Origin of the sequence: Pseudomonas sp. NPDC098747 (assembly GCF_044760045.1) — a bacterium.
Lineage (GTDB): Bacteria > Pseudomonadota > Gammaproteobacteria > Pseudomonadales > Pseudomonadaceae > Aquipseudomonas.
Window position 1 is genome coordinate 1 of the sequence record NZ_JBIWAL010000048.1, and the last position, 45,317, is coordinate 45,317.

Annotated in this window: 41 protein-coding genes; 21 read left to right on the plus strand and 20 right to left on the minus strand. The window is 59.5% G+C overall.

Features of this window, described 5'->3' with window-relative positions:
• From ACIQVE_RS22950 to ACIQVE_RS22975, 6 genes are all read left to right on the plus strand, one after another.
• A partial coding sequence (locus ACIQVE_RS22950; protein WP_402812580.1) for an amino acid--tRNA ligase-related protein occupies window positions 1-372 on the plus strand: 372 nt, incomplete at its 5' end.
• A 105-nt stretch (window positions 373-477) separates the two neighbouring features.
• Complete coding sequence (locus ACIQVE_RS22955; RefSeq protein WP_402812671.1) at window positions 478-1,191, plus strand: TetR/AcrR family transcriptional regulator; 714 nt, start codon at window positions 478-480, stop codon at window positions 1,189-1,191.
• Between the two features lie 150 nt (window positions 1,192-1,341).
• A complete protein-coding gene (locus tag ACIQVE_RS22960) occupies window positions 1,342-1,896 on the plus strand; it encodes a hypothetical protein (RefSeq protein WP_402812582.1) in 555 nt (184 codons plus the stop codon).
• A gap of 60 nt (window positions 1,897-1,956) precedes the next feature.
• On the plus strand, window positions 1,957-3,207 hold the full coding sequence (locus tag ACIQVE_RS22965) for a flavohemoglobin expression-modulating QEGLA motif protein (RefSeq protein ID WP_402812674.1): 1,251 nt from the start codon (window positions 1,957-1,959) through the stop codon (window positions 3,205-3,207).
• A 203-nt stretch (window positions 3,208-3,410) separates the two neighbouring features.
• Entirely contained in the window at window positions 3,411-4,316 is a 906-nt protein-coding gene (locus tag ACIQVE_RS22970; RefSeq protein ID WP_402812584.1) for an alpha/beta hydrolase, read from the plus strand.
• The gene (locus tag ACIQVE_RS22975) at window positions 4,313-4,642 is read left to right on the plus strand and encodes a hypothetical protein (protein WP_402812586.1); all 330 of its coding nucleotides are present in this window, start codon (window positions 4,313-4,315) and stop codon (window positions 4,640-4,642) included. The genes ACIQVE_RS22970 and ACIQVE_RS22975 overlap by 4 nt, the downstream gene beginning before the upstream one ends.
• A gap of 297 nt (window positions 4,643-4,939) precedes the next feature.
• Here ACIQVE_RS22975 and ACIQVE_RS22980 read toward each other — a convergent pair whose 3' ends face one another.
• From ACIQVE_RS22980 to ACIQVE_RS22990, 3 genes are all read right to left on the minus strand, one after another.
• The gene (locus ACIQVE_RS22980; protein WP_402812589.1) at window positions 4,940-5,728 is read right to left on the minus strand and encodes an OmpA family protein; all 789 of its coding nucleotides are present in this window, start codon (window positions 5,726-5,728) and stop codon (window positions 4,940-4,942) included.
• 55 nt (window positions 5,729-5,783) lie between these two features.
• The gene (locus tag ACIQVE_RS22985; protein WP_402812592.1) at window positions 5,784-6,188 is read right to left on the minus strand and encodes a DUF4398 domain-containing protein; all 405 of its coding nucleotides are present in this window, start codon (window positions 6,186-6,188) and stop codon (window positions 5,784-5,786) included.
• A 376-nt stretch (window positions 6,189-6,564) separates the two neighbouring features.
• Window positions 6,565-6,909, minus strand: coding sequence for a pilin assembly protein (locus ACIQVE_RS22990; protein ID WP_402812594.1), 345 nt, complete (start codon window positions 6,907-6,909; stop codon window positions 6,565-6,567).
• 212 nt (window positions 6,910-7,121) lie between these two features.
• Here ACIQVE_RS22990 and ppc point away from each other — a divergent pair, with 212 nt between their 5' ends.
• The 7 genes from ppc (at window position 7,122) to ACIQVE_RS23025 (ending at window position 14,538) form a co-directional block, all read left to right on the plus strand.
• Window positions 7,122-9,752 (plus strand): phosphoenolpyruvate carboxylase, encoded by a 2,631-nt coding sequence (gene ppc / locus ACIQVE_RS22995; protein WP_402812597.1) that lies wholly within the window; start codon window positions 7,122-7,124, stop codon window positions 9,750-9,752.
• 301 nt (window positions 9,753-10,053) lie between these two features.
• On the plus strand, window positions 10,054-10,701 hold the full coding sequence (adk, locus tag ACIQVE_RS23000; protein ID WP_402812600.1) for an adenylate kinase: 648 nt from the start codon (window positions 10,054-10,056) through the stop codon (window positions 10,699-10,701).
• A gap of 92 nt (window positions 10,702-10,793) precedes the next feature.
• Window positions 10,794-11,468: a tRNA (adenosine(37)-N6)-threonylcarbamoyltransferase complex dimerization subunit type 1 TsaB gene (gene tsaB, locus ACIQVE_RS23005; protein ID WP_402812602.1), complete on the plus strand. Its 675-nt coding sequence runs from the start codon at window positions 10,794-10,796 to the stop codon at window positions 11,466-11,468.
• A gap of 336 nt (window positions 11,469-11,804) precedes the next feature.
• On the plus strand, window positions 11,805-12,113 hold the full coding sequence (locus ACIQVE_RS23010) for a hypothetical protein (protein WP_402812604.1): 309 nt from the start codon (window positions 11,805-11,807) through the stop codon (window positions 12,111-12,113).
• Window positions 12,113-12,973, plus strand: coding sequence for a DUF72 domain-containing protein (locus ACIQVE_RS23015; RefSeq protein ID WP_402812607.1), 861 nt, complete (start codon window positions 12,113-12,115; stop codon window positions 12,971-12,973). The genes ACIQVE_RS23010 and ACIQVE_RS23015 overlap by 1 nt, the downstream gene beginning before the upstream one ends.
• A gap of 33 nt (window positions 12,974-13,006) precedes the next feature.
• A complete protein-coding gene (locus ACIQVE_RS23020; protein ID WP_402812610.1) occupies window positions 13,007-13,843 on the plus strand; it encodes an oxaloacetate decarboxylase in 837 nt (278 codons plus the stop codon).
• Window positions 13,844-13,845: 2 nt separating this feature from the next.
• Window positions 13,846-14,538: an extensin family protein gene (locus ACIQVE_RS23025; RefSeq protein ID WP_402812613.1), complete on the plus strand. Its 693-nt coding sequence runs from the start codon at window positions 13,846-13,848 to the stop codon at window positions 14,536-14,538.
• A 3-nt stretch (window positions 14,539-14,541) separates the two neighbouring features.
• Here ACIQVE_RS23025 and ACIQVE_RS23030 read toward each other — a convergent pair whose 3' ends face one another.
• Window positions 14,542-15,162 carry an energy transducer TonB gene (locus ACIQVE_RS23030; RefSeq protein ID WP_402812615.1) on the minus strand — a complete coding sequence of 207 codons (621 nt, stop codon included), beginning with the start codon at window positions 15,160-15,162 and terminating at the stop codon, window positions 14,542-14,544.
• A 92-nt stretch (window positions 15,163-15,254) separates the two neighbouring features.
• Between ACIQVE_RS23030 and ACIQVE_RS23035 the strand changes: the two genes are divergently transcribed.
• Complete coding sequence (locus tag ACIQVE_RS23035) at window positions 15,255-16,037, plus strand: class I SAM-dependent methyltransferase (protein WP_402812617.1); 783 nt, start codon at window positions 15,255-15,257, stop codon at window positions 16,035-16,037.
• 114 nt (window positions 16,038-16,151) lie between these two features.
• On the opposite strand, the gene ACIQVE_RS23040 is transcribed toward ACIQVE_RS23035, so the two are convergent.
• A complete protein-coding gene (locus ACIQVE_RS23040) occupies window positions 16,152-16,787 on the minus strand; it encodes a TetR/AcrR family transcriptional regulator (RefSeq protein WP_402812619.1) in 636 nt (211 codons plus the stop codon).
• Window positions 16,788-16,881: 94 nt separating this feature from the next.
• Here ACIQVE_RS23040 and ACIQVE_RS23045 point away from each other — a divergent pair, with 94 nt between their 5' ends.
• From ACIQVE_RS23045 to ACIQVE_RS23055, 3 genes are all read left to right on the plus strand, one after another.
• A complete protein-coding gene (locus ACIQVE_RS23045; protein WP_402812622.1) occupies window positions 16,882-17,994 on the plus strand; it encodes an efflux RND transporter periplasmic adaptor subunit in 1,113 nt (370 codons plus the stop codon).
• Between the two features lie 6 nt (window positions 17,995-18,000).
• Window positions 18,001-21,069 carry an efflux RND transporter permease subunit gene (locus tag ACIQVE_RS23050; protein ID WP_402812625.1) on the plus strand — a complete coding sequence of 1,023 codons (3,069 nt, stop codon included), beginning with the start codon at window positions 18,001-18,003 and terminating at the stop codon, window positions 21,067-21,069.
• A gap of 704 nt (window positions 21,070-21,773) precedes the next feature.
• Window positions 21,774-23,165: a Fic family protein gene (locus ACIQVE_RS23055; protein ID WP_402812626.1), complete on the plus strand. Its 1,392-nt coding sequence runs from the start codon at window positions 21,774-21,776 to the stop codon at window positions 23,163-23,165.
• Here ACIQVE_RS23055 and ACIQVE_RS23060 read toward each other — a convergent pair.
• The 3 genes from ACIQVE_RS23060 to plsB form a co-directional block, all read right to left on the minus strand.
• The gene (locus ACIQVE_RS23060) at window positions 23,162-23,851 is read right to left on the minus strand and encodes a DUF4197 domain-containing protein (RefSeq protein ID WP_402812628.1); all 690 of its coding nucleotides are present in this window, start codon (window positions 23,849-23,851) and stop codon (window positions 23,162-23,164) included. The genes ACIQVE_RS23055 and ACIQVE_RS23060 overlap by 4 nt on opposite strands.
• A 21-nt stretch (window positions 23,852-23,872) precedes the next feature.
• Window positions 23,873-24,271, minus strand: a complete 399-nt coding sequence (locus ACIQVE_RS23065) for a YbaY family lipoprotein (RefSeq protein ID WP_402812630.1) — start codon at window positions 24,269-24,271, stop codon at window positions 23,873-23,875.
• A 116-nt stretch (window positions 24,272-24,387) separates the two neighbouring features.
• The gene (gene plsB, locus ACIQVE_RS23070; protein ID WP_402812631.1) at window positions 24,388-26,889 is read right to left on the minus strand and encodes a glycerol-3-phosphate 1-O-acyltransferase PlsB; all 2,502 of its coding nucleotides are present in this window, start codon (window positions 26,887-26,889) and stop codon (window positions 24,388-24,390) included.
• A 238-nt stretch (window positions 26,890-27,127) separates the two neighbouring features.
• On the opposite strand from plsB, the gene ACIQVE_RS23075 reads away from it, so the two are divergent.
• A complete protein-coding gene (locus ACIQVE_RS23075) occupies window positions 27,128-27,337 on the plus strand; it encodes a cold-shock protein (protein WP_402812634.1) in 210 nt (69 codons plus the stop codon).
• A gap of 137 nt (window positions 27,338-27,474) precedes the next feature.
• Here ACIQVE_RS23075 and ACIQVE_RS23080 read toward each other — a convergent pair whose 3' ends face one another.
• The 4 genes from ACIQVE_RS23080 to ACIQVE_RS23095 form a co-directional block, all read right to left on the minus strand.
• The gene (locus ACIQVE_RS23080) at window positions 27,475-27,852 is read right to left on the minus strand and encodes a hypothetical protein (protein ID WP_212622878.1); all 378 of its coding nucleotides are present in this window, start codon (window positions 27,850-27,852) and stop codon (window positions 27,475-27,477) included.
• Window positions 27,853-27,926: 74 nt separating this feature from the next.
• On the minus strand, window positions 27,927-28,736 hold the full coding sequence (locus ACIQVE_RS23085) for a putative RNA methyltransferase (RefSeq protein WP_402812637.1): 810 nt from the start codon (window positions 28,734-28,736) through the stop codon (window positions 27,927-27,929).
• Complete coding sequence (gene dapE / locus ACIQVE_RS23090) at window positions 28,736-29,887, minus strand: succinyl-diaminopimelate desuccinylase (protein ID WP_402812640.1); 1,152 nt, start codon at window positions 29,885-29,887, stop codon at window positions 28,736-28,738. Before dapE ends, ACIQVE_RS23085 begins: the two co-directional genes overlap by 1 nt.
• Window positions 29,888-30,122: 235 nt before the next feature.
• The gene (locus tag ACIQVE_RS23095; protein ID WP_402812643.1) at window positions 30,123-32,714 is read right to left on the minus strand and encodes a glycosyltransferase; all 2,592 of its coding nucleotides are present in this window, start codon (window positions 32,712-32,714) and stop codon (window positions 30,123-30,125) included.
• 213 nt (window positions 32,715-32,927) lie between these two features.
• Here ACIQVE_RS23095 and tcdA point away from each other — a divergent pair, with 213 nt between their 5' ends.
• Window positions 32,928-33,746 carry a tRNA cyclic N6-threonylcarbamoyladenosine(37) synthase TcdA gene (gene tcdA, locus ACIQVE_RS23100; RefSeq protein ID WP_402812645.1) on the plus strand — a complete coding sequence of 273 codons (819 nt, stop codon included), beginning with the start codon at window positions 32,928-32,930 and terminating at the stop codon, window positions 33,744-33,746.
• 161 nt (window positions 33,747-33,907) lie between these two features.
• On the opposite strand, the gene ACIQVE_RS23105 is transcribed toward tcdA, so the two are convergent.
• From ACIQVE_RS23105 to ACIQVE_RS23120, 4 genes are all read right to left on the minus strand, one after another.
• Window positions 33,908-34,312: a SufE family protein gene (locus tag ACIQVE_RS23105; RefSeq protein WP_402812649.1), complete on the minus strand. Its 405-nt coding sequence runs from the start codon at window positions 34,310-34,312 to the stop codon at window positions 33,908-33,910.
• Window positions 34,309-35,514, minus strand: coding sequence for an aminotransferase class V-fold PLP-dependent enzyme (locus tag ACIQVE_RS23110; RefSeq protein ID WP_402812651.1), 1,206 nt, complete (start codon window positions 35,512-35,514; stop codon window positions 34,309-34,311). Before ACIQVE_RS23110 ends, ACIQVE_RS23105 begins: the two co-directional genes overlap by 4 nt.
• A 66-nt stretch (window positions 35,515-35,580) precedes the next feature.
• Complete coding sequence (gene dapD, locus ACIQVE_RS23115; RefSeq protein WP_402812653.1) at window positions 35,581-36,615, minus strand: 2,3,4,5-tetrahydropyridine-2,6-dicarboxylate N-succinyltransferase; 1,035 nt, start codon at window positions 36,613-36,615, stop codon at window positions 35,581-35,583.
• A gap of 31 nt (window positions 36,616-36,646) precedes the next feature.
• Window positions 36,647-37,009, minus strand: coding sequence for an ArsC family reductase (locus tag ACIQVE_RS23120; RefSeq protein ID WP_402812656.1), 363 nt, complete (start codon window positions 37,007-37,009; stop codon window positions 36,647-36,649).
• 277 nt (window positions 37,010-37,286) lie between these two features.
• On the opposite strand from ACIQVE_RS23120, the gene ACIQVE_RS23125 reads away from it, so the two are divergent.
• Window positions 37,287-38,918: a Na+/H+ antiporter gene (locus tag ACIQVE_RS23125; RefSeq protein WP_402812659.1), complete on the plus strand. Its 1,632-nt coding sequence runs from the start codon at window positions 37,287-37,289 to the stop codon at window positions 38,916-38,918.
• Here the strand turns inward: ACIQVE_RS23125 and ACIQVE_RS23130 are convergent.
• From ACIQVE_RS23130 to map, 4 genes are all read right to left on the minus strand, one after another.
• A complete protein-coding gene (locus ACIQVE_RS23130; RefSeq protein ID WP_402812661.1) occupies window positions 38,911-39,633 on the minus strand; it encodes a M12 family metallopeptidase in 723 nt (240 codons plus the stop codon). The genes ACIQVE_RS23125 and ACIQVE_RS23130 overlap by 8 nt on opposite strands.
• Window positions 39,634-40,003: 370 nt before the next feature.
• Window positions 40,004-41,203, minus strand: coding sequence for a succinyldiaminopimelate transaminase (gene dapC / locus ACIQVE_RS23135; protein WP_402812664.1), 1,200 nt, complete (start codon window positions 41,201-41,203; stop codon window positions 40,004-40,006).
• 43 nt (window positions 41,204-41,246) lie between these two features.
• Window positions 41,247-43,949, minus strand: coding sequence for a [protein-PII] uridylyltransferase (locus ACIQVE_RS23140; protein WP_402812666.1), 2,703 nt, complete (start codon window positions 43,947-43,949; stop codon window positions 41,247-41,249).
• Window positions 43,950-43,989: 40 nt separating this feature from the next.
• Entirely contained in the window at window positions 43,990-44,772 is a 783-nt protein-coding gene (map, locus tag ACIQVE_RS23145) for a type I methionyl aminopeptidase (protein WP_402812668.1), read from the minus strand.
• A 373-nt stretch (window positions 44,773-45,145) separates the two neighbouring features.
• Here map and rpsB point away from each other — a divergent pair.
• On the plus strand, window positions 45,146-45,317 hold a 172-nt coding region (gene rpsB, locus ACIQVE_RS23150), incomplete at its 3' end, for a 30S ribosomal protein S2 (RefSeq protein ID WP_402812677.1).

The following is a 45,317-nucleotide window of genomic DNA, read 5'->3' on the forward strand; positions in this document are numbered from 1 at the left end:
AAGCTGGAACAGCCGCACTTCATCACCCAGTACCCGTTCGAAGTGTCGCCGCTGGCTCGTCGCAATGACGACAACCCGAACGTCACCGACCGTTTCGAGCTGTTCATCGGCGGCCGTGAAATCGCCAACGCCTACTCCGAGTTGAACGATGCGCAAGACCAGGCCGAGCGCTTCATGGCGCAGGTGGCCGACAAGGACGCCGGCGACGACGAAGCCATGCACTACGACGCCGACTTCGTTCGTGCGCTGGAGTACGGCATGCCGCCTACGGCCGGTGAAGGTATCGGCATCGACCGTCTGGTGATGTTGCTGACCAACTCGCCGTCGATTCGCGATGTGATCCTGTTCCCGCACATGCGACCGCAAGCGTAAACGTTTCAGTTAAAAAGCCGCCTAAAACAGGCGGCTTTTTATTGCCTGTCTGGTACAAATGTATCGTTTGGTTACTTTTAAAATAACAGAGGAAGTCCGGTCGTGATGGTTGCAATCGCTCAAGAAGGTGCAGCGGGTATCGCCACTGCGGTCGCTGAAAGTGTTCAGTACCAGGGCCGCAAGGCCAGCCGACAGGGCAGTGAGCAGCGTCGTCAGGACATTCTCGACGCGGCGATGCGCATTGTCGTGCGTGATGGCGTGCGCGCCGTACGCCACCGTGCCGTGGCTGCCGAAGCGGCTGTGCCGCTGTCGGCCACGACTTATTACTTCAAGGATATCGATGACCTGCTCACCGATACCTTCGCCCAACACGTAGAACGCAGCGCGGCGTACATGGCCAAGCTGTGGAGCAACAACGAGGGCCTGCTGCGCGAGATGGTCGTCAGCGGCGACGGCAGTCCCGAGTCACGCTCGCAACTGGCGGATGATATTGCGCGGTTGATGGCCGATTACGTGCATCGCCAATTGCTCAACCGTCGCGAGTATTTGATGGCGGAACAGGCATTCCGTCAGGAGGCGCTGCTCAACCCGCGCCTGGCGATTCTGGTGCGCTCGCATCAGCAGATTCTGTTGCAGGGCAGCTGCCAGTTGTTTCAGGTCTTGGGCTCGCGTGAACCTCAGCAAGATGCCAAGGTGTTGACGGCGATTATCGGACGGATGGAATATCAGGGCCTGCTCAACGACGCCGAGCCTTTGGCTGAAGAAGAGATGCTCGGGATTCTGACGCGGTATATGCATTTGGTGCTCGCGTCGGTTTAACCCTTAAAGGGCTATCACCATTTCCTGTGGGAGCGAGCTTGCTCGCGAAGACGGACTGATATTCAACGTTAATGTTGGCTGTTCTACCGCTTTCGCGAGCAAGCTCGCTCCCACAGGTTTAGTAGTGAATTCGTTTAACGGGAGTATCGAATGAAAGCCTGGCGTGGCGTGCTGATCGCCTTGTCGTTCCTGCTGCTCAGTGGCTGTCTGGTGACGTTCAAGTCGCCGCTGTCCACCAGTGATCCGGCGCCCAAGGGCCTGCTCGGCAAGTGGTCGAGCGTCAATGCCTGGGGCGAGCCGATGAACCTTGAGCTGACTCCCCTGGGCAACGATCGCTATCAGGCCGTCACGTATTTCAAAGCCAAACCCCGCGAACGCGAAGCCTATCCGTTCACCGTGTCGCGCCATGGCAATCGCTGGTATCTGTCGGCGAAAGTGCCGGCGCAGTTTGGCGGCCACTACACCATCGCCGGCTTCGAACTCACCGACAAACACGAGCTGGTGGTGTACAACCTTGATCTCGAGCAGATCAATCAGGCAATCCAACACAAAGCCCTCGACGGTCAGGCCTTCCAGACCGATGACGGCGATGGCGTGCTGGTCGACAGCAACCTCGACAAAGTCTTTGCTTACCTCGACGATCCGGCCAATTCCGATGTCTTTGTCGAAGCGGCGCGCTATCAGCGCCGGGCCGGCGCCAAATAATTCAGTACGACAGGTTTTTTACAGGAGTTTCGGGTGGACGATTACCAGCAGACGATACGCATGTTGTCCGACCGCATTGTGCTGGCGCAAACGCCGATCCGCGTGCTCGATGCGGTCAAGTGGGACGAGAGCATCCGCAAGGGGTTTCTCAAGGCCAAGGGCAAGGAAATGCCGGCGGTGGATCGCGACTACTACCTGAACCGGCCGCTGTCGTTCGATTCAAGCAAGGTCAAACTGGAGTTCCAGAACATCGAGCGCGACATCACTCGCCAGCTCGGCCAGTTCAACCCGGTCGGCCAGATCATGCGGCGCATGTGCAAGGAATACCGCATGGTGGTGCGTATGCTTGAAGCGCGCGGCACTGAAGATTTCGGCCTGATTTCGCAAGAGCTGTACGGCGCGGCGTCCGATGCATTCCACGCCGGTGACCCGACCCTGGCCGACCTCGGCCTGATGATGTCCGACTACCTGAACAACATCGATGGCCGTGGCGACTTGAAGGATGAACCGAAAATCCTCACCGCCAAGGACGCCGTGCACCTGCTGCAAACCCGTTTGAACAAAGTGTTCGGCGAGGCCGAGGAAACCATTCGTGTGTTCGAGTCCGACGGCATTGTTGCCGACGCGGCGGCGGGCGCTGACTACATCAAGATCCGCACCGACGCGATGTTCAACGATCGCGACGTGCGCGCACTGGAAGTTCACGAAGGTCTGGTGCACGTCGGCACCACACTCAACGGTCTGAATCAGCCGATCTGCACCTTTTTGTCCAAGGGCCCGCCCTCGTCGACGGTGACTCAGGAAGGTCTGGCGATCCTGATGGAAATCATCACCTTCGCCTCCTACCCGAGCCGCCTGCGCAAACTGACCAACCGTACCCGCGCCATTCACATGGTCGAGGAGGGTGCCGACTTCTTGCAGGTGTTCGAGTTCTTCCGCGAGCAGGGCTTTGAAATGGCGGAAAGCTATGGCAACGCCAGTCGGGTTTTCCGTGGCTCGACGCCGACCGGTCTGCCATTCACCAAAGACTTGTCCTACCTCAAGGGCTTTATCATGGTTTACAACTACATTCAGTTGGCTGTGCGTAAGGGCAAGCTTGAGCAGATTCCTCTGTTGTTCTGCGGCAAGACCACGCTTGAAGACATGCGCACCTTGCGCCAATTGGTGGATGAGGGGCTGGTGGTGGCGCCGAAATATCTGCCGGACCAGTTCCGTGACTTGAATGCGTTGTCGGCGTGGATGTGCTTCTCCAACTTCCTCAACCATTTGAGCCTGGACCGGATCGAGGCGGACTATTCCAATATTTTGTAGACCTGACACAAACCCTGTGGGAGCTGGCTTGCCAGCGATTGCAGTCTGCCAGTCAATATTGATGCTGGCTGGCTGGCTGGCTGGCTGGCTGGCTGGCTCGCCGCCATCGCTGGCAAGTCGAATCGTCGCACCGCAGCTCCCACAGGATTATTTATTGCCGCAATTACTGTGTATCAACCCGAATTTTCGCGAGGTTTCACCGGATGAGATTCCTCGGCATCTTTTGCCTGCTCCTGACCCTTGGCGGTTGCAGTTCGCTGTTGTTCTACCCCGAGCCGGGCCAGATTTTTACCCCGGAAAAAGCCAAGCTCGAATACCGCACTGTCACCCTGAGCACCGCCGACGGCCTCAAGCTGAACGCCTGGTGGCTGCCGGCTAAACCGGGTGTCGAGGTCAAAGGCACGGTCCTGCACCTGCATGGCAACGGCGGCAATCTGCCGCTGCATTTGGGCGGGAGTTGGTGGTTGCCAAAAAACGGCTATCAAGTGTTGCTGGTGGATTATCGCGGTTATGGTTTGTCCGAGGGCGAGCCAAGTTTGCCGGCAATCTATCAGGACATCGACGCTGCATTCGCGTGGCTGGGCAAGGCCCCCGACGTCAAAGGCAAGCCGCTGATCCTCCTCGGTCAAAGTCTCGGCGGCTCGATGGCCGTGCATTGGCTGGTGCAGCATCCCGAGCGGCAGAAGCAACTCAAGGCCCTGATACTCGACGGCGTGCCCGCCAGTTATCGCAGCGTCGGCCAATACGCTCTCAGCACCGCGTGGCTGACCTGGCCGTTTCAGGTGCCGTTGTCGTGGCTGGTGCCAGACGGTGACAGCGCAATCAATTCAATGCCGCAGCTCAATGGCGTGCCGAAACTGATTTTCCACAGCATCGACGATCCGCTGGTGCCTCTATCCAACGGCATCCGTCTGTATCAAGCTGCGCCGCCGCCGCGCGTGTTGCAACTGACCCGAGGCGGTCATGTGCAGACCTTCGGCGACCCAACGTGGCGTCAGGTGATGCTGCGCTATCTGGACGATCCCGAGCACTTCAACGGCCTGCGCCGCCTCGGCGAAATCCCCAATTACCCGCAACCCCCGAATTCTGAAGATGAGAGTCCGCAATGAGTGAAGAACGTAACGCCATCCCGCTGATCATCACCGGTATCTGCAGCATCCTCGGCTCTGTAGGCGCCCTGTGGTTCTACGGCTACCTGCACTTCGCCAAACCCGAGGATGCGTTGCTGCTCAACGAATTCACCATGCTCAAGACCGTTCCGGGTGAAGACTACAAACTCTCGCTGAGCCCTGCACCACAAGTGGCGCAGTGCATTGATGGCGTGCTGGTGCTGTTTGATACCGAGCAGAAAGGTCTGACCGGCGTGCTGATCAACGCCCAGAAAAAAGCCGTGCGCTGCATGGGCGAAGAGACCCCGCAGAAGCTGGAAGAGTGATTCTGCAGGACCAGCCCTCACCCTAACCCTCTCCCAGCGGGAGAGGGGACTGACCGAGGTGTCTTGCGCTATCCATCGACCTGAAAGATCCCGTCGATTATGGATTCGGCAAACTGGAAAGATCCTGTCAATTATGGATTCGGTACACCACTTTCACGTCGGTGTATCTTTCGAGCATCCCCCAATCGGCCCCCTCTCCCTCGGGAGAGGGCTGGGGTGAGGGGCTGCAATTCCAGCACTCACAAAAAAGCCCCGCCTGACTGAGTCAGGCGGGGCTTTTGCGTTACAGCGTGAAGCTTAGTTCGAGCTGATAGCCGAACGTGGCATCACTGGCTGGTTGTCGTTGGAAATGGTCACTTCCACGCGACGGTTCATCGCACGACCGGAAACGCTGCCGTTCTCGGCAACCGGGTATTCCTTGCCGTAACCCTGAGCGACGATACGTGCTGGATCAACACCCATTTTCACCAGAGCAGTGCGCACGGAGTTGGCGCGACGCTCGGACAGCGACTGGTTGTAGTTGGCAGCGCCAGTGCTGTCGGTGTAACCCTCGACGATCACTTTGCGATCAGGGTTTTCCTGAAGGAACTGCGCCAGTTTGTTGATGTTCACCAGACCGCTGGATTTCAGATCAGCCTTGTTGGTGGCGAACAGCACGTCACCGAAAGTCACCAGCGTACCGCGATCGGTCTGCTTGGCGTTGAGGCTGTCCTGCAGCTGTTTGATCTGCTGATCGCGAGCATCCAGACGCGCCTGGGCACGATGGGCGGCAGCGTCTTTCAGATTATTTTCAGCGGTACGCAGGGCGATGGTCTGCTTGGCCACTTCCACACGTTGGTTGGTCAGGTAAGCCAGTTGATCGACCTTAGCCGCGTCTTGTTTGTCCAGATAAGCCTTGTCGGCCTTGTCCAGGTACTCGCTGGCGTCTTTGGTTTCCAGCGCCGCTACTTTGCTCGCCTGCGGGTTGGCTTGCAGGCCGGCGTAGTTGGTGCGTGCCTGTTCCAGACTCGGGTTAGGCGGAGTGGAGCAGGCAGCCAAGGCAACGCTTGCAGCCAGAAGAGCGGGAATCATCAGTTGCTTACGCATAATTTTTCGTCCTTTCTATCGGTAAGAGTTTCAGCTTTGCGGTCGGGATGCGCGCTTACTTCACGGTGCGCTGACTTTCCTGACGCAGTTCCTGAACACCTTTCTGGGAATCCTTCACAGCCAGTTCAGCTTTGGCCGCTTGAGCTTTGCGTTCTGCTACGCGAGCGTCCCACTCGGCTTGCTCGGACAGTTTGCGAGCTTCGTCGTAGTTCTTGTCGTGCATGGCAATTTCGGCTTGCTTGAGTTTGTCCTGCGCCTGCTTCATTTCAACGGCAGCAAACTCGGTACCGCCGGCGCTGACGGCGCTGTTGACCGCAGACTGGGTCACGGCGTACTGCTCGGTCGGTGGATTACCGGCGCAACCGGCCAGTACGAAGCTGGTGCCGATTGCCAGGGCGGCCAGTTTCAGACCGCGTAGGTGGGTAAACGAGGTTTGGTTTTTCATGGTCTTCAACTCCATTAGGCATCTCCTGAAAACAACTAAATCCATCCTGGTCGAGGAGCCGCAAGCGTCATGTGACAGCGCGTTTTTGAAACGCTCGTTCCAGGCGTGGTTACAGCTTCCGACCGGAGACGTTTTTCAAAAGTTCAGAAAAGATGGCCTATCGCCAAAAAAAACTTTGACCGAATGGACAAGGCTCTAAAGCGGGAACTTTGGCACGATGGAGGGGTACGCAGGGGTAGGTTTCAGCTGGAAAGGCGCATATTTTAAAGGTCACTACAGCCACTGTGGGAGCGAGCTTGCTCGCGAAAAGCGTGGGTTCAGACACCTCGATTTCTCATGTGCCGCCGCCTTCGCGAGCAAGCTCGCTCCCACAGATTTGATCTGTGGCGGATCAGTGTTTTTGTTTACCCTCAGCAGACGACAAATCCTGCAAATACCGCCGCGACAGCGCCAGAAAACGCGGCGTTGGTCCGACGTCTTCATACAACGGATCACCTTCCTCATCCGTCGCAACCACAGTGGCGCCTTTCACATACGGCAGGCTCGCTTCGAACTCTTCAAGGGCGGCGCCGATCAGCTCGCCGAGCAGTTCTTCGGGGTGGCGTTTGGGGTACATCTCGGCAATCGCTGCCAGACGCGCAGCGGCCTCGACGTCCAGATGAATCGTGTAGCCAGTGTCGGTCAGGCGACCCTTGGCGTTTTCTTCCCAATGCTGGGCGAGTTCACGGATTTTCATGATGACCTCATGTCGCACCTGCTGCAGCAGGCGTGGGTGAGTGTCCGGCGGGGCCGGCGGCAAGCCTTCATGCGGCTTACTGTTGAGACTAGCTTTCGGCTACAAGGTTTAAAGTCCCTTCGTCGCCTGCTTGTAAGAAGCGCCGTAGAGCGGCACTCTCTGCGTCATGCACTTGCTTCTAGGCCGCCCGGATTACTGCTGGAGAACTGCTGATGACCGATATTGATGCACGCTTGCGCGAGGATGTTCATCTGCTCGGAGAGCTGTTGGGCAACACCATTCGAGACCAGTATGGCGAGGCGTTTCTCGACAAGATCGAGCAGATTCGCAAGGGCGCCAAGGCTGACCGCCGGGGCTCGATGGATGCCGAACTCAGCGCCAGCCTCAATCAATTGAGCGAAGACGAATTGCTCCCGGTGGCGCGGGCGTTCAACCAGTTTCTCAACCTGGCGAACATCGCCGAACAGTATCAGTTGATCCATCGTCGCGAAGAGTCGCAGCCCGCGCCGTTCGAATCCCGTGTGTTGCCGGAATTGCTCGCCCGTTTGCGCAACGAAGGCCACAGCGCCGAATCCCTCGCCCGCCAACTTGGACGACTGGAAATTGAACTGGTGCTGACCGCACACCCGACTGAAGTGGCGCGGCGCACGCTGATCCAGAAGTACGATGCAATCGCCGCGCAGCTCGCCGCACAGGATCATCGTGACCTGACCAGCGCCGAACGCGAGCAGATTCAAAACACCCTGCAACGGCTGATCGCCGAAGCCTGGCACACCGAGGAAATCCGCCGCACCCGCCCAACGCCGGTGGATGAGGCCAAGTGGGGTTTCGCGGTTATCGAACACTCGCTGTGGCAAGCGATTCCCAACCATATGCGCAAGGCCGATCAGGCACTGCATGCGGCGACAGGCCTGCGTTTGCCGCTGGAAGCCGCGCCGATTCGCTTCGCCTCGTGGATGGGCGGTGACCGTGACGGCAACCCGAATGTCACTGCTGCGGTGACCCGCGAAGTGCTGCTGCTGGCGCGCTGGATGGCCGCTGATTTGTACTTGCGCGATATCGATCATCTGGCTGCCGAGCTATCGATGCAGCAGGCCAGCGACGCACTCAAAGCCCAGGCTGGCGACAGCGCGGAGCCGTACCGTGCGGTGCTCAAGCAATTGCGCGAACGCCTGCGCTCCACGCGCAACTGGGCGCATGCCGCGTTGACCGCATCGACGCCGGCGCCAGCGGATGTGCTGCAAAACAACCGCGATCTGCTTGATCCGCTGGAGCTGTGTTTCAACTCGTTGCACGAATGCGGCATGGGCGTGATCGCCGACGGCCCATTGCTCGATTGTCTGCGCCGTGCCGTGACGTTCGGTTTGTTCCTGGTGCGCCTCGACGTGCGTCAGGACTCATCGCGGCACAGCTCGGCGATGACCGAAATAACCGATTACCTGGGCCTCGGTCGTTACGAGGACTGGGACGAAGAACAACGCATCACCTTTCTGACCCGCGAGCTGAGCAATCGTCGACCGTTGTTGCCGGCGCATTTCAAGCCGTCCGCCGACACCGCCGAAGTGCTCAACACCTGCAAGGAAATCGCTGCCGCGCCCGGCGCTTCGCTGGGCTCCTATGTGATCTCGATGGCGGGCGCCGCTTCCGACGTGCTGGCGGTGCAGTTGCTGCTGAAAGAATCCGGCGTACTGCGGCCGATGCGTGTGGTGCCATTATTTGAAACCCTCGCCGACCTCGACAACGCCGGCCCGGTGATGGAACGTTTGCTGCTTTTGCCGGGTTACCGCGCACGGTTGCAAGGTCCGCAGGAAGTGATGATTGGCTATTCGGACTCGGCCAAGGATGCGGGCACCACCGCAGCAGCGTGGGCGCAATACCGCGCGCAGGAACGGCTGGTGGAAATCTGCCGCGAGCAGCAAGTCGAACTGCTGTTGTTCCATGGTCGCGGCGGCACTGTCGGCCGTGGCGGTGGTCCGGCGCACGCGGCGATTCTGTCGCAGCCGCCGGGATCGGTCGCGGGACGGTTCCGCACCACCGAGCAGGGAGAAATGATTCGTTTCAAATTCGGCCTGCCGGACATCGCCGAGCAAAACCTCAATCTGTACCTGGCGGCGGTGCTCGAAGCGACGCTGCTGCCACCGCCGCCGCCAACCCCGGAATGGCGCCACTTGATGGACGAATTGGCCGCTGACGGTGTCAGCGCCTATCGCAAGGTCGTGCGGGAAAACCCGCAGTTCGTCGAGTATTTCCGCCAGTCCACTCCGGAGCAGGAGCTGGGGCGTTTGCCATTGGGCAGTCGCCCGGCCAAGCGCCGCGCGGGTGGCATCGAAAGTCTGCGGGCGATCCCGTGGATCTTCGGCTGGACGCAAACGCGGTTGATGTTGCCAGCCTGGCTGGGGTGGGAGTCGGCGCTGAGCAAGGCGCTGGAACGCGGCGAAGGCGAATTGCTCGGGCAGATGCGCGAACAATGGCCGTTCTTCCGTACCCGCATCGACATGCTCGAAATGGTCCTGGCCAAGGCTGACGCCGATATTGCGCTGTCCTACGATCAGCGTCTGGTCGAGCCGGACTTGCTGCCGTTGGGCGCGCAGTTACGCGACCTATTGTCGCAGGCATGTGCGGTAGTGCTTGGGCTGACCGGGCAGTCGCAGCTGCTGGCGCATAGCCCGGACACACTGGAATTCATCCGCCTGCGCAACACCTACCTCGACCCGCTTCATCTATTGCAGGCCGAATTGCTCGCGCGTTCGCGCCAGCAGAATGTTGAGCAGGGCAGCCCGGTGGAGCAAGCGTTGCTGGTGTCTGTGGCGGGGATTGCCGCCGGTTTGCGCAACACCGGCTAAGGTTTTTCCGGTGGGGCAGGGCACCCGGTGCAAGTGTCGGGTGCCGCTTCGCAAACGAGGAGAAAGTGCCGGCAGGCGACAGTAAATGATGGGGTTGCGACTTGGGTCACCGCGTCGCAAGGTCGCGGCGGGCGTCGGTTTCTCCGACTTTTGGCGTCTTGTGTGGGCGCAGCCTGCTGTGTATCTTGATCAGCCTTTGGCCGTTTGTGCGGCCACGACCCGTATTTTTCAGGATTCGTCCCAAGAGGCGAGGCCTTTGTTTTGTAAAAGCTTTTTATAAAAAAATTGAGGAGCACATCTAATGCGCGTCATTCTGCTGGGAGCTCCCGGGGCCGGTAAAGGTACTCAGGCTAAGTTCATCACCGAGAAATTCGGCATTCCACAAATTTCCACTGGCGACATGCTGCGTGCAGCGGTCAAGGCCGGTACTCCGCTGGGCGTTCAAGCCAAGAGCATCATGGATGCCGGCGGCCTGGTGTCGGATGACCTGATCATCGCACTGGTTCAAGACCGCATCGCTCAACCTGATTGCGCCAACGGCTTCCTGTTCGACGGCTTCCCGCGCACCATTCCGCAGGCTGAAGCACTGGTGACTGCCGGTGTCGAGCTGGACGCCGTGGTTGAAATCGCCGTTGAAGACGAAGAAATCGTTCAACGTATCGCCGGTCGTCGTGTGCACGAGTCCAGCGGCCGCGTTTACCACATCGTCTACAACCCGCCGAAAATTGCCGGCAAAGACGACATCACCGGTGACGAACTGGTACAGCGCAAGGACGACACCGAAGAAACCGTGCGTCATCGCCTGTCGGTCTACCATTCGCAGACCAAGCCACTGGTGGACTTCTACCAGAAGCTTTCCGCTGCCAACGGCAAGCCGAAGTACAGCCACATCCCGGGCGTCGGTTCGGTTGAAGCAATCACCGCCAAGGTGCTTGAAGCGCTGAGCTGAAAAGTCTGAGCGGCGGCATCATCCACGGCCCGCTTGCGGGCCGTAGTTGTTTATACTGACGCACTTTTTCCCCACCTGTTTTGGAAACATCGATGAGCACCTTGCTGGCCCTGGACACCGCGACTGAAGCTTGCTCCGTTGCCTTGCTGCATGACGGCAAGGTCACGAGCCATTACGAGGTGATCCCGCGCCTGCACGCGCAGAAGCTGCTGCCGATGATCCAGCAACTGCTGGCTGACGCCGGCGCCACGTTGCAAGCGGTTGACGCGATTGCGTTTGGTCGCGGCCCGGGTGCATTTACCGGTGTGCGGATCGCCGTCGGTGTGGTGCAGGGGCTGGCGTTCGCGCTGGACCGTCCGGTGTTGCCGGTGTCCAACCTTGCCGTGCTGGCACAGCGTGCATTTCGTGAGCATGGCGTGAGCCAGGTGGCCGCGGCCATCGATGCGCGGATGGATGAAGTGTATTGGGGTTGCTATCGCGAGACGGCTGGCGAGATGCGTCTGGTGGGGGCTGAAGCGGTGTTGCCGCCAGAAGTCGCGGCACTGCCGGCCGATGCCAGCGGCGACTGGTTCGGTGCTGGTACCGGTTGGAGTTACGCCGAGCGCATCGCGGTCAGCCCGAGCGCTGCCGATGCCGGCATGCTGCCCCACGCCGAAGACCTGCTGACTTTGGCGCGATTTGCTTGGGAACGCGGTGAGGCGATCCCGGCTGATGATGCTCAGCCTGTTTATCTGCGCGATAAAGTCGCCACCCCAAAAGCCCGCTAGTAGAACCGGCGAATGGAGATTCCCTGTGGCAAGGGAGATTCTGTGACCAAGGGATTTTGTGGCGAGGGGATTTATCCCCGTTGGAGTGCGCAGCACTCCCCCCTGCACTGTTTCAGTGACACCGCATTCTCAGGATTTACGACTGCTGCGCAGCCGAACGGGGATAAATCCCCTCACCACAGAAGACATGCGACATTGCGCAATTGCTGCCAATCGTCAGTTTCTAATCTCGCGTTTTAAACCTTTTGCGCTTTATGTGTTCTAGTTATCACTCGGCGGTTTGCTAAGTCGGTCAAGTGCCGCTAAATTGCCATCATCGATACCGAGCATGACTTTATGCGTATAGACGGCGTTTCCACTCAGTCCTACCCCATCAAGCGCAAGCCTCGCAAAGGCAATCCGGCGCTGGATGAATCCGTTGACGATATCGACGGCGAGTTGGAATTCCCGACTGAAGAGCAACTGGCCGCCCGCGCTGCCAAATCCTCCGCACAGCGCTTGGCCAATCTGCCCGCCCGTCAGCAAGACATGATCTACCACCGAACGATGAAAAAAAGCGTAGCCATGGCCCTGGCCAGCTACCTGAGCACCGCCGGTTTTGTGGATTGGGACGCGGACGTGCTGGGCCTCGATCTGTACATCTGATGGATCTGCCTTACTACCTCGGTTGTCCGTCCTGGAGCGAAAACGCCTGGCGCGAGTATCTGTACCCGGTAGACGCAAAAACCTCCGACTTTCTCGGTCTCTATTCCCAAGTGTTCAACGCGGTAGAAGGCAACACGACTTTCTACGCCAGCCCTTCGCCCGCCACTGTGCAGCGTTGGGCCGAGACCATGCCTGCGCACTTTCGCTTCACTGCCAAGTTTCCCGGCGACATCAGTCACAGTGGCGACTTGCGTGAGCAACTGACCGCTGCCGAAACCTTCCTGCAATTACTCAAACCCCTCGGCGAGCGTGTGTCGCCGCTGTGGCTGCAACTGTCGAAAAGCTTCGCACCGCATCGGCTGCCGGAACTGGCGGCATTCATTGATGCGCTGGACTGCCCGCTGGCGGTGGAAGTGCGCCACGAGCAATTCTTTGCCAAGGGCGAGAGTGAGCGATTGCTCAATCGTCTGCTGCTGGATCGGGGCGTGGAGCGTATCTGCCTCGATCCGCGGGCGCTGTTCAGTTGCCTGTCGACCGACTCTTCGGTGATTCACGCACAGTCGAAAAAGCCGCGCGTGCCGACCCGTCCGGCGGCGTTCACGCAGTTTCCGCAAGTGCGCTTCATCGGCCATCCGGATCTGGAAGCCAACGATCCGTTTCTTGTGCCATGGGTGGCGAAAATTGCCGAGTGGATCGTAGAGGGCCGCACGCCGTACATCTTCCTGCACACCGCCGATAACCTGTTGGCGGCAAAGCTGGCACAACGTTTTCACGCACAACTGATGCAACGTTTGCCTGGCCTGCCATCTCTGCCTGAGCTATACAGAGAGCCCGCCGCGGAGCAACTTGGCCTGCTCTGAGGCAGATTTGTTTTCCTGCCCAGGAGCCAGTTGATGGACGCGCAAGCCCGTAACGAACAAACCCGTAAAGCCCAAGCCTTCAAAGCCCTGCATGAACGTCCGGGGATTTTCGTCATTCCCAATCCGTGGGATGCCGGCTCGGCGAAGATGCTCGCAGGCCTGGGCTATCAAGCATTGGCGACCACCAGCGCCGGTTATGCGTTTTCCCAAGGCAAAGCCGATGGTGCCTTGAGTCTTGATGACACCTTGGCCAACGTCCGGGCGATTGTCGCGGCGACTGATCTGCCGGTGGCGGTGGATCTGGAAAACGGTTTCGCCGATGATCCCGCCGAGTGCGCCAAAAGCCTGATCCGTGCAGCGGAAGCGGGCGCTGTCGGCGGCTCGATCGAGGACGCGACGGGCCGCGCCGACGCTCCGATCTATTGCTTCGAACACGCCGTGGCGCGGATTGAAGCCGCCGTCGCCGCCGTTCGCACGCTGCCGTTTCCCTTCATCCTGACGGCGCGCGCGGAAAACTATCTGCATGGCAATCCCGATATCAACGACACCATCCGCCGCTTGCAAGCTTTCGCCGAGGCCGGCGCCGACGTGCTCTATGCGCCGGGTTTGCGCACTGCCGAAGAAGTGCTAGCGGTGGTGCGCGCGGTGGCGCCGAAACCGGTCAACGTGTTGATGTCCGGCGGCTTGAAACTCACCGTGCAGCAACTCGAAGAAATGGGCGTGCGCCGGATCAGCACCGGTTCGGCATTGGCGCTGGCAGCGTTCGGTGAGTTCTTCCGCGCGGCTGAGGAGATCCAGCAGTCCGGCACGTTCGGCTTCACTTCGCAGTCGATGCCGTATGCCAAAGCCAATCAGTTTTTCAAAGGCTGAGCATGGGACGTTGGTTTGCGCTGGTTATTCTGCTGCTCATCGGCGGCGCTGCGATCAGTGTCTGGCGCGGTTGGCTGGAGGTGCCGGCGGAATTCAATCCGTGGGCACCGCTGGATGTGAAAGCCACACCCAACTGGCTGACCGGCTACAAACTGATGCGCTTGCGCGGCGATCCCGAACTCTGCGCCCAGGCACTGCGCAGTTCCGCATTGCGCGTCACACCGCAGTCCGACAGTCCCGGTGCCAAGTGTCCGCTGATCGGTGCCTTGCGCGTGCAGGGCGGCGAGGTGGCGCTGAGCAGCAGCTTTCTCGCCAGTTGTCCGCTGGCAGTCGCATACGCGATGTTCGAACGCCACTCGCTACAACCCGCCGCGCAGGCCATTTACGGCCAGAACGTCGCGCGTCTCGATCACCTCGGCAGCTTCGCTTGTCGCAATATCTATAACCGCGAGACCGGCGCGCTCAGCCGCCACGCCAGTGCCGATGCGCTGGATATCGCCGGTTTTCGTCTTGCCGACGGTCGTACCATCAGCGTGCTCAAAGACTGGCCCAAGCAAAATCAGGACGCGCAGTTTCTGCGCACAGTACGCGACGGCGCCTGTGAGGCGTTCAGTGTGGTGTTGAGTCCGGATTACAACACAGCCCATCGAAATCACTTTCATGTCGATGTCGGGCGCTGGAGCGTGTGTCGCTGAGGTTTAAGCGGCGATGCGCAGGTTCTGCAGAACGATCGGGCGTGCCCAGCCGTTATCGAAGTCCAGCGCCTTTTGCTGCTCGACGATTTCTTCCGGCGGGAATGGCGGGAAAGGCTTTTGCAGCAGATCCAGGTCGAACTCGGCAATCGGCAGGTACAGCGCACGCTTCTGCGGCGCGGCACCCGGTTCCGGAATCGGTTGACCATTGTTGATCACGATCGGGCGAACCCAGCTGCTGTCGAAGTCCTGCTGCCCTTGCTGAGCCTTGATTTCTTCTGGCGGGAACGGTGGGAACGGCTTGTCCAGCAGCTCCATTTCGAATTCGGCGATCGGCAGGAACAGCGGCTCTGGTGGACGCACTTGGGTTTCAACCACATCGCATTCGCGCTGGCTGATGATGTGCGCGTGCAGTTCGCTGCCGATGGTCGGTTCTTCAGGACTGCTCAGATCAACCGGTGGAAACGTGCCGCAGGCCGGCACCACATCACTCGTCTGCTCGGCCATCGCCTGGGCAAAGAAATCCTGCCACAGGTGGCTGACGCCGCTCAGTGCTTGAGTGTTATGACGGCTGAAATCGCCATGGGGCGAGATGTAGCCAATCGATGTGGGAAGAATGCCTGACATTTTTTTCGGTTGACGCTCAGCTCTGGCAAAATGCGCGTTGAATGAGTTATCGGCGGTTTTTGCCGATCCTTAAATTTTTGAGCGTGTTTTCCATGATTGAGCAACCCGCGGCCTGCCGCATCCATGTCGAAGCCCTCGGCCCGACGTTCGCAGCGCAAGCCAAGCAGTGGGCCGAGCGCCTGGGCCTGCCGCTTGAAGTGGACGACGGCGAGTTTGCCTTGCAGTTCGGCGAGCAGGGTTTGCAGCTGCAGCAACTCGGCCCGGACGCTCCGGGGCCGGTGCGCGTGGACTTCGTCGAGGGCGGTGCGGCGCATCGTCGGTTATATGGTGGTGGCAGCGGGCAGATGATCGCCAAGGCTGTTGGCGTCGCTCAAGGCGTGCGGCCACGGGTGCTGGATGCGACGGCGGGGCTGGGCAAGGATGCGTTCGTACTGGCAAGTCTGGGTTGCGAGATGAGCCTGATCGAGCGTCAGCCGCTGATCGGTGCATTGCTGGAGGATGGTCTGGCGCGGGCGGCGGAAGATTTTGATGTGGCGCCGATCGTGGCGCGGATGAAGTTGCTCAAGGGTAACTCCATCGAGGTCATGCGCAACTGGGAAGGCGAGCCGCCGCAGGTGATCTACCTTGACCCGATGTTTCCCCATCGCGAGAAAACCGCGCTGGTGAAGAAGGAAATGCGCCTGTTCCGGCCGCTGGTCGGCGATGATCCCGATGCGCCGGCGTTGCTTGAAGCGGCACTGGCGCTGGCGACGCACCGCGTGGTGGTCAAGCGCCCGCGCAAGGCACCGTGCATTGACGGGCCGAAGCCGAGTCATGCGCTGGATGGTAAATCCAGTCGGTATGACATCTACCCCAAAAAAGCGCTTAAACCTTAAGACCGAGTCGCCCCCTTCGCGAGCAAGCTCGCTCCCACAGTGGATCTGCGTTGTTCACAAATCCCATGTGGGAGCGAGCTTGCTCGCGAAGGCGTCAGTCCAGGCGCCGCAAAATCAGGGCCGATACGCCCGCATAAACAACCCTACCACTTCCCGCACATGGCTCTCTGAAGCTTCTTCGCCCAGCGGCTCACCACAGCCATACAACAAACGAAAATTCCCTGCGCCCTTGATCAGACAGAAAAAATGCTCGGCCGCATTGCGTGGCAGGTCAATGCTCAGCGCGCCGCTGTCATGGATCTGCGTCAACAACCGCTCCATGCCCTGCACCATGCGCTGCGGGCCTGCCTCGAAGAAGATCAGCGACAGCTTCGGATCCTGACTACCCAGCGCCATGATCAGGCGATGCAGATTCACCGATTCATCGCTGTTGATCAGTTGATGAAAGCCTCGGGCAATGTTCAGCAACACACTTTCCACTGCGATGCCTTCCGGCAATTCGAAGAACAGCGGCGGTAATTGCTCCTCGCATTTGGCCACGACGGCGGCGGAGAACAGCCTCTCCTTGTCATTGAAATGGCTGTAGACCGTCAGTTTAGACACCCCCGCCTCGGCGGCCACTGCGTCCATGCTGGTGTTGGCATAGCCGTGACTCAGAAACAGAATTTTCGCCGCGTCGAGGATGGCCTGGCGCTTGGCCAGATCCTTGGGGCGGCCCGGGCCGTTTGGAGCTGAAAGATTGTTCGACATTCTTCGCTTTTATTACTGGACTGGTGAGTTTGCTATTAATAACATACCCGCCAGTATAATTATTCCAAGCACCATTAGCGAAAGGTCCGTCATCATGTTCCGCCATGCACTGCACCTCACGTGGCCATTTGCATTGCCAGTCAGTCTGGTTTTTTTATTGTCCGCGTGCGGCCAGGAAGAGGTGGCGCAAGTCACCGTGCGACCGGCCATGGTGGTGCAGCCAGAGCCTTCGGCGCAGGCGATGGAAAGTTATCCGGGTGAGGTGCGCGCCCGCTACGAACCCGATCTGGCGTTCCGCATTGGTGGTAAAGTCAGCCGACGACTGGTCGATGAAGGGCAGCGCGTTAAGGCTGATCAACCCCTCGCCGAACTCGATCCGCAGGACGTGCGCCTGCAACTGGAAGCCACCCGCGCTCAGGTTTCCGCCGCCGAAGCCAATCTCAACCTCGTCCGTGCCGAGCGCGACCGCTACAAAACCCTGATGGATCGGCAGATGGTCAGCCGCTCCGCCTACGACAACGCCGAAAACCTCTACCGCTCCGGTGAAGCCCGCCTCAAGCAGATCAAAGCTGAATTCAACGTCTCGACCAACCAGGCCAGTTACGCTGTGCTGCGTGCGCCACAGGATGGCGTGGTGGCCAAACGTTCGGTCGAAGTCGGGCAAGTGGTCGCCGCCGGACAAACCGTCTTCACCCTCGCCACTGATGGCGAACGTGAAGTGCTGATCAGCCTGCCAGAGCAGAGCTTCGGCCGCTTCAAGGTCGGGCAACCGGTGACGGTCGAACTCTGGACCCAGCAGAACCAGCGCTTCGCCGGGCAGATTCGTGAGCTGTCGCCGTCTGCCGACCCAAAATCCCGGACCTTCGCCGCACGCATTGCCTTCACCAGCGGCAAGGTCCCGGCCGAACTGGGCCAGAGCGCCCGGGTGTTCGTGCAATCGGCCGATGCCGTGTCGCTGTCGGTGCCACTCTCGGCGCTGACCGCTGAAAATGGCGCGACCTACGTCTGGGTCGTTGGCGCCAACAACATACTGAAGAAAACCCCGGTGCGTGTCGGCCCGTTCGGCGAGAAAGTCGTGCCGGTGCTCGAAGGCTTGAACGCCAGTGATTGGGTGGTCGCCGCTGGCGTGCATGTGTTGCTCGAAGGGCAGCAGGTGCGTCCCGTGGATCGCTCCAACCGTGTGGTCAATCTGGCGGACAAGGAGTAAGCCCTGATGCGCTTCAACCTTTCCGAATGGGCGTTGCGTAATCGCCAGATCGTACTGTTCCTGATGCTTCTGCTGGCCATCGTCGGTGCGTTGTCCTACACCAAGCTTGGCCAGAGCGAAGACCCGCCGTTCACTTTCAAAGCGATGGTCATCCAGACCCGCTGGCCGGGCGCGACGGCAGAGGAGGTTTCGCGTCAGGTGACCGAGCGCATCGAAAAGAAACTAATGGAAACCGGCGAGTACGAACGCATCGTTTCCTTCTCGCGTCCCGGCGAATCGCAAGTCACGTTCATTGCTCGCGATTCGATGCATTCCAAGGACATTCCCGATCTCTGGTATCAGGTACGCAAGAAAGTCGGCGACATTCGCCAGACCCTGCCGCCGGGGATTCAGGGGCCGTTCTTCAATGATGAATTTGGCACGACCTTCGGCAATATCTACGCGCTGACCGGTGACGGTTTCGACTACGCCGTGCTCAAGGATTACGCCGACCGCATCCAGATTCAGCTGCAACGGGTCAAGGACGTCGGCAAGGTCGATCTGCTCGGCTTGCAGGACGAGAAAATCTGGGTCGAACTGTCCAACGTCAAGCTCGCCACGCTCGGCTTGCCGCTGGCGGCGGTGCAACAGGCGCTGGAAGAGCAGAACGCGGTGTCCACCGCTGGCTTCTTCGAGACTGGCAGCGAGCGCTTGCAGCTGCGGGTCACGGGGAATTTTCAGACGGTCGACGAGATCAAGAACTTCCCGATCCGCGTCGGTGACCGGACGTTCCGTATCTCTGATGTCGCGGACGTGCGTCGCGGTTTCAACGATCCACCGGCGCCGCGCATGCGCTTCATGGCTGAAGATGCGATTGGTCTGGCCGTGGCGATGAAGGACGGCGGCGACATTCTGGTGCTCGGCAAGGCACTGGAAGGCGAGTTCTCGCGAATACAGAAAAACCTTCCGGCCGGCATGCAATTGCGCAAGGTCTCCGATCAGCCAGCAGCGGTGAAAACCGGCGTCGGCGAGTTTGTTCAAGTGTTGGTCGAGGCGCTGGCGATCGTGTTGCTGGTGAGCTTCTTTTCCCTCGGCGTGCGCACCGGTATGGTCGTGGCGCTGGCCATTCCGCTGGTGCTGGCGATGACTTTCGCCTGCATGTATTACCTCGGCATCGGTCTGCACAAAATTTCCCTCGGTGCGCTGGTGCTGGCGTTGGGGCTGCTGGTGGATGACGCGATCATTGCCGTGGAAATGATGGCGATCAAAATGGAGCAGGGCTTTGATCGCATTCGGGCGGCAAGCTTCGCCTGGACCAGCACCGCGTTCCCGATGCTCACCGGTACGCTGATCACCGCCGCAGGCTTCCTGCCGATTGCCACTGCGCAGTCCGGCACGGGCGAATACACCCGCTCGATCTTTCAGGTAGTGACGATCGCGTTGCTCGCTTCATGGGTGGCGGCGGTGGTGTTCGTACCGTACCTGGGGGAAAAACTCCTGCCGGATCTGGCGAAAATTCATGCGGCCAAACACGGCACAGCCGATGGTCAGGCGGACCCGTATGGCACGCCGTTTTATCAGCGGGTTCGGCGTTTGGTGGAGTGGTGCATCTCGCATCGCAAAACCGTGATTGTATTGACGGTCGGGCTGTTTATCGCCTCGGTGGTGTTGTTCCGTTTCGTGCCGCAGCAGTTTTTCCCGGCCTCCAATCGGCTGGAATTGATGGTCGATCTGAAACTGGCCGAGGGTGCTTCGCTGGCCAATACCACAGGTGAAGTCAAACGCTTGGAGGCGATGCTCAAGGAGCACGCCGGTATCGACAACTATGTGGCGTATGTCGGCACCGGTTCACCGCGTTTCTACCTGCCGCTGGACCAGCAACTGCCGGCGGCGAGCTTCGCCCAGTTTGTCGTGTTGGCGAAAAACATCGAAGAGCGTGAGGCGCTACGTCGTTGGTTGATCAGCACGCTCAACGAGCAATTCCCGACGCTTCGCTCGCGTGTCACGCGTCTGGAAAACGGCCCGCCGGTTGGTTATCCGGTGCAATTCCGCATCACCGGTGAACACATCGAAGAAGTCCGCGCGTTGGCGCGCAAGGTGGCGGCCAAGGTTCGTGAGAATCCGCATGTTGCCAATGTGCATCTGGATTGGGAGGAACCGAGCAAGGTTGTGTACCTGAATATCGATCAGGATCGCGCTCGGGCACTCGGGGTGAGCACCGCCAATCTGGCGAAATTCCTGCAGAGTTCGTTGACCGGGTCGAGCGTCAGTCAGTATCGCGAAGACAACGAATTGATCGAGATTCTGCTGCGCGGCACCGTGCATGAGCGCACGCAATTGTCGTTGTTGCCGAGCCTGGCGGTGCCAACGGATAACGGTCGCAGTGTGGCGCTGTCGCAGGTCGCCACGCTGGAATATGGTTTTGAGGAAGGCATCATCTGGCACCGTAATCGTCTGCCGAACGTGACCGTGCGTGCGGACATTTATGGCAAGGAGCAGCCGGCCACGCTGGTGAAGCAGATCATGCCGACGCTGGATTCGGTTCGCGCCGAGTTGCCGGACGGTTATCTGTTGGATGTCGGCGGTACGGTGGAGGATTCGGCGCGCGGGCAGGCGTCGGTGAATGCCGGGGTGCCGATGTTTATTGTCGTGGTGCTGACGTTGCTGATGGTGCAACTGCGTAGCTTCTCGCGCACGGCGATGGTGTTTTTGACGGCGCCGTTGGGGTTGATCGGGGTGACGCTGTTTTTGATGGTGTTCCGTCAGCCTTTCGGGTTTGTGGCGATGTTGGGGACGATTGCGCTGTCGGGGATGATCATGCGCAATTCGGTGATTCTGGTGGATCAGATTGAGCAGGATATTGCCTCTGGGCTCAAGCCTTGGCAGGCGATTATCGAGGCGACGGTGCGGCGTTTTCGGCCGATTGTGTTGACGGCGTTGGCGGCGGTTCTGGCGATGATTCCGTTGTCGCGGAGTGTGTTTTTTGGGCCGATGGCGGTAGCGATTATGGGGGGGTTGATTGTGGCTACGGCGTTGACGCTTTTGTTTTTGCCTGCTTTGTATGCGGCTTGGTTCCGAGTGCGTCGGGAGGGTTGAGCCTTGGCGGCCTTTGGGCCGACCATGCTCTGGGGGTTTTGGGTGAATATCCGTTTCTTTGGGGGCTGCGGCTGGCGGTTTCGCTTTTACAGCGAGTCCCTTTTGCAGACGCCCAAAAGGAACCAAAACGCTGGGCCCCGGCGTTCGGCCCGCTCGCTGGGGCTCGGGGTTCCTTCGCTCCGGGATTCATCCGGGGGCATCGCCTCCGGTTTGCTTCGCTGCACCTCCTTTCGATGTGTTCGACTTCGTCGAACGGTCGCTGCGCTCCCACCCCCGGATGAACCCCTCCACTCAGCCTGCCGAAGGGGCCGGCACGGCAAGATCAAGAGCTGCAGCCGAGCTAACGCTCATCCTGTTGAGTGGTGAGAAGCAGAGCGGTTTGTGCTGCTTTGCTTTTCTGTGGGAGCTGGCTTGCCAGCGATGGCGGCCTGACAGCCGACCAATCTCGGTCTGGACTCACATAACCCCTGTGGGAGCTGGCTTGCCAGCGATGACGCCCTCCCAGCTGCCCAATCCCCACCTGATGTACTCAGTCCAATGTGGGAGCGAGCTTGCTCGCGAAGGCGGTTTAGCACCCGATCAATTTCTGTCTGAATACCCTTTGCATGCGTCCTACATCTTTTTCAGAAACCTCCGATATTGAGCCAACGTGGCCCTGATGTTGTACTTCAGCCTCTGTTCCCAAGGGTATCGAGTTTGCTGTGATGAAAAAGCCGCCAGCATTAAAGGGCAGAACCGACCCTGTGTTCGACTTGTTGGTGCGCCCGCCTCACAAGCAACGTCTGGCGGATTATCTGGGGTTGCTCAAGCCTCTCGATGATCAAGGTCGTTATCTGCCGTTCGAAGCGTTGCGCTATCGTTGGGCGGCGGGGCTGGATGTCAATCTGTGTTGGGCCTTGGTCAAGAAGGCGCGGGTGGCGCAGTACATCAACCTGTTGCCGTTGGGTGATCCGGTGCAGTGGGGCAAGTACATGCTGACGCCGTTAGCGCAGAAAACCATTTCCATCGTGGATCGACAAACGACCTCTGCCGCCTTGGACTACATGACCAGCCAGATCGGCGAGCGGGCGCATTTCAATTATCTGCTCAATGACTTGATCGAAGATGAGGCCATCGCCAGTAGCCAATTGGAGGGCGCGGCGACCACCACTCGTGTGGCCAAAGACATGCTCAAGCACCAGCGACAGCCGCGAACGCCGGACGAGCGCATGGTGATGGGTAATTATCGGATGATGAACTTCGCTTGGGAAAAGCGTTACGAGCCTTTGAGTGTTGAGTTGATCGCTGCGATTCATCGGGTGGGCGTAGATGGAATTGATGATGAGCAGTACGACCCCGGCCTGTTCAGGATGAACGATGAAGTGGTAGTTCAGGATGGCGAGGGCAACACGGTTCATCGACCGCCACCCGTTTCGGGGCTGGTTTCACGTCTTGAGCGGTTGTCGGATTGGATCAATCTGTCCGATGGTTTGCCTCAACAGAAGCACTATCTGCACCCTCTGATCAAAGCGATTACTTTGCACTTTGCTTTGGGCTACGAGCATCCATTTCGCGACGGCAATGGGCGGGTGGCCAGGGCATTGTTTTATTGGTTCATGTTCAAGAGCGGGTTCTCTGCGTTTCGCTATATTGCGATCAGTCTGTTACTGCGAAATGCGCCGGTGAAGTATGGGCGTTCTTATCTGCATACCGAGGCTGATGAGCTGGATCTGACGTATTTCATCGAGTTTCAGTGCTCGGTTATCCAGCGGGCTGTAAGTGCCTTCTCGGATGTTTACCGCAAGAGTGTGGCGTATACCGAGGACTTTGAGTTCTGGCTGACGCGTTCGGGCTTTTTCGATCGGTTGACGGAGAAGCAACGTGCGTTGTATCAGGTGGCCAAGAGCGGAGTGGCGAAGGAGTTTACGGCGGGTAATGTGATCGAACATCTTGGCTGCTCTTACAGCGCCGCGATGTCGACGCTCAACGGATTGGTCGATGTGCAGATTTTCGAGAGGCGAAAAATGGGACGGGAGTGGGTGTTCTTTTTACGCGCAGCTACAAACGGATTGAAAAACGGGAGCGACATATCTCGCTCCCGTTCTGTGCCGGCTTAGAGAGTGCCGAACACCTTTTTCGCCAAACTCGTCGCAGCGGCAGCCGGGTTCTTGCGAATGGTTTCTTCCTGTTTGCCGATCATTTCGAACAGGCCATTGAGCGCTTGCTCGGTGACGTAGTTTTCGACGTTGGCGCTCTTCGCGTCGACAACGCCGAAGGTCGCGGCCTGGCCGGCGAAGGCGTTGTATTTTTGCGCGACGCCGACTTTGTCGGTGGCTTGCTTGACGATGGGCAGGAATTTGGCGCGGATTTGTTCGCGGCTGGATTTGTCCAGGTATTGGGTGGCTGAGTCGGTGCCGCCGCTGAGGATGCCTTTGGCGTCTGCCACGCTCATTTTCTTCACGGCGTCGACAAGGATCGGCTGGGCCTGGGTCACGGCAGTTTCCGCGGCTTTGTTCATGGCGGTTTCCAGCTCTTCGACCTGGGCGCCCATGCCGAAGGCTTTCATCTTGCTGGCGGCTTTGCCGAGTTTGCCCGGCAGTTCGATTTTCACGTCCGGGTTGTTGCTGAAGCCGCCCGGGGTACCTAATTGTTTGACGGCCAGTTGCGCGCCTTGGGTCAGGGCGTCCTTTAGGCCGCCGGTGGCGTCTTTCTGCGACAGGTCGCTGAGCGACAGCGCCAGCACGTTGGCGGAGATCATCAGGCCCGCGCACAGGCCGGCGAAGCGAAGGGTAGGTCGGAGCATGGCAGCTTCCTTGATAGGCAATTAGCGAATGGCGTCGACGCGGATTTTCAGCGGCTGCGGATCGTTGCCGTCGAGTTGCACGGCGTGGTTTTCGGTGGTGATGAACATCAGTTCACCGTTGACCTCGATGCGCGCGCTGATCGAGTAGCGGTGACCGGGTTTGACTAGCGCCGGATCGTAGCTCAAGTGGAACGGCAGTGGCACTTGACCTTTGACCGGGCCTTTCTGTTCATCGAGTACCACGGCCGGGGCGTCGGCCAGCGATACGTCTTGCAGGCTCACGCTCAGGGTTGCGCTCGGGGGCAGGGCGATGCGTTGCAGGTAGAACACTTCACCGTTGAGGCCGATTTTGCCGGCAGGGGTAGTCGACTGGCAGGCGCTCAATAGTGTGGCGGCGGCGAGAAGGGTGAGTTTTTTCATGGTAAATCTCCTTTCAATGTGGGAGTGAGCTTGCTCGCGAAAGCGGTAAATCAGTCGACATCAACAGTGACTGAAACGGCGCCTTCGCGAGCAAGCTCGCTCCCACAGGTTTCTCATCAGGCGTCAGGCTGCGCGGCAACCTGATCGGCCGCATCTTCACTGCGATGCAGCGCCACCTGACGAATCGACAAGCGAATCTCCGCCGGCAACACACGCTTGGCCGCGCCTTCGGCCAGTTCGCCGAGCAGTTCGTGGTAGCTCAGCTTGCCGGCTTCGTCGCGACGCAGCACGTCGAGGTCGAGCAGGGTCTGGATGAAATGGCGGAACAGGCTCTTGTCGAAGAATTCCGGGGCGTTGAGGCCGTGCAGGATCGACAGGCGCTGGGCCATGACCGTGCACAGGTCTTCCAGTTCTTCGGCGCTGATGGTGTTTTGCCCGGCATTGAGCAGCAGAGACACGGTCATGTAGAAGCGCTGCAAGGTCTGCGCGATGCTTTTCGACAGCAGGGTCAGCAACACGAAGTGCCGCGAACTTGGCGCCGGGCGCAGGTACACGTCTTTCTCGAAGCGCAGCAGGCCTTGTTCGACGAATGCTTCCAGCCACTGATCAACCACGGCGTCGAGTTCTTCCAGGCTCCAGCGGATGAACAGCTCTGACTGCAAGTACGGATACAACGCGTGGGTGTAGCGCAGGATCTGCTCGCGGCTCATGCGCGAGGTGCTCTGGAAGAAACTCGCCAGCAGCGACGGCAGTGCGAAGATGTGCAGCACGTTGTTGCGGTAGTAGGTCATCAGGACGGCATTTTGCTCGTCGAGATAGAGAATCTTGCCCAGCGCATCGTTCTGCTCGGACAGCAGGTCCATGTCTTTCACATGCTCGATCAACGCGCGGCCATCGCCTTCGGGCAACGTGGTGTGCGGCGAGTACGGAACCTTGCGCAGCAGCGCCAGGTACAGATCCAGCACTCGAGCCATCGCCCGGTCGTCCAGTGCCAGGCGAGTAGTGGAGAGCAGGGCCAGCGCCACCAGGTTCACCGGGTTGATCGCCGCCGCTTCGTTCAGACGCTGCGCGACTTTCTCGCCGAGGCGGTTGGTGGTCTCGTTGAGCCACGCCGGTTTGAACTGCGGGCCGTGTTCCTGTTGGCGCCAGTCCGGCTGTTCGCTGTCGAGGAATTCCGCCAGTTTGATCGGTTCGCCGAAATTGACCGCGACCTGGCCGAAGCGCTGTTTGAGCGCGCCGATGACTTTGAAGATGTCGAAAATCGACTCTTTCTTTTTGCTCGCGCCGCGCAGTTCGCCGAGGTAGGTGCGACCTTCCAGCACGCGCTCATAACCGATGTACACCGGCACGAACACAATCGGCATCCGCGACGAACGCAGGAAGCTGCGCATCGTGATCGCGAGCATCCCGGTTTTCGGTTGCAGCATGCGCCCGGTGCGCGAGCGGCCGCCCTCGACGAAGTACTCGACCGGGAAACCTTTGGTGAACAAGGTATGCAGGTATTCGTTGAACACCGAGGTGTACAGCGGGTTGCCCTTGAACGTGCGGCGCATGAAGAACGCGCCGCCACGGCGCAGCAAGCTGCCGATCACCGGCATGTTCAGGTTGATCCCGGCAGCGATGTGCGGCGGGGTCAGGCCGTTGCGAAACAGCAAGTACGACAGCAGCAGGTAGTCGATGTGGCTGCGGTGGCACGGCACATAGATGACTTCGTGCCCCTGCGCGACTTTCTGCACGCCTTCGATGTGGTTGACCTTGATGCCGTCGTAGATCTTGTTCCAGAACCAGCTCAGCACCACTTCGAGGAAGCGGATCGCGGTGTAGGTGTAGTCCGAGGCGATCTCGTTGCCGTAGCGCAGGGCCTGGGCCTTGGCTTTTTCCGGGGAGATGTTCTCGCGTTCGGCTTCGTCGAGGATCGCTTGCTTGACCAGCGGCTGGTTGAGCAGGCCTTTGACCAGATTACGCCGGTGGGAAATGTCCGGGCCGATGACGGCGGCTTTGAGATTGCGGAAGTGCACGCGCAGGATCCGCTGGGCCATGCGCACGGTGCGTTCGTGGCCCTTGTTGTGTTCGATCAATTCGCGCAGGTGGATCGGTGCGGAGAATTGCACACGGGTCTTGCGTCCGAGAATCATGATGCTCAGTAGTCGACGCAAGCGCCCGGTGACCGCCCAGCTGTCAGCGAACAGCAGTTTCCAGGGGCTCGATTCGCTGTCCGGCGACTGACCCCAAAACACGCTGACCGGAATGATCTGCGCGTCTTCGGCAGCGTTCTGGCTCAGCGCGCTGACCAGGCGGGTCAGGGCTGGCGGCGCACCGCGTTTGTCCTGACGGCCGAGCCAGTCCGGCTCCGGTGTCAGGTAAAAGAACGCCGCCGGCTCCAGCAGATTACCCACCGATACCGGCAGCACCGGCCGTGGCAGGCCGGCCTTGGTGCACTCGGTGTCGAGCACGGCCAGATCGGTCAGCGAAGGATTTTGCAGGACGTAGAACACCGGACGACTGCGGTCGAGGTTGAGGGTGAACGACGACTGGTTGATCGTCTCCGAGCGAACCCAGAGGTACAACAGTCGGCGCAGGGTGCCAAACACAAGACGGCGGAACGGGGAACGGGTCATACGGCTTCTGCATGAGTGAATAAAACCGAGCGGCTGCTCGGGCGGTCGATAGTGTGCCGGATTAGACGAAAATCGGCAAAAAAGCGGCGAAGTAATCTCCTGTTGAGAGTTTTCGCGCCTGTCATATACTCGGCGGTCTGTCGCCGAGGCCCTTTTATGGACGTCGGACGCAGGCTGACGTTCCTCTAAGGCTTTCCTGCGAAAAGCCTGTTCAATAATAAAAAAGGAGTATGAACAGATGGCAACACGTGAAACCGGCAACGTGAAGTGGTTCAACGACGCCAAGGGCTACGGCTTTATTTTGCGCGAGGACGGGGCGGACGTGTTCGTGCACTACCGCGCGATTCGCGGCGAAGGGCACCGCTCGCTGGCGGAAGGTCAGCAGGTCGAGTACGCCGTGGTGACGGGGGAGAAGGGTTTGCAGGCTGAGGATGTTGTAGGCCTGTAATCAATAACTTCAGACCATCCAAAAACACTGTGGGAGCGAGCTTGCTCGCGATTGCGGACTGACATTCAACATCAACGTTGACTGAAAGGGCCCTATCGCGAGCAAGCTCGCTCCCACAGGTTTTGTGTACTGCCTGGTTACGCGGTCTTCCAGGTGATCTCTTCTTCACCGTCTTCGCTGATGCGCATCCAGCGATCCGCCGTTTCCTCACCTTCTTCCTCGACCCACGTGCCCGGTGCGCAACGCACTTCGACGTTCAGCGCGGCAAAGGCTGCACGAGCGCAGGCGATGTCGTCGTCCCACGGGGTCTGGTCGCTTTCCAGAAACAGGCTGTTCCATTTGCCCACGGCTTTCGGCAGCCAGGTGACCGGGACGTTGCCGGCCTTGCACTTGTAGGTCTGGCCTTTCTGTACCCAGTCGCTGCACGGGCCCAGCGCGGCGCCGAGCCATGCGGAAATGGCTTTGTGGTCGACGTCGGCGTCTTTCAGGTAAATCTCGATATCCGGTTGGCGCATGGATGTCCTCACTGCGGGTTTGAAAAATCCATTCGCGGATTTAGCCGGCCCGGGCATTTGCCCGAGACCAAAAGTTATTGAAGAACGAAATAATCGTAGCGCATTGATACGGTGGTCACGAACGGCTCCGCCTGCTCGATCACTGCTGCGCGGCGTTCGGCACTGGCGCGCCAGCCGTGGGGAGTCATCGCCAATAGGTTGGCGCGATCCTGTGACTTGTCCAGCGTCAGCTTGAATTCCAGGGTTTCACTGTGCGCCAGCGCCATGCCTTCTGGCACTAGGGCCAGATGCTTGTCGTCGGTGTATTCGCGCACTTCGTCGTACAGGCTTTCGCGCAGCTCCATCAAGTGGCCGCTGGTCGGACCGACTTTCATCAGGCCGCCGCCGACGCTGAGCAGGCGCTTGGCTTCTTCCCAATCCAATGGGCTGAAAACGCTGGCGAGAAACTGGCAACTGCCCGACGCCAACGGCACGCGGGCCATGCTGGCGATCAACCAGGTAATCGCAGGATTACGCTTGCAGGCGCGTTTGACCGCTTCACGCGAGATGTCCAGTGCGTAGCCGTCGGCATACGGCAGCGCATCGGCGATCTGCGCGGTGTAGTAACCCTCGCCACAACCGATGTCGACCCAGCGTGCCGGCGCGTAACTCGCCGCCAGCTCCGCCAGACGCTTGGCCACCGGCGCGTAATGGCCGGCGTTCAAGAAATCACGGCGGGCCTCGACCATCGCCTGATTGTCGCCAGGATCGCGGCTGTTCTTGTGCTGCACCGGCAGCAGGTTCAGGTAACCCTGCCGCGCACGGTCAAAACGATGCCCGGCGGGGCAGACCACGCCGTTATCCACCGCATTCAGCGGCTCACTGCAGATCGGGCACGCGAGCATCAGGCGAGCAACTTGATCATGGTCTGGTAGTAAATCTCGGTCAGCACGTCGAGGTCGGCTGCCAGCACACGCTCGTTGACCTGGTGAATGGTCGCGTTGACCGGGCCCAGTTCAACCACTTGCGTACCCATGGTCGCGATGAAACGACCATCGGAAGTGCCGCCGCTGGTCGAAGCCTTGGTCTCACGACCGGTGATGTCCTTGATGCTCGCCGACACCGCGTCGAGCAGCGCGCCCGGCTCGGTGAGGAACGGCAGGCCGGACAGCGCCCAGTCGATGTGCCAGTCCAGGTCATGCTTGTCGAGGATGTCGGCAACGCGTTTCTGCAGGCCTTCGACGGTCGACTCGGTGGAGAAACGGAAGTTGAACACCGCCACCAGATCGCCCGGAATCACGTTGGTCGCGCCGGTGCCGGAGTTGACGTTGGAAATCTGGAAACTGGTCGGCGGGAAGAAATCGTTGCCGTGATCCCAGTGCTCGGCGGCCAGTTCGGAGAGCGCCGGAGCCGCGAGGTGGATCGGGTTTTTCGCCAGGTGCGGATAGGCCACGTGGCCTTGAATGCCTTTGACGGTGAGCTTGGCGCCGAGCGAGCCGCGACGGCCGTTTTTCACCACGTCGCCGACCAACGTGGTGCTCGACGGTTCGCCGACGATGCACCAGTCCAGACGCTCGTTACGCGCGACCAAACGCTCAACCACAGCCTTGGTGCCGTGGTGCGCCGGGCCTTCTTCATCGCTGGTGATCAGAAACGCGACCTTGCCTTTGTGGTTCGGGTAGTCGACGACGAAGCGCTCGGCGGCGACGGTCATCGACGCCAGGCTGCCTTTCATGTCCGCCGCGCCACGGCCGCAGAGCATGCCGTGTTCATCGATCAGCGCGTTGAACGGGTCGATCTGCCAGGCAGTTACCGGACCGGTTGGCACCACGTCGGTGTGGCCGGCAAAACACAGCACCGGACCATCGTTGTTGCCGTGGGTGGCCCAGAAGTTATCCACATCTTCAATGCGCATTGGCTCAAGCGTGAAACCGGCATCGCCCAGGCGCTGCATCATCTGCTTCTGGCAATCGGCGTCGACCGGCGTCACGGACGGACGGCGGATCAGGTCGATGGCGAGTTGAAGGGTCGGCGAAAGGTCGGCGTGGGCCGTCATGGAAAACTCCGAAAACTTGAAATTGGGCAAGGGCCAATGTGGGAGCGAGCTTGCTCGCGAAAGCGGTGTGTCAGCCAACTTATACATTGATTGTTACATCGTCTTCGCGAGCAAGCTCGCTCCCACAGGGATTGGGTTCAATCGGTAAACCGTATTGGGCCAAGCCCCGCAAAATGGAGGTTATCTTAAAGCAAAACGGCGACCATTGGCCGCCGTTTAGTGCATCGACAAGGAATTAGACGGCCGGTGCCGGCTCAGGCGCCGCCGCAGGTTTTGGCAGCGACGACAGGAACGCCATGATCAGCGCCGCCAGGTACGGCAGCGATTGCACCAGCAACATGACCACCCAGAAACGCATGTCGTTGCTCGGCATACCGTTGACCAGATAGATCCCCAGCGCCGCGCCCCACAACAGCAGCATGATGAACAGCTCTTCGCGCGCTTCGGAGATCGCCACCCAGAAACCGTGGTTGTCAGCATTTTTCGGTGTGCGGAAGAACGGAATACTGGTGGTGAAGAATCCGTACAACACCGCTTTGGCGATGGTGTGCGACAACGCCAGCCCGGCCAGTGCCGCGCAGAACGCATCCTTGAGGTTCACGCCAACGGCGCGACGATAAAGGAAGATGATCTTGCCGACCTTGAACACGAACAGCGCCAGCGGCGGGATCGCGAAAATCAGCAGCGGCGGATCGACCCGTTGCGGCACGATGATCATCGCCGCCGACCACAATAATGCGCCGACGGTGAAGAAGATGTTCATGCCGTCCGCGACCCACGGCAACCAGCCCGCAAGGAAGTGGTAACGCTGGCCGCGCGTCAGTTCAGTGTCCTTGCCGCGCAGCAGGCTGCCGGTGTGGCGCTTGATGATCTGGATCGCGCCGTAGGCCCAGCGGAAGCGCTGCTTCTTGAAGTCGATGAACGTATCCGGCATCAGACCCTTGCCGTAGCTGTCGTGGTAATACGCCGCCGACAGGCCTTTTTCGAACACGCGCAGACCGAGTTCGGCGTCTTCACAGATGCACCAGTCAGCCCAGCCCAACTCCTCCAGAACCGAGCGGCGAGTCATGGTCATGGTGCCGTGCTGGATGATCGCGTCGCGGTCGTTACGGGTGACCATGCCGATGTGGAAGAAGCCTTTGTATTCCGCGTAGCAGAGCTTCTTGAAGGTGCTTTCGTTCTGGTCGCGATAATCCTGCGGCGACTGCACCACGGCGATTTTCGGGTCGGCAAAGTGCGGCACCATGTGCTTGAGCCAGTTCGGCGACACGCAGTAGTCCGAGTCGATGACCGCGATCACTTCGGCATCCTTGGCGGTGTGCGGAAGCAGATAATTCAGCGCGCCACCCTTGAAGCCCGCCAGTGGCGAAACATGGAAGAACTTGAAGCGCGGGCCGAGGGTTTCGCAGTAGTCGCGCACCGGTTCCCAGACTGCCGGGTCCTTGGTGTTGTTGTCGATGATCAGGACTTCATAGTCCGGGTAATCAAGGGCGGCCAAGGCGTCGAGGGTCTGTTTGACCATCTCCGGCGGCTCGTTGTAGCACGGCACATGGATCGACACTTTCGGGCGGTAGTCCGAGTCACCCACCACCGGCAGGAATTCGCGTCGACGTTTGTGAATCCACACCGCCTCGGCCAGTTCATGGGCCTCGGTGAGTAACACGATGAACACCCCGAACGCACCGAGCGCCAGCAGGAAACCCACCGTCAGACTGAACCACGTGCTGTATTGCAGGCTGTAGTCGTAACCGATCCACACCAGCACCGACCCACACAGGAAGGCGATAAAGGTCAGGAACACGCGTCCACGCTGGCGCAGCGCCGAGCCGTCGATCATCAGTAGCGTCAGCGACAACAGCGCCAACACCACCGAGCCGACCGCCAGCACGCGCCATTGCGGGATTGCCACAACCGGGCCTTCGAAATTGAATTTCTGCTGACGCGCGGCGTTGAACACGCCCCAGTAGGCGCCGACCGAACCTTCGTCGCTGGCCTTCCACGGCTGGTCGAACGCTTCGATCACGAAGTAGTTGAAGCCCTGGCGGTTGAGCTTGTTGACCAGCGTGCGCAGGTAAATCGCCTGATCCGCCGGCGACGCATCGGCGCCACCGCGCATGCGGCCGTTGCTTGGCCAGCCGATTTCAGACAGCAGCAGCGGTTTTTTCGGGAACATCTTTTTCAGGTCGCGGGCACGGTCGAAGACGAACTGACCAGCCTTGTCGACCGGGACGAATTCCCAGTACGGCAGAACGTGAGCGGCGATGAGGTCAACGTGCTTGGCCAGTTCCGGGTGTTCTTCCCAGACGTGCCACTGTTCGGACGTGGTGACTGGCACTTTTACGGCAGCACGAACCCGGTCGAGCAACACGCTGAGTTGTTCAGCGGTGATTTCCTTACGGAAGATCGCCTCGTTACCGACCACCACGCGAACCACACTGCGCGACGTGTTGGCGAGTTCGATGGCACGGGTGATTTCCCGTTCGTTGCGCTCCTGATCCGGGCTGATCCAGATCCCCAAGGTCACGCGCAGACCGAACTCTTCGGCCAGTTTCGGGATGTCTTGCAGGGAGCCGTCGACCGAGTAGATACGGATGTTATCCGTCAACTTGCTCATGATCTCGAGGTCGCGGCGCATCTCGTCGTCAGACGGATACTGCTCCTTCTGTGGGTACTGTCCCTGCTGGAACGGCGAATAAGAGAAACCGGAGATCTGTTCCGGCCAATTGGGCGCGGAGACCGGGCGATTGATCAGCGCCCAGAAACCAGTGAACAGGGCGGCGATTGCCAGAACCACCACCAGGTTGAGACCAAATTTACGCGATGACATAGCTGTTTCGGGTTCCAAAGGCTGTGGAACGAAGGATCGGTAGGCTGTACCCCACAGGGGCGCGCATCCTACACCGACAGTTCGCCGGTCGTACATCAGACAGGGAAATGGCTCACATTGGGCAAGCCTCTTTGACTTAAGTTCTTACACTTGTCGCTTGAAGCTAAAACTTGTCGCTGCGAAGCCCTATAATGCGCGCCGGTTTTTGGGGTAATGGTTATGAGTACAGAAGATCCGCGGTTTGCAGGCATCGCCCGTTTGTATGGCATCGAAGGCATGGAGCGCTTGCGCGCGGCTCATGTGGCGATCGTCGGCGTCGGTGGCGTCGGTTCCTGGGCGGCGGAAGCCATTGCTCGTTGTGGCGTCGGCGAGATTTCGCTGTTCGACCTCGACGACGTCTGTGTCAGCAACGCCAACCGCCAGTTGCACGCACTGGACAGCACCGTCGGCAAACCCAAGGTCGAGGTGATGGCCGAGCGTCTGCGCGGGATCAACCCCGATTGCACGGTGCACGCCGTGGCGGATTTCGTCACCCGCGAGACCATGGCCGAATACATCACGCCGAACATCGACTGCGTGATCGACTGCATCGATGCGGTCAATGCCAAAGCCGCGCTGATCGCCTGGTGCAAGCGCCGCAAGATTCAGATCATCACCACCGGTGGCGCTGGCGGGCAGATTGATCCGACGTTGATCCAGGTCTGCGATCTCAACCGCACGTTCAACGATCCGCTGGCCTCGAAAGTGCGCTCGACGTTGCGCCGCGATTACGGCTTCTCGCGCACCGTGACCCGGCATTACAGCGTGCCGTGCGTGTTCTCCACCGAGCAACTGCGCTACCCGAAACCGGATGGCAGCATTTGTTTGCAGAAGAGTTTTGTCGGCGACGGCGTGAAGCTGGACTGCGCGGGCGGGTTTGGCGCGGTGATGATGGTGACGGCGACGTTCGGCATGGTCGCGGCGACCAAGGCTGTGGATAAGATTGTGGCGGGTGTGCGCCGGCCGGCAGAGCGGGTCAAATCCGACGTTTAAATGTTGAAGCTGATGGCCTCATCGCTGGCAAGCCAGCTCCCATAGTGATCTTCAGTGAATACAAATTCGGTATTGCACCAGTTCCCACAGTGATCTTCAGTGAATACAGATTCTGTATTGCACCAAATCCAATGTGGGAGCTGGCTTGCCAGCGATAGCGATTAACCTGCCAACTCATTCATCCGCTGTAGCACAGCATTCAGGCCATTACTGCGCGACGGCGACAACTGGCGCGACAGCCCCAACTGACTGAACCAGTCCGGCAAATCCACCTGCTGCAATTGGGCGGCGGACAAACCGTTGACCCGTGCCAGCAACAACGCCACCAATCCTCTAATCATCCGCGCATCGCTGCTCGCTGCGAACTGCCAGTGGCCATCCTGTAACGCGCCGACCAGCCACACCTGGCTTTCACAGCCATGCACCCGGTTGGCGTCGCACTTGTCTGCGTCACTCAGCGGCGGCAAACGATCGCCAAACTGCATCAATAACCGCGCCCGCTGTTCCCAGCCGGCAGCATTCTGAAAGGTTTGCAGCGCCTCGGCGGCTGCGACCGGCAAACTCATCGCAACAACTCCAGCGCCTGATCCAGCGCTTCAAAGAACCGTTCCAGATCCTCCGAATCGTTGTACAGCGCCAGCGACACCCGAATCGCCCCCGCCAACTCGAAGCTTTTGAGCAGTGGCATCGCGCAGTGATGACCCGCGCGCACGGCAATGCCTTGCTCCGTCAGCAAATGCGCCAGATCAGCGTTGTGCACGCCTTCAACAACAAAACTGGCCAGCGCCAATTGCGGCTTGCCCAAGAGACGAATGCCGTTACGCGCCGCAAGACCACGCAACAAATAGTCATGCAGTGCCGATTCGTGAGCCGACACCGCGTCCTGATCCAGCCCGGCCAGATAGTCGAGGGTCGCACCGAGGCCGATCACGCTGGCAATCGGCGGCGTGCCCGCCTCGAAACCCAGCGGAGCAGGGCGGAAACGTGCGTCGTGGTAGTTGGCTTCCAGCACCATTTCGCCGCCGAACTGCCACGGTTTCAGCAGTTCAAGCGCAGTGTTGCGTCCGAACAGCGCGCCGAGACCATCGGGGCCATAGAGTTTGTGGCTGGAAAATACGTAGAAGTCGCAACCCAGTGCCTGCACGTCATGCCGACCGTGGACCACACCTTGCGCGCCATCGACCACGGTCAGGGCGTTGTGCGCCTTGGCCATGCCCAGCAGCGCCGGCAACGGTTGCCAGGCACCGAGCACGTTGGATAACTGGCTGACCGCCAGTAGACGCGTGCGCGGGCCGATAAGGTGCACTGCAGCGGCGAGGTCAATCAAACCGTCGGCATCCAGTGGCAGGATCACCAGTTTCAGTTGGCGACGTTGTGCCAGTTGCTGCCACGGCAGCAGGTTGGCGTGATGCTCCAGGGCGCTGATGACAATTTCATCGCCCGGCTGAAAAAGATGTTCCAGGCCATAAGCCAGGAGATTCAGCGCGCTGGTGGCGCCGTGGGTAAAGATGATCTGCCCGCTGTCGCCGGCGTTCAGCCATTGCGCAACTTTCAGCCGACTGTCTTCGAACGCCTGCGTGGCGTGGGCGCCGGGCAGGTGCTGCGCGCGATGCACATTGGCCGCGCCGTTGGCGTAGTAATGCGTCAGCGCGTCGAGCAGGGCTTGAGGCTTTTGTGTGGTGGCGGCGTTGTCCAGATAGGTCTGGTCTTGCCGTTGCAGGGCGGCGATGGCCGGGAAATCGGCGCGCCAGGGAGAAGGAATCATCATGGGTTATACGCCTGACCCTGTGGGAGCTAGTCGAATCGTCGCTCCCACAGGTGATCAATGTGCTGCTTAGTTGTGAGCGTGCAGCGCTTCGTTCAGTTCGATGGCCGACTTGTGGGTTTTGCACTCCACGGCACCGGTTTCCGAATTGCGGCGGAACAGCAGGTCGGTCTGGCCGGCCAGTTCACGCGCCTTCACAACCTTGACCAAATTGTTGTGCTCGTCCAGCAGCGCCACTTTTGTACCAGCGGTCACATACAGGCCCGACTCAACGGTGTTGCGGTCGCCCAGCGGAATACCGATACCGGCGTTGGCGCCGATCAGGCAGCCTTCGCCGACCTTGATCACGATGTTGCCGCCGCCCGACAGGGTGCCCATGGTCGAGCAACCGCCGCCCAGGTCCGAACCCTTGCCGACGAAGACGCCAGCCGACACACGACCTTCGATCATGCCCGGGCCTTCGGTGCCGGCGTTGAAGTTGATGAAACCCTCGTGCATCACGGTGGTGCCTTCGCCCACGTAAGCGCCCAGACGCAGACGCGCGGCGTCAGCGATACGCACGCCGGCCGGCACTACGTAGTCGGTCATTTTCGGGAACTTGTCCACCGAGAACACTTCCAGCAGCTCGCCACGCAGACGCGCTTCAAGTTGCATTTCGGCCAGCTCGCCGAGATCGATTGCGCCCAGGCTGGTCCACGCTACGTTCGGCAGCAGCGGGAAGATCCCGGCCAGGCTTACGCCGTGCGGCTTGACCAGACGGTGCGACAGCAGGTGCAGCTTCAGGTACGCCTCAGGCGTGGAAGTCAGTTGCGCATCTTCGGCCAGCAAAGTGGCGACCAGCGGCTTGTGGCTCTCGGCCAGACGGGTCAGCAGTTTGCCTTGAACGGCATCGATGCCTTTAACCGCTTCAGCCAATTGTGCCGCTTGTGCGGTGGTAAAGGCGATGGCCTGGTTGCCTTCGGTGTAACCGAGGATCGGCGCAACAGCGGCGACCAGTTCGGCCGAAGGGTTGAGCAGTGGCTGCGCGTAAAACACTTCGAGCCAAGCGCCTTGACGGTTTTGCGTGCCGACACCGAAGGCAATGCTGAACAGAGAGTTGGACATGTGAATACCTCTACAAAGAGTGACGGGCTGCTTACTTCAGAGCGGCCGCGTAAATATCTGGCTTGTAGCCAATCAGGGTTCGGTCACCGAGATCGAGCACCGGGCGCTTGATCATCGAGGGTTGAGCGAGCATCAGGTCGATGGCTTTTGCTTGGTCGAGATCGGCTTTACGTTCGTCGTCGAGTTTGCGAAAAGTCGTGCCTGCGCGGTTCAACACCGTTTGCCAGCCGTGCTCGTCACACCATTGGGTCAGGTGTTCACGGTCGATACCGGCGGTTTTGTAATCATGAAAATCGTAGCTGACAGCGTGTTCATCGAGCCAGGTGCGCGCCTTTTTCATGGTGTCGCAGGCTTTGATGCCGAAAAGGTGCAACGTTTTGCTTGAAACGGTCAAGGAATTGCCCCCTTTACAGGTGCTGGAAAAAAATGGTTTCGGATTATGCCATGACCCTTCGGTTAAAGCGCAAAACCTGTGGGAGCGAGCTTGCTCGCGAATAGGCCGGGTCAGTCGACATCATTGTTGAACGACCAGACGCATTCGCGAGCAAGCTCGCTCCCACAGGAGGTCAGGGACATTCAAGACTGCGTGCGACATAGGTGCAACGGTCAGGCGCAGCCTAAACAGCTAATATGGCAGTTCAACGCTGTCGATTGTCTGAGATTTCCGTTTTATGCAAACCGCCTACACTGTCCTGATCTTGCTGATGCTGGTCAGCGTGTCGCGTCTGGTCGGACGGGTAATCCCGCTGCCGCTGCCTCTTGTGCAAATCGCCGCTGGCGCCCTGCTGGCTTGGCCGACCCTCGGTCTGCACGTGGCGCTGGATCCCGAACTGTTTCTGTTTCTGTTCCTGCCGCCGCTGCTGTTTTCCGATGGCTGGCGCATGCCCAAGCGTGAGCTGTGGCGCCTGCGCGGGCCGATCCTGACACTGGCTGTCGGGCTGGTGCTGTTTACAGTGGTCGGCGCCGGGTACTTCATTCATTGGTTGTTGCCGGCGATTCCACTGCCGGTGGCTTTCGCGCTGGCGGCGGTGCTGTCGCCAACGGACGCCGTGGCCGTTTCAGCCATTTCGCAAAATCGCCTGCCAACGCCGTTGATGCACATGCTGCAAGGCGAAGCGCTGATGAACGATGCGTCGGGTCTGGTGACGTTCAAATTCGCCTTGGCCGCTGCGGTGACGGGCGTGTTCTCGCTGGCCAACGCCAGTGTGACATTCGTGTTGGTAGCGCTCGGCGGTTTGGCCATCGGTGTTGCGTTGAGCTGGCTGGTCGGGCGTTTGCGGTCGTGGATGATCGCTCGCGGATGGGATGATCCGGCGACCCACGTCGTCTTCATGTTGTTGCTGCCGTTTGCGGCTTATGTGTTGGCCGAACGCCTTGGAGCCTCGGGCATTCTCTCGGCAGTGGCGGCGGGGATGATGCAGAGCTGGCTCGATCTGCTGCCGCGCCAGACCAGCACGCGATTGCTCAATCGCAGCGTTTGGTCGCTGCTGGAGTTCGCCTTCAACGGCTTGATTTTCCTCCTGCTCGGTCTGCAATTGCCGGACATCATCAAAGCGGTGGTCAGCCATGAGCCAACGCTGTGGCCGACGCTGTTTTATCGCTGTCTTGATGTGTTGGCGATTTTCCTCGCGCTGGTGCTGCTGCGGTTCATCTGGGTGCAGAGCATCTGGCGCTTGTCGGTGTTGTTGCGGCGTTTGCGCGGTAAAGGTGCTCTGACGCAAGTGCCGACCGCGCGATCCTGCTGGCTACTGACCGTCGGCGGCGTGCGCGGCGCAGTGACACTGGCGGGTGTGATGTCTGTGCCGATGTTGATGGGGGCGGACGCGTTTCCCGAGCGTGACCTGCTGATCTTCATTGCTGCCGGGGTGATTCTGTTGTCGTTGGTGTCAGCGTGCATCGCCTTGCCGCTGTTGCTGCGCGGCATCGAAAAAAGCCCTGACGACAAGCGTCGTCAGGAAGTTCGCGATGCCTGGCGCAAGACTGCCGAGGCCGCGATTCATGCGCTCGAAACCGAAGAGGCCAACCCGCAGGACGCCGCGCAAGCTGCGCTAGCGGCAGAACTGAAGGCGCGGATCATGTCCGAATACCGCCATCAACTGGACGTGTTCAACGATTCGGCGGAAGCCCAGGCGCTGGCGTTCCAGATGGATCTATTGGAACGCCGCTTGCGCCTCAAAGCGCTGCGGGCGCAGCGCCTTGAACTGTACAACCTGAGCCGTCTGCACCAGATCGGCGACGACGTACTCAGGGAAGTATTGGCGGATCTGGATCTGAGCGAAGCGAACCTCGGACAAGTCAGATAGGCGACTGCCCATAGTTGAGGGCAGGGTAAGTTTTTCTGGCAAACGTTTTGTCCCCAGCACTGAGCGTCAAGTTGAGGCCAACCGCCTGATCGCCATAGATCAGGTCGGTGGTTGGGTAGTGCATGATGGAGTCTTTGTCGTAATCGCCAAAGACGGCAGCATGCGGCAATTCAAGATCGAAAAGGTTGCTGTCTACGTCCTCCCTTTTCCAGCCATGGTGCTTAGCCAAATAGTCATAGGCCGCCTCCTTGTTCCAGGGGATGTTAGCCTGCGGATGCAAATGGGCATGATGGAAGCCCAAGGCATGGCCAAATTCGTGCTGGACCGTCTGGTCGAAATTCAGAGCGTCCGGGGCGAGGCCCAGAACCATTGTTGGTACGTCCACATCCTCTCTCAATGCGTCTGTCCCTATAAACGAGTAACTGTCCGTGCCTTGCAGGGCGATCCGGATCGCCCCAGGAGTGTTCTCAACCAATTCAAAGGCGAGACTGACGAAGGGTTCCCACTGCCGGATGCCTCGTTCGATTCGGTATTTCAGGACGTCAGGCAAATCCTGCATGAAAGAGAACGTGATAGTGCTGGCATTCTCCCAGAACTTGGTTGTGTAACCGACTGAGCGTTTTCGACGCGCTCCTGACATACGTTTACTGTCGTCCGCGAAGTGCTCGGAGTTACCCTTCGGTTGGGCCGTTCTTACGAAGTTGTAGTTGTGCATGCTCAATATCCTTATTGATTGTAAATACTCTTCTTCGATCCAGTGGACGTCGGAGATAAGCCGGCATTGAGCATAATGGGGTTTTGATTTATCGGGTTTTTTCGGTTGTAACTTTATGCACTGCAAATCCCGAGCGTTGTTCGGTCCAAGGCGTGGAGAGGGTGCATTCAGCCGCTCTTGAGTGACCTGAAGTGTCAGCAGGAACATTCCAGTGAAAGAGGAAAGTGTTTCCGGTTAACGTTACTTTGGAGTGGCCAAAGTCACGGGTGCAAGTTAGATCGAGCAAGGATGATAAGTAGGTGCGCACGTTGGAAATGCTGATTGCACTTCGGTTAATGCCCGCACCGGATTGCCCGGTGCGGGCGACTGATTACTGTTGGCGATTAATGAACGCGCGGATCCGCTGTGCCGCCTCAACGCATTCGGCAAGTGGTGCAACCAGCGCCATCCGTACCCGGCCAGCACCCGGATTGACGCCATCCACTTCGCGGGACAAATACGAACCTGGCACCACGGTCACGTGTTCTTCGGCAAACAGGTCCCGGCAAAATGCCGCATCGTCACCTTTCACGTTTGGCCACAAATAAAAGCTGCCATCGGGACGCTGCACGTCCATTACCGGGCTGAGGATTTCCAGCACCGCGTCGAACTTCTCGCGGTACAAGGCGCGGTTGGCGCGTACATGCTCTTCGTCATTCCATGCGGCAACGCTGGCCAGTTGGGTCTGAACCGGCATCGCGCAGCCGTGATAGGTGCGATACAGCAGGAACCCTTTGAGGATCTCGGCATCGCCGGCGACGAAGCCGGAACGCAAACCGGGCAGGTTCGAGCGCTTGGACAGGCTATGGAACACCACGCAGCGTTTGAAATCCTTGCGGCCCAGTTCGACGCACGCGCTGAGCAGTCCCGGCGGCGGTGTTTGCTCGTCGAAGTACAGCTCGCTGTAGCACTCGTCGGCGGCGATCACGAAGTCGTGTTCATCTGCCAAGGCAATCAGTTTTTTCAGGGTATCGACCGGAATCAGCGCGCCGGTCGGGTTGCCTGGCGAGCACAGGAACAGGATCTGGCAGCGCTTCCAGATGTCCGCTGAAACAGCGTCGAAATCCGGATTGAAGCCGTTATCGTCCAGGCAGGGCAGGTAGTGCGGCTTGGCGCCGGCCAGGAACGCCGCACCTTCGTAGATCTGATAGAACGGGTTCGGGCTGACCACCAGTGCATCGTCGCCACGGTTAACCACGGTTTGGGTGAAAGCGAACAGCGCTTCACGGGTGCCATTGACCGGTAGCACGTTACGAACCGGATCGATCCAACCGCTCGGCACGCCGAAGCGGCGTTCGCACCAACCTGCGATGGCTTCGCGCAGGGCCGGGATGCCGAGTGTGGTCGGATACACCGCCATCTGATCCAGATTGTTTGCCAGCGCCTCGGCGACGAAGCTTGGCGAACGGTGTTTCGGCTCACCGATGGACAGCGCAATCGGGCGCTTGTCCGGGTTCGGGGTCACGGTGCCGAGCAGTGCGCGGAGCTTCTCGAACGGGTAGGGCTGGAGCTGGTTCAGAGCGTTGTTCATCGGTGCGGGGTCTCGTGCAAAGCGGTTAAATCAGGTCGCGCATTCAAATACTGATACGCGAAAGATTGATATCGGGTTCATGGTTGACGCTCAACTGCTCGACAATCGCATCCTGCAAACGGCTGCACAGCAGCGGATCGGACAAAGGCTGGTTTTTCGCGTCAGTGATGAAGAACACGTCCTCCACTCGTTCGCCCAGCGTTGCAATCTTGGCGTTTTGCAGCGACAGGTCGAACTCCAGAAAGATTCCGCCGATCCGCGCCAGCAGGCCCGGTCGGTCCGGTGCGGTCAATTCCAGTACGGTGACCGGGCGTTGCGCGTCGTTGTGGATCGTGACCTGCGGCGCAAACGCGAAATGCTTGAGCTGGCGCGGCACTCTGCGCTGAATGATCGTCGGGTAGTCGTCCGGATTGCGCAGGGCGTCGGTCAAACCGTCGCGGATCTGCTTGATCCGCGCAGGGTTGTCGCCGATGGACTCGCCATCGTTGTCGAGCACGATGTAGGTGTCGAGGGTGAACTGGCTGCTCGACGTGATAACCCGGGCGTCGTGAATGTTCAGGTTGAGCTGATCCATGGCCGCCACGGTCACCGCGAAGAAGTCGTGCTGATCCGGCGCATAAATGAAGATCTGCGTGCCGCCCTCGAACTCGCGCTGGGTGGTTTCCTTGATCAACACCAGCGGCCCGCCATCGACGGGTTGCTGGAGGATCGCATCGCTGTGCCAGGCCACGTCGCCGGCGGTGTGGCGCAGGAAATAGTCGTCGCCCAGTTGCGCCCACAATTGTTCGACGTCGTCCGGGTCGGTGCCGCCGCGTACGAGGATGTCGAGAGCTGCGCTTTGGGTCTGGCGGATCTGCTCTTCGCGATCCACTGGGTTCTCCAGGCCGCGCCGCAAGGCGCGTTTGGTCTCGGTGTAGAGCTGGCGCAACAGGCTGGCGCGCCAGGAGTTCCACAGCGTCGGGTTGGTCGCGTTGATGTCGGCCACGGTCAGCACGTACAGATAGTCGAGACGGGTTTCATCGCCGACGGCCTGCGCGAAATCGTGGATCACCTGCGGGTCGGACAAGTCCTTGCGCTGGGCGGTGGTCGACATCACCAGGTGGTTCTGCACCAGCCAGACAATCAGGCGGCTATCCCACACCGGCAACTGATGGCGCTGGCAGAACGCCTCGGCATCGATCGCGCCGATCTCCGAGTGATCGCCATGCCGGCCCTTACCGATGTCGTGATACAGGCCGGCAAGATAAATCAGCTCGGGTTTCGGCAGCTTGGCCATGAGCTTGCTGGCCAGCGGGAATTTTTCCGACACCTGGGTGTACTGCAACTTACGCAGGTGTTTGATCAGGTTCAGCGTGTGTGCATCGACCGTATAGATGTGGAACAGGTCGTGCTGCATCTGCCCGACGATAAAACCGAACTCCGGCAGGTAGCGCCCGAGAATGCCGTAGCGGTTCATCCGTCGCAGATTGCGATGGATGCCAATCTTGCATTTGAACAGCTCGATAAACAGGCTGGTGTTGCGGATGTCGTTGCGGAAATCGTCGTCGATCAGGTGACGATGCTCGCGCAGCAGACGGATGGTGTCGGCGCGCACGCCTTTGATTTCCGGCTGCTGGGCCATCAGCACGAATATCTCGAGCATGGCGAATGGGGTGCGGCGGAACACATTGTCGTTGCGCGCTTCGATGTAGCCGTCATGTAGCTGGAAGCGCGAGTTGATTGGCTGCGGCGGCGCTTCGTCTTCCGGCGCGAGGATGACTTCCTCGAAGTGCTGGATGATCAGGTCGCTAAGCTGGGCGATGCTCATGACCACCCGGTAATACTGCTGCATGAAGTTTTCGATGCTGTGCTTGGCATCATCGCCTTCGAAACCCAGCAACGTCGCAATCGAACGCTGATGATCGAACAGCAGGCGGTCTTCGGACCGACCGGCCAGCATGTGCAGGGCGTAGCGCACTTTCCAGAGGAATTCCTGGGAGGAGGCGAGCAATGCATTTTCGCTTTCCACCAAAAAGCCTTCGCCGGCGAGGGCACGCAAATTCAGCGTGCCGTACTGACGACGGGCAACCCACAGAATCGTCTGAATATCCCGCAGACCGCCGGGCGAGCCTTTGACGTTGGGTTCCAGGTTGTATTCGGTGTCGTTGTACTTGTGGTGGCGCGCCTTCTGCTCGGTGCGTTTGGCCAGGAAAAACTCCTTGGCCGGCCACATGTGCGCGGTACTGGTGACGTCGAGCATGCGTTGGCGTAAACGCTCGGGACCGCTGATAGTGCGGCTCTCCATGAGGTTGGTGACCACGGTCAGGTCGGCGCGCGCCTCTTCGGCGCACTCATCCACCGAGCGAACGCTCTGACCGACTTCCAGGCCGATGTCCCACAGCAACGTGAGAAAACGCTCGATGGAATCGCGGAAAACTTCGTGATCGGCGCTGTCCAGCAGGATCAGCAAATCGATATCCGAATAGGGGTGCAATTCCCCCCGGCCGTAGCCGCCGACCGCGACCAGCGCGATGTCCGCGTCTTCGCTCCAGTTGAACTGCTCCCAAGCCTTTTGCAGGATGTTGTCGACGAACCAGGCACGGTCTTCGATCAGCCGACGAATATCACGACCGCTGCGAAAACGTGCGTCGAGCACCTCGCGAGCCTGGCGAATCGCCTTCTTGAATGCAGCGATGGGGCTCGCTTTCAGGGCCAGTTCCGCCTGGAACTGGCCACGGTCGAAGAGTTCGGGATCCACCTGCGGCATCGATTGGCTTTCCTTCTATAAGGCTGGGAGCGTTTGTGGATCAGGCCGAGATGCGTGGAATGGTGTCATCGGCACGCAGGGTGAAGATCTCGTAGCCGGTGTCGGTGACCAGCAGGGTGTGTTCCCATTGGGCCGAGAGCTTGCGGTCCTTGGTGATCGCGGTCCAGCCATCGCCCAAAACTTTGGTGTCGGCCTTGCCCTGGTTGATCATCGGCTCGATGGTGAAGGTCATGCCGGCCTTCAACTCCATACCCGTGCCAGCGCGGCCGTAGTGCAGGATCTGCGGTTCTTCGTGGAACACCTTGCCGATGCCGTGGCCACAGAATTCGCGAACCACCGAGAAACCATTCTTTTCGGCGTGTTTCTGAATGACTTCGCCGATGTCACCGAGGCGGCAGCCAGGCTTGACGATCTCGATCGCCTTGTACATGCATTCCTGGGTGATCTGCGACAGGCGCTCGGCCCAGACTGGTACTTCGCCGACGTGGAACATACGGCTGGTATCGCCGTGGTAACCGTCTTTGATCACGGTGACGTCAATGTTCAGGGTGTCGCCGTTTTTCAGCGGTTTGTCATTCGGGATGCCGTGGCAGACCACATGGTTGATCGAGGTGCAGATCGACTTCGGGTAGCCCTTGTAGTTGAGCGGGGCAGGGATGGCCTGCTGCACGTCGACAATATAGTCGTGGCAAATCTGGTTCAGTTGATCGGTGGTAATGCCCGGTTTGACGTGTTCGGCAATCATTTCCAGCACATCGGCGGCCAGTTTGCCGGCGACACGCATGCCAGCGATGTCCTCGGGAGTTTTGAGGTTGACGGTCATACAGGCTCTCTTTGCGCTCGGCGGCGCTTGCTGATACGGATCGGGTGGCAGGTGTGCGTTTTGCGACCCTGAAAAACGCGATTCTAACAGACGAAAGGAGCAAATCCGCGTCTGCGTGTATCGCTTCTGTCTATACAATGGTGCCCGCGGCGCCGATTCCAAGGGGGCTGCGCCCATGTCCTTGGTGCGATTGCAGATTTCAGGTTCCGTTTCTGCCCTCCCTGTGATATAAAATGCGCCGCTTTCCGGGGATACCCCGAAAGGCTTAAATCCACACACGTGTCGACACGATGACCTGGGTGCTTTTGGCTTTATGCCACTGGTTGGTCATTGGGATACGTGGAGGCCAAACCCGACTTATTAAGGAACTATCATGTCCCAAGTCAATATGCGCGATATGCTGAAGGCCGGTGTGCACTTCGGTCACCAAACCCGTTACTGGAACCCGAAAATGGGTAAATACATTTTCGGCGCGCGTAACAAGATTCACATCATCAACCTTGAAAAAACCCTGCCAATGTTCAACGAAGCTCTGACTTTCGGAG

What these genes read in the sequence shown, in the direction of transcription:
- ACIQVE_RS22955 (WP_402812671.1), top strand. Translation starts at nt 478, where the DNA reads ATGGTTGCAATCGCTCAAGAAGGTGCAGCGGGTATCGCCACTGCGGTC.
- ACIQVE_RS22960 (WP_402812582.1), top strand. Translation starts at nt 1,342, where the DNA reads ATGAAAGCCTGGCGTGGCGTGCTGATCGCCTTGTCGTTCCTGCTGCTC.
- ACIQVE_RS22965 (WP_402812674.1), top strand. Translation starts at nt 1,957, where the DNA reads ATGTTGTCCGACCGCATTGTGCTGGCGCAAACGCCGATCCGCGTGCTC.
- ACIQVE_RS22970 (WP_402812584.1), top strand. Translation starts at nt 3,411, where the DNA reads ATGAGATTCCTCGGCATCTTTTGCCTGCTCCTGACCCTTGGCGGTTGC.
- ACIQVE_RS22975 (WP_402812586.1), top strand. Translation starts at nt 4,313, where the DNA reads ATGAGTGAAGAACGTAACGCCATCCCGCTGATCATCACCGGTATCTGC.
- ACIQVE_RS22980 (WP_402812589.1), bottom strand. Translation starts at nt 5,728, where the DNA reads ATGCGTAAGCAACTGATGATTCCCGCTCTTCTGGCTGCAAGCGTTGCC.
- ACIQVE_RS22985 (WP_402812592.1), bottom strand. Translation starts at nt 6,188, where the DNA reads ATGGAGTTGAAGACCATGAAAAACCAAACCTCGTTTACCCACCTACGC.
- ACIQVE_RS22990 (WP_402812594.1), bottom strand. Translation starts at nt 6,909, where the DNA reads ATGAAAATCCGTGAACTCGCCCAGCATTGGGAAGAAAACGCCAAGGGT.
- ppc (WP_402812597.1), top strand. Translation starts at nt 7,122, where the DNA reads ATGACCGATATTGATGCACGCTTGCGCGAGGATGTTCATCTGCTCGGA.
- adk (WP_402812600.1), top strand. Translation starts at nt 10,054, where the DNA reads ATGCGCGTCATTCTGCTGGGAGCTCCCGGGGCCGGTAAAGGTACTCAG.
- tsaB (WP_402812602.1), top strand. Translation starts at nt 10,794, where the DNA reads ATGAGCACCTTGCTGGCCCTGGACACCGCGACTGAAGCTTGCTCCGTT.
- ACIQVE_RS23010 (WP_402812604.1), top strand. Translation starts at nt 11,805, where the DNA reads ATGCGTATAGACGGCGTTTCCACTCAGTCCTACCCCATCAAGCGCAAG.
- ACIQVE_RS23015 (WP_402812607.1), top strand. Translation starts at nt 12,113, where the DNA reads ATGGATCTGCCTTACTACCTCGGTTGTCCGTCCTGGAGCGAAAACGCC.
- ACIQVE_RS23020 (WP_402812610.1), top strand. Translation starts at nt 13,007, where the DNA reads ATGGACGCGCAAGCCCGTAACGAACAAACCCGTAAAGCCCAAGCCTTC.
- ACIQVE_RS23025 (WP_402812613.1), top strand. Translation starts at nt 13,846, where the DNA reads ATGGGACGTTGGTTTGCGCTGGTTATTCTGCTGCTCATCGGCGGCGCT.
- ACIQVE_RS23030 (WP_402812615.1), bottom strand. Translation starts at nt 15,162, where the DNA reads ATGTCAGGCATTCTTCCCACATCGATTGGCTACATCTCGCCCCATGGC.
- ACIQVE_RS23035 (WP_402812617.1), top strand. Translation starts at nt 15,255, where the DNA reads ATGATTGAGCAACCCGCGGCCTGCCGCATCCATGTCGAAGCCCTCGGC.
- ACIQVE_RS23040 (WP_402812619.1), bottom strand. Translation starts at nt 16,787, where the DNA reads ATGTCGAACAATCTTTCAGCTCCAAACGGCCCGGGCCGCCCCAAGGAT.
- ACIQVE_RS23045 (WP_402812622.1), top strand. Translation starts at nt 16,882, where the DNA reads ATGTTCCGCCATGCACTGCACCTCACGTGGCCATTTGCATTGCCAGTC.
- ACIQVE_RS23050 (WP_402812625.1), top strand. Translation starts at nt 18,001, where the DNA reads ATGCGCTTCAACCTTTCCGAATGGGCGTTGCGTAATCGCCAGATCGTA.
- ACIQVE_RS23055 (WP_402812626.1), top strand. Translation starts at nt 21,774, where the DNA reads ATGAAAAAGCCGCCAGCATTAAAGGGCAGAACCGACCCTGTGTTCGAC.
- ACIQVE_RS23060 (WP_402812628.1), bottom strand. Translation starts at nt 23,851, where the DNA reads ATGCTCCGACCTACCCTTCGCTTCGCCGGCCTGTGCGCGGGCCTGATG.
- ACIQVE_RS23065 (WP_402812630.1), bottom strand. Translation starts at nt 24,271, where the DNA reads ATGAAAAAACTCACCCTTCTCGCCGCCGCCACACTATTGAGCGCCTGC.
- plsB (WP_402812631.1), bottom strand. Translation starts at nt 26,889, where the DNA reads ATGACCCGTTCCCCGTTCCGCCGTCTTGTGTTTGGCACCCTGCGCCGA.
- ACIQVE_RS23075 (WP_402812634.1), top strand. Translation starts at nt 27,128, where the DNA reads ATGGCAACACGTGAAACCGGCAACGTGAAGTGGTTCAACGACGCCAAG.
- ACIQVE_RS23080 (WP_212622878.1), bottom strand. Translation starts at nt 27,852, where the DNA reads ATGCGCCAACCGGATATCGAGATTTACCTGAAAGACGCCGACGTCGAC.
- ACIQVE_RS23085 (WP_402812637.1), bottom strand. Translation starts at nt 28,736, where the DNA reads ATGCTCGCGTGCCCGATCTGCAGTGAGCCGCTGAATGCGGTGGATAAC.
- dapE (WP_402812640.1), bottom strand. Translation starts at nt 29,887, where the DNA reads ATGACGGCCCACGCCGACCTTTCGCCGACCCTTCAACTCGCCATCGAC.
- ACIQVE_RS23095 (WP_402812643.1), bottom strand. Translation starts at nt 32,714, where the DNA reads ATGTCATCGCGTAAATTTGGTCTCAACCTGGTGGTGGTTCTGGCAATC.
- tcdA (WP_402812645.1), top strand. Translation starts at nt 32,928, where the DNA reads ATGGTTATGAGTACAGAAGATCCGCGGTTTGCAGGCATCGCCCGTTTG.
- ACIQVE_RS23105 (WP_402812649.1), bottom strand. Translation starts at nt 34,312, where the DNA reads ATGAGTTTGCCGGTCGCAGCCGCCGAGGCGCTGCAAACCTTTCAGAAT.
- ACIQVE_RS23110 (WP_402812651.1), bottom strand. Translation starts at nt 35,514, where the DNA reads ATGATGATTCCTTCTCCCTGGCGCGCCGATTTCCCGGCCATCGCCGCC.
- dapD (WP_402812653.1), bottom strand. Translation starts at nt 36,615, where the DNA reads ATGTCCAACTCTCTGTTCAGCATTGCCTTCGGTGTCGGCACGCAAAAC.
- ACIQVE_RS23125 (WP_402812659.1), top strand. Translation starts at nt 37,287, where the DNA reads ATGCAAACCGCCTACACTGTCCTGATCTTGCTGATGCTGGTCAGCGTG.
- ACIQVE_RS23130 (WP_402812661.1), bottom strand. Translation starts at nt 39,633, where the DNA reads ATGCACAACTACAACTTCGTAAGAACGGCCCAACCGAAGGGTAACTCC.
- dapC (WP_402812664.1), bottom strand. Translation starts at nt 41,203, where the DNA reads ATGAACAACGCTCTGAACCAGCTCCAGCCCTACCCGTTCGAGAAGCTC.
- ACIQVE_RS23140 (WP_402812666.1), bottom strand. Translation starts at nt 43,949, where the DNA reads ATGCCGCAGGTGGATCCCGAACTCTTCGACCGTGGCCAGTTCCAGGCG.
- map (WP_402812668.1), bottom strand. Translation starts at nt 44,772, where the DNA reads ATGACCGTCAACCTCAAAACTCCCGAGGACATCGCTGGCATGCGTGTC.